The sequence below is a fragment of the Pseudomonas sp. PWP3-1b2 genome (assembly GCF_049896045.1).
GTDB lineage: Bacteria > Pseudomonadota > Gammaproteobacteria > Pseudomonadales > Pseudomonadaceae > Aquipseudomonas > Aquipseudomonas antarctica_B.
Genome location: NZ_JAFCTN010000021.1, coordinates 1 through 53,087, shown reverse-complemented (window position 1 = coordinate 53,087; position 53,087 = coordinate 1). Strand labels below are relative to the sequence as shown.

Below are 53,087 nucleotides of genomic sequence, written 5' to 3'. Positions count from 1 at the left end.
CGTGCACCCTTATCAGCGACTCTGACCAGCGCGCCTACTGCGATGCCAAACAAAATGGCATGAGTTGCACCGCCATCGGCAATAGCGACCTACGGGCACAGTGCAGCGCGGAAACGAGCGGTAGCTCGTGCACTCTAATCAGTGACTCTGACCAGCGAGCCTACTGCGATGCCAAACAAAATGGCACAAGCTGCACCGCCATCAGCAATAGCGATTTGCGCGCGCAATGCAGCGCATTGAAACGCTGATCAGAAATAACCAGGAGCACTGGCGGATGCCGAGTTGGTAGAAAACTGTGGCGAGGGAGCGTGCTCCAACGCCACAGTCAGGGTGTGTTTTTTTTATGCAGGCAGGCATCAGGGGCCGCACCCTTTTGTATTTTTCTTGGAGGTTTGTGACCTGCGAACCGCCGACCTCGCATGTTAACCTTGCGCCCATCGCAAAAACTGCTGGGCCAAGCGTGCCCTTTGCCCCACCACTTTCAACGAATTTGCCTACTATCCAATGAGTAAAAACACCTCCGATCTGTCCTCCCACACCCCGATGATGCAGCAGTATGGGCTTGATCGAGGCGCAAGCCTTTTAACTAGCGGGTTTCCGGCTCTATCTGTCTAAAACCCTAGCGTTATTTCGGTGGCTTTAGGGTCAATGAAACCAGCTTGGCGCCAGTTAGTATTAGACAGCAAACCACTCCCCCCGGCGTCCTGCCGACGAACACCACTCCCCAAAACTGCCACTCCTCGATTACTGTACGCACATACAGTACTTGAGGCTTCCCTATGAACGTTGACATGGACACCGATGATTGGCTCGCCTGCCCCACTCCGCTGGAAATGTACCAGCACCAGTGTTCAATTCTTGTGGAAGAACTGGCTGAGACCGAGCGGATGCTGAGCAGAGCTCGGGCAAACATCGCTGGCCTGGTCCAGATGAATGACCTGCTGGCCACCGGCAAAGCAGAAGCAGAGTCAGCCTTGAAAGCGGCGCGCGCGGAGTACGAAACCCTGAAGAGTTCGTGCACCGAGCCGGGCATTCTCAGCATGAAGCTGGTGGCTGAGCAGCGAGACCACCTGCTCAGGGAGAATCAACGGTTGCTTGGGGATCTGGCAAAGCTCACCGAACCACAGCTCTGACGTAAGCCTGGCACGCTCGTAGAGCGATCACGGCGTCATCCCCGTCGTCGGTTATGGCGACAATTCTTTGAGCATGCGCTGGGTCAAGTTGGGCTCGACGGGCTGCATGAACCACGCCGACGGCGCCGGTGGTGGAAGGCACGTTGCAGCCACTGGCTGGATCCTCGGCAAGGAGGACTGACAGCCGGACATCAGCAGTAGCAAGCTGGTCACGCAGGCGAGCCTGGTTGCGTTGAGCATCGGTCAATTCCTTAGTGTGTTGTTGGTCCAGGGAGGCGAGCTGCTGCTCGGTGGCCAGGCGCTTGTCCTGCTCGGCGCGGGCCTGGTCGGCGGCTGCCATGGTGATCCTGGTCAGGTCATCCTGATGCAGGCTGGCCTGTTCGGCGATCTTCTTGCCCATTCGCCAGTCCTGCACCTGCCAGGTAATGCCGGCGGCACCGGCCATCAGCATCAGGATCAGCACCGCCAGCCCGGCCAGCTTCTGCACCGGCGTCATGCCAGCACCTTTTTCGCCCGCTCCCACAATAGAATGCGGTCGTCCTGGCCGGTGAGCCCGCCATTGATGCGGCGTGTGATCTTTGCGAACTCGGCATTGTCAGCCAGGGTGTTCAGCCCCCGCGTCGACCAGAACCACGCAGCCGACATAGCTGCATGCTGCGGCTGCTCGAGCAGCTCCGGCTGATTGACCAAGTCCAGGCCCAGCGCTTCGCCGCACGCGCCGTAATTGGCGCGCCCGGTGATCTGGATCAGCCCACGGCCACGGTACTTGGAGCCGTCACCCTTTACGGTGTTGCCCAGGTCGGCGCGGCCCTCGTACCCAAGCTGCTGGGCGGTTGGCCCCCAGATCTCGCGCACGTAACGCAGCTGGCCCGACTCGTGACCGATCTGTGCAATGAAGGCGCCAACCCGTGGCGCCCCAATAATTGCGTACCGATTCATTGCCGCGTTTAGAGCGGATACAAAAACGCCGGCTTGGCGGCCGGCGTTCGGGAGGATCTGCAGCAACTGCTGCTCAGTGATCGGCATGGCTTTCTCCAGGCGAAAAAAAACCGCTCAGCGGCGGTTTCCTATTCTTCGGTGTTAATGGGTGACTGCGGTTCCGGCTGCGGCATCTCGAGCCGCACGTCGATCCAGCTGTTCAGCGGCACGTCCATCGGCGCACCACGGCCTGGAACCATCTCGCCGTCATCGGTAAGCGTCCAGCGTTGCTTAAAGAGCTTGATGACCACTGCCCCATCAGCACCTTGCTCGCTATCCGTAATGCCAAGCATGCGGCCGCCGTCTGGTGAACTTGGGTCATGCGTACGCCACCCCTCCAAGGCCAGCCCCAGGCTTCCAGTGATGCGGTACTGTCCAACGTCCAGCCGCTCGACAAGCACGCCCTCCGCCTGATCGTTCGCTACCCCCCAATCGCCAGCGGGCTCGAATGTACTTTCCTTCAAATCAAGACGAGCGCTGTCAGCAACATTTGCAATCCGCACAATTGGCGATGCCGCTGAAAGCGCGCCTCCCGAACCTCGGGTGGTATTGCCGTCGTGATAGATCTTGCGCCACGGATCGCCGCCGCCGTTGCCGGCAACAGTGCGAAACATAAGGTTCATGCTGCCGCCGGTAACGACCTGTGCCACCAAGTCCATCGCACAATTCTGGAACGGGTACTGTGCTCGAATACCGGACCAATAAGCGCCTCCTGGCGGGGCCACAGTAGTATTGTCACCGTAGCTAATAAAATGACTCCCCTGCTCGGCAAACGCTGAGTTACCAGCCATCGGCGCGGGCGAGCCTACGTCCTGAATGTTGCCTACCAGAAGACCTACGTTGCGATTAGATGCCGTGCCCAACAACGCGTCGCGCGCATAAAGCTCCTGCGTCATTGCGTTAATTTTGATGCCGGTTGTTCGCGTTGTGTCTCCACCGACACCAGTTGGTGCGGTCCCTAGATTGATTTCCTGCCTTGCCATAAAATTACCCCCTAAACTTAATTATATGTCCGCGCTAAATTGGCTTGGCGAAAACAGCAGGCATGTAAAATGCTGACGGAAGATCCACACCAACAGCCTGTATTAGAATCCTGTCATTTGCATAATCAAATATCGCGTACAAATTTCCTTGCCTTGATACAACGCCTGCCATATCCATGGCGATATTATTCAGCATAATAAAATCACCACTCGCCAAACTAGAGGGCGCAGTCCAACTAAGCCTATTCTGCCCCTGAGGCGTGGTTGTTGAGCCAAGGTATGTCCATGAAGTTATTGTCCTTGTGAATTGTGCGCATGGCGTTCCGGTATCGAACAACAGTTTTGAGCTGGCATCCCAAATCCGGAACCCATACTTGGCTGTAGGCTCTGACTTAAATGCTCCGACAAACCAATTACCAGACGTCGCTTGCCCTACAATTCCGTGAAATGAAAATCCAGTCCACGCGCCAGACGAGCCAAGAATCAAACAAAAGCAAAACGTATTCGATTGAGCTGGCCTGACGAAGACGAGCGGTGGCTCATCCGTAGTGATGGCTTTCGAAAACGGCACGAATACACCTGATCCAGTGCCACTCCATGTTCCTTTCTCAAGCACCACCAGCCTGGAGAACTCCGAATCCAGAGTTACTACGTCAGAGTTATTTGTGAAAGACACACCATAAGACATCAGCGATACCTCATGACCAATAGCCTTTGAGAGCCCGTTCCCACCGGACCGGTTGAGGCAGCAGGACTTCCAAAATATATAGTTACACCATCCGCACCTACCACAGGAGTGTATTGGATCGCGGTAAGGCTTTGACCGGAAGTGTCGTAACCAGCAATTGGAATGCATACCGCCGAATGCGTAGCGGGGTTAACTCCGGGAATTGATATAAATTGCGTCCTTCCTGAAGCATTAGCCCGCGAAACTAAGGCGGAATAAACAATACGTACCGTGAATGAGTTTTCATCCAGCTCAAGAAGTCCAGTTGCCCCCCATACTCTTACTCCGAAGCTCATGCAGAAAGATCTCCCCACTGGTAGCGTTTGGTACCGTTCTCGTCAAAAACTTTGCCGCCCCGGTTATTGATTACTTGCCGCGACTGCCCTGCCCCCAAAGCGCTATTTATTTCAAACGTACCGTCGAAGAAAAGCTTCCAGCCAGTTGTACCGGCGACATAGTTATTGGACTGTATGTAGTTGCCGATCTTGGCGTTGGTGATCGTGCCGTCCTCAATAAATGCAGACTTGAGAAATGCTTGACCACCCTTGAGGGCAAAAGGAACAGACCCAGCTTGCTCGATTGCGAAAAGATCTGCGCTGATGACGAACTGACTCTGAAGGCCGCCAGGCCCATTTTCGAGACCAAGACCCACGCCCGCCCACTTATAGACTCCGGTACCGGTGTCGTACTGCAGACGTACTGACCAACTACCCGTAACCTTGCCGTCCACCGTTTGAATGGCGGTTGTGTTGGTTTGGATTGCGAGCGATTGATTGCCGACAGTTGTTTGGACAGTGTCGACTCTCTGGCTCAAGGCCTGATCGCCACTGGTTCTCGCCGTGATCTCGCTCTGAACAGCTGCAGCGTTGGCCGCAGTTTGGGCGGTAACGGTGTCGATGCGCGTTGCCAGAGCTCCGTCGGCATTAATGCGTGCGGTTTGCTCGGACACGACGGCAGCCGCGTTCGAGGCGGTTTTCACCTCTACGGCATCGGTGCGCTGCCCCTGCACCAGGTCACCCTCGATAAGAGCGGACTGCGTTGACCAAACACCTACGTAGCTGGATTCGGACCCCATAAGCGCGCTGTCATCACCCTGGAGCGGCGGATTGACCTGCAGATAGATGCCGTCAACTCGCTGCGCCGTGGTGGTGACTTTTCCATCGAGCGTGGTCACAGAGGCCTTGAGGGTGCTTAGTCCGCTGGCTGTTGCATTTACGCCGGTGGTCGGGTCGTTGACCGTGGCTCTCACCGCAGTCAACTGCGATGCCTGGGCGGTGATGTCTTGCCCGTGCTGGTTGATCGTCGCCGAGTTCTGCTGAACCTGCGTCACCAGAGCATTGACCGTCTGTGTCACCGTGCCGATATCGGTCCAGTAAGTCGCATTCGGCGGCGGGTTGTTCGCCGGTACCGGGCCGTTCGCTTGGTAGAGGTGCTGGCCCTGCCGAACAATATCGTTCAGCACATAAGCCTTGGACGGTGCGTACTCCAGTGCGTCAACCACCTGGTCAATCAGGTCCTCAAGCTCCTGCTTCGTAGCGGCAAGGCGGCTGTTTACGGAGCCTAAGCCGTTACCGTCGATAAGGTCGATTCGAGAATTCAGCTTTTGCCCAAGCGCAGTTTCGTCAATTTGCCCCTTGATCTGTTCGAGGATCGGGCCCGCGTCCGAACTGGACTGTCCCATCACGCCATTCACGACTGGATAAAACGGACCGATGTTGCCGGTGCGGTCCACCAAGCGCGCCCAGAAGAACAGCGTTGCGCCCGCCAGCAGTTGCTGCATCCGGTAGTCGGCCTGCGGATAAGCAAGGTCGGCCAGTTTGGAAGCGGCGCCCAGGCTGTTCGCTGGGCCATACCAAAGCTCTGTGCGCTGAGTGTCTTCCGCGCCAGCGGGGAAGCCCCATTTGATGCTGATACCGAACAGCTCGCTGGTGGTGGTCAGGAACGACACCGCCGGCGGCAAGCCCGTCTTGCCCTCCAGGTTCGTGAGTGCCGAAGTGGTAGGAATGGACGAAACGTTCAGCGCGCTCACCGCTCGAACCCTGGCCATGTATTGGCCGGAGTAGATCCCGCGCACGTCCACCATTTGCTCTGCGGTGCGTGGCACTCTGATCCATTCCCGGGCGCCCCACTTCCATTCGACGTCATAGGCGACCGCACCCGGGGCAGCATCCCAGGCGATAGACATCACCGTGACGGCGATGCCCTGCTCTATCACGACGTGCTGGCTAAGCATCACGCGCGCCGGCGCGTCCTGCGTACCCACAGGTATTCCAGTGATTGGCCGGGTGTCGACCACCGCGCCGTTGTCGATGGCCGGGAATTTGCTCGGATCGTGCTGGATGACCTCAAGCTGGTACTGATGCCACTCAGGCCGCGTGACGTTGCGGACGTAGAACTGCATCAGCTTCAGGTCTTCGTAATCGAGGATCCATCCGCTCTCTGGCACCGGCTGCTCGCTGAAGTCTGCCATCACGGTAACAGCGCGGCCGGCCACCGACTTGACCACCCGGGCTTCGGACTTCCCGCTGGGCAGGTTTACCATCAAGCGCGCGCCCACCGGCACCACGGTATCCCGGTCGAGGGTCACCACGCGGCCGGCGGCGGCGGATATCCGGCCGCCGTTGTCTCTGCCCACCAGCATGGGGTCGGCCACGGCAATGACCTGGCCAGGCTTGGGGATGCCGCCATCCAAGCCGACGCGTAGGACACCGCCCTGGGTTTGCAGTTTCTCAGTCAGCGCCGCCCACTGGCCCGCGCGCTGAGCCTGGCCCAGTGATGTGCACGCGATAGCGCTGACGGAGGTTTCGCGGACGATGCCCCCCAGCTCTACCATCGCTTCATCGTCGAACACCGGTTCCTTGTCGGTCTCGAAGCCCTGATCCGGATTGTCCCAGGCCACCATGTAAAGCGTATGGCGATCGCGCGCGCGGGTGCCCTCGTACTTGATGGCGCCGTTGTTCAGGATCTGCGTTTGGTTGTAGGTGTACACCGGGTCGCCGGGCATATCGGCGTTAACCACGATCTGGCTGCCGTCCCAGTAGGCCAGACCGTGAAAGATCGATGCCAGGTCCTGTAGCACCGCGTAGGCCTCGGCCTGCTTTTGCAGGTAAAGGTTGCAGGTGAAGCGCGGCTCCATGCCGCCTTTGCCGTCTGGCACCATCTGATCGCAGTACTGTGCGATGCGGTAAAGCGACCAGCGATCAACCATGGTGGCATCGATGCGATCGCCCAGGCCGTAGTAAGGGTGCAGCACCAGGTCATAGAAGATCCACGCCGGGTTGTTGGTGTAGGCCTCCTTGAATGTCCCGTCCCAGATGCCGTTGCTGGTACCGGTGCCCGACGTCGCGTACGTGCGCGTCGAGGCGTCATAGTTGCTGGGCACACGAACAATGCGCCCGCGCATCAATACCGCGATCTTGGCGATATCGCCGCCGAATGTTTGGGCGTCGTATTCAATAGCGCTGACCGAGGTGAGCGGGTATTCCTGATCGCTGTCGACCACCTCGGCGATCGCCTTGACCACCATCTGGTCAGCCACCAGGTCGGAGTTCGCATTGGGAGTGAGCCGGCGAACGCGAACGGTCCACCGGTTTCCGTCTGGCAGTTCCAGGCGGTAAGCCCGCTCATACTCAGTGACGTTCTTCCGGTCGACGAACGACACCAAGGCCTCCACGTAGGGGCCGCCGTCAGTCGCAATATCCACGGCATAGTCGATGCGCACGCCGTTGATGTTGCCGTCGGCGTCCTGGCTGCGGAGTTCTGGCCAGCTCAGGCGGATTCGAACCGCGTCAGCGACCTGGTTCGTGACGGTGTGCAGCCAGGGGGTGCCAAAGATCAACTCCTGCTTGACGTCGATCTCGTTGCTGGCCTCAGTGATGCCTTGCAGCCGATCCTGATTGAGCTCGCCGTTACGGAACTGCCATTTAACGCTGGGGTAGTTGATCGTGCCGTCTTCGTTCTGGATCGGTGTTCCGTCGAGCTTGACCGAACGCAACCCATTGACCGGGCCAACGATCGGGCCCCAGCTCCACATGTAAACGATGCGCGCGGTGGATATCGAAGGCACGCTGTTCAGGGCGATGCTGGGCTTTTTCTCTTTGGCCTGGCCGCCCTTGCTGCCGTGCACGGCGCGGCGCTTGGGGGTGATTGCGCGGGGCGCCTTTTTTGCTACTGCGCTCATGCGCCCTCCAGAATGCAAAAACCCGCCGAAGCGGGTTGTGGTGTTGGCTGGATCAGATGTTGTCCTGGGTATAGATCCCACCCGACTCCACCGCGCCGCCGATCTCGCGCTCCCCGTACAGCAATGGGTACGGGTTGCCCTGGGCGATGGTGGTGACGGCGCCGCCGAAACCGTAGCTTGGGTTGTTGCCGTCGTCGTTCTGGTTGTCGGTGGTGGCCGTGGTGGCCGGCGAAAGCATCTGTACCATACCGCCCAGGCCAACCGCCGCGCCGGCGGCCAGCAGGCCCATGCCCAAGGCCGAAGTTGTGCCGCCGGTGAACAGACCGCCCACGATCAGCGCAACGCCCAGAATGGTCTGGAACAGGCCGGCCTGCTTGCTCCCCTGGATGATTGGCTGAATCCGAATGTCGCCCTCGGTCCGGCCAACCATCCCCAGCTCGTCGGAGCCAATGTTTCGCTCGTCGACAAACACCGCGAAGACCATGCCGCGCTCCTCGGCGCGGCGCATGAACGTCTCGAAGCCTGGCTTCATCATGCAGAGCGCTGTCATTGCGTCGTGGATGCCGTAGAGGTCGAGCTGGTATTCCTTGCCGAACTTCTTGCCAAGCACCCCGCCGAGCTTGATGGTGCGCATTGTCATGGGAGGTAGTCCTTGTGCCGGAGGATCAGCCGAACGCGGCTGGCCATTGACCAACCGTAGATCTCGCGCGCCGCCGGCCGGCCGGCCATGTGGTGATAAATGAACGGGCCAAAGCCGCCGAGCGCCGGTGCTGGCTCGCTGTTCAGCGCTGCCTGGTCGCCGAGGTAGATGGCGGCGTGGTTGGGGAAGTAGCATTCCCGGCCCGGTGTTGGCACCTGCAGCACCAGCATGTCGCCGCGCTGCGCCTCGCTCACCCGGTAGAAACCAACGGCGGCGAAGTTGTCCTCGTAGAGGCTGGGCCCGTCTTTCTGCTCCCACCACAGATCGGTGCGCTCGAAGTTCGGCAGGTCCAGGCCTGCCTCGCGCGCGTACCAGTCGCGGCAGGCTGCCCAGCAGTCCAGCATGCCATGGGAGAAGTCGCGACCCAGCAGCGGCGCCTGAAAGCCAGCTGGCCTGAACCATTCGAAGTCTCCGCCGGGCCAGCCCACGATACCCCAGGGCAGTTCGTGCAATTCGCAGCTGACGCGATCCGCCATGCTCGGTGTGGGCGCCTTATCGGGGTGGCTATGGATGATCGCCAGTACTTCGCCGCGATCCTCGGCGGCCGCCATGTCCTTGTGATCAATCTGGAAGTGTTCGCGGGGCGTCGTGGCGAGATTTGTGCAGGGCACATACTCCCGGCCAGCGACTGACTTGATCAGCACGCCGCAGGCTTCTGCCGGGTAAACGCGCTCAGCGTGCGCGCGGATCTCGTCCTGCAGTTTTTTGTTGATGCGCATGGTCACCTCGATCGTGCGATAAGGCTCGCGCCCATGGACCCACCGAAGCGGCGGGTATTGCCCCGGAGCTTGCAGCTGCTCCACCAGCCGCCGCAGCGGTCCAGCGCGGGGTTGTCAGTCGGCTGGTTCTTCTTGTCGAACATCGCGGTGCCGGTATAGGCGCAGGCCTCCTGCCGGTACCCGCCACGGCAAGCCCACCTGCACAGCTTGGTGATCTGCTGGGCGGGCAGCATCTGCCCCTCCATGTCGGTTGGGCTCGACAGCGCGAACGTTACCGAGATGCTGGGCAGCGCCTCTGTCTTCTGCTCGATAAACCAGAGGTTCGTTCTGCTCTGGTTGCTGGCATCGGGGTTGCCCTCTGGGAAGTTCGCCGCATCCAGGAAGTGGCGGAACGTCTCGATGACCTTGACCCTCGAGCCGGCCAGGTCGCGGAACTGGAAGCACAGGGCAGTGATCGCCCCGCGCACGCCGCCGAGTTCGTCATCGACCTGCAGCGTCGGCGAAGCTGGGCGACCGTCCCCGCGGATGTCGAAGCCCTTGGCCTCAATCTGGAGCGGCGAATACAGCTGCCCCTGCCATATGATGTCCCCTTCCTGGGCGTGCCCGTGGAAGCGCCAGATAGTGGCGCCAACGCGCGTAGCGTCCAGCTCGTAGAGCCTGATCTGGTTGCCCGGCTCGAGCTTTTGGATATCGGTGTTGTAATTCATAGGGCCCCAGAAACAAGAAACCCCGCACTCGGCGGGGTTTGGTGAGGTTTTCGGTTACGGCGTATAGGTCTGCTTGAACGTGAACGAGAGCGTCCATAGGCCAGCACCGAGGGGCTTTGACTTATAGCCCTTGCAGCGATATCGGCCCTGAGTTCCGCCCGGCGGCGTCCAGATGAACGCCTTGTAACCTTCATGCCGGTCGATGAAATCTCGCACCTTCAGCAACTCCTCACCAGGAGCCATAACGCCGGAGTGCGTCAAGTTCCAGCTCTCGCTTTTGGTGTTGATGCCGATGCCGCCGGCCTGGGTGTACCCATCGCCGAAATCGTTCTCCCAGGTGCGCTGATCAATCTCTCCGTCGCCGCCCAACTGAACGCAGTAGCTGAATGTTTCAACCATGGGTTCGTCTCCAGAGCAGTCCGTTTTGTCCCATCTCACGCTGCAGGAATCGCCTGAACTGGGCCTCTTGGCCAGCCTGGATCATCTCGCCCTGGCGCCGAGCATCCTGATCACTCATACCTGGTTGAGCCTCCACCGTTACTTGGGGGCTGTAGGTGATACCACCGCCTCCACCACCTGAGTTTGCGCGCAGGTGGTCGAGAGTCCTGTCCAGTTTGGCACTGGTTTCCGCCGTTGTTACCCGCTCACCCTTTTGAAGCAGCCAGGTTCCAGTCTCCGGCACCGCATCGATACCGTCGTGCGCCATCCCTGCAAGCGCCGCACTTGCGACGCCGGCGACCATGGGGGCTGTTGCCGCAGCAGCGGCAGCAGCGGCAGCCGGGGCGGCCGCGGGTCCAACGATCGGGATTGCGGCAGTAGAAGCAAACGCGGCCAGGCTCGCCTGAAACGCCGTCGCTTGGGCGTTGGCCACCAGCGTCGGAACTGCGCTCGCTTGGGTAGTCTTGCCCACCAAAAGCTGCACGGCCTGATACACCAGCCACTGAGCGGCCATGTCGTTCAGTGCCTGAAGAGTGGACTTGGCGAATCCCGAGACAAGATCTCCCAGCGCATCACCAGCACTTTTGGTACCAGTTTCAACGTCAGTCAGGAAACTACTTAGCTCGCCTTTTGCGCTCCCCAAAATCGAGGAGGTGGCATCAGCCGCCATCGATGAGTAGTCGGTAGCTGCTTCAACGAAGTTCTCCCAGGCATTGCTGACACCAGCCATCCAGCTGTTTTGGGCATAATCAAGCTGATTGTAATAGTCCTGCTGAATAACCATGCGCTCAGCAAGGGCCTCCTCGAGAAGGTCGGTCTCCTTGTCATATCGAATTTTTGCATCTGGGTCACCGAGTACCTCGGCTTCCTTGTACTGCTTGAACATCTCTGCGCGTTGCTTAGCGTAATCCTGCTGGATCGCCAGGTCTTCTTTGAGGCGTCCCCGCAGCTTTTCTCCGGAACCGGCGCCCGCCAGTTCCATTTCAAAACCCTGGCGGACAATGGTGTTGCTGCCCTTAAGGTTGGCCTGCAGGGTGGCCAGCTTCAGGTCCTCCTCGTTCTGCTTTTTCAGCTTGATCTTCGCGTCTAACTCCGCCGCCAAATCCTCAAGAACCTTCTGGCGTTCACCACCCACCCCCTTGAGCTTTCCGGTTTCCAGTTCGAAGGCGAGCTTTGCGACCTCACTGGCCTTGCGATTCTTTCCGGTAGTCTCGTCGATAAGGTCGATCTGACGACGGTAGTTCTGCTCGACATCCACACCACGTTTGGTCAGCGCTTCTGACGCCGCTCTGGCGGAGCTCTTGGTGCGCTCGTCAGCCTTTTTGGTTTCCTCTGCCGCCTTTTTTATCGCATCAACGCTCTTCTGCTTGGCAACCAACAGGTCGCCTTCGCCCGCTTTCAGCCCTTCTACGAAGCCGCCGCTGATTCGGGCTGCAAGTTTCTCAGCCTCTGTTCGCTTCCCAACCGTTGCGATCTGCTCATCCAGAGCCCTGGCCATGTCCTTATAGACTTTAGAAACTGGCACATCTACTTGGTTAGCCAGAATCCCGTTCAACTGCTGTATCTGTTCGCCCAAACCGGCAACTTTTTGCCTTGCTGTATCCAGCTCGCCCTGGGCAGTGACTAGCGAAGCGTTCCATTCCTGCTGACGCTTGTCGTCAGGGTAATCTCGTAAAAGCCGTTGGTATTGATTGACCGCGGACTCGGCATCGATCGCAGCAAGCTGGGCATCGAGCAGGTGGGCGTTGATGTCTTGAAGCGCTGAACGAGCCTGGTTCTTCGTTAAGCCATCAAAAGACTTGCTCAGCCAATCGACTTTTTCAGCCAGACCGCCAGCACTCTCTTTTGCATCGTCGCTTCGCGTCATAAAGTAAGCGAGCGCTGCGCCAGCTGTAATTGCAATACCAACAGGGCCGCCAAGCAAAGCCATTGCTGCGGACGCCGCCCTCGCGGCAACCCCCATTACAGTTATTCCAGCGGTGGCTGCAATTGATGCCCCGGACAAACGCGCAGTTGCGAGAGAGGCACCTATTGCTTGCGCCTGCAGCAAAACAAAGCTGGCAGAAGTGGATACCGCTGCGGCCGCCAATCGCGCAGTCATTACCGTGGCGAGGACAGTAACAGCAGTTCCTAGCCCCTCGATCGCTGCCTTAGCGGCCGGAGAACTAAGTACCTTGTTTAGGCCTTCGATCGCTGCCTTGGTCGAATCAAGACTTCCTTCGCCAGTGAGCAGGCTGGAAATAGTGTTCTGCAAAGCGTCAAGCGACCCACCAAACGTGTCACGTGCAGCGGCCGCCGCACCGCCGTAGGACTCCTCCAACGATTTAAGTATAATTTGCTGAGCGCCAGCTACATCGCCCGTAGACTCAAGCGCCGCAGCAAGTTTCTTTTGCTCGTCAGTGAATCGAAAGCCCTGCTTGCTAAGGGCTGTCAACCCCTGAGAAGGAACATCCAAGGCACGGCCAATGGTTTCGGCAGCGTCTTTCACCGTGGTTCCAGTCCGCGCTGCCATATCAGCGGCTGACTGTAGTGCGCGGTTAAATTGGTTGCCGACGATACCGGTGAATGCCAAGAGCGTAGTTTGCGCCTGATTGATATCGCCACCGGAAAAGGTTGTTGCCTTTTCCAGCGCGCCTGCCATGGAGTTCAACTGATCACGATTGAAACCTGCGGCCTCGCCAGTTGAGCGAAGTACGGCGCCCAGCTGCGCCTGCTCTTGCTCTGCGTTTTTCGTTTCCGTGACGAACCGACCAAAGATGCTTGCGACCGAAAATGCTCCTACAACCCCTGCTGCTGCACCGGCGAGAGCGTTCCAAGCAAGGGATGCTTCACGCGCTGCATCCGTCATCTCCTTGGATGCTTTCTTCGCGGACCTCCCGGCCTGATCCATCGGGCCGGTAAAGCCACCTATCTTGGCAATCAGGTCAAGAGTCAGAGTGCCAAGTGATCCAGCCATGCTTTCCTCCAGGCATAAAAAAACCCGCCGGAGCGGGTGTAAGTATTCTCGCGGTATTACTTGCTAAAGCCTTGAACGTCAGTGTTAAAAAGGTCCAAGGCGCGGTTGGATAAATCAGAACACCACGACCTTCCTCGACAATCGAAAGTCGCGGTTATTGAGTACCTACCATCGGGCAACTTTTGCTTGTACGCGGCACCATTTAAATATCCGACCTTGCTTGCAGGAAAGGTTTGAAGATAGGTGTCCGTAGCAGTCATCAGCCTCATCCTGGAGATGGCTGGCAAGGATCGAATCGCACGCCCCCACATTTCCGAGCACTGTTGCTCACCACTACACACGGGAGTTGGGTGAATTCTTGCAACATCCAGAGGCGGGGTTGACGGCTGCTGTTGAGCGCAACCGGAGATAGCCAGAACGGTGAATAACAGTGCGCAGGCCTTGTGCATTGCCTTTCCTCCCTAAAAAAGAGGACTCTATCATCTAAGTTCAGTTTAAGCCCAACCCGCGAACGCCTCCTCCAGCGACTCAACGCGCGCATCCATATGCGGCGCGAAGTCCTGCTGGTAAAGCCTCGGCGCGTCCTTGCCGGTCTTCGAGTTGACGTAGAGCGCCTGGAGCTGCGCCATGGCCATTTCGACACGCATGCCCTGGTGCAGGGATCCGCGTTTGGCGCGAAACTTCATCCAGACAACAAATTCGGAATAGGTCATGCGCTCTTGAGCTTCGGCAATGGTGCGGCCGCCGATTCCATTCATGACCAGCTCGCACCACAACTCATCGCCTGGATCTAGGGCTTCGTCTTTCCCACGTTCTGCACCTCGCCAATGGCGATCAACAGAAGGTTAGTCAGATCAGGGTCGAGAGCGCCCTTCTCCGGGTCGGCCTCGCCGGTGATATCGGCGACGGTAAACACTGCCTTGCCCTCGGCATCGCAGATGCTGGAGGCAATTCGACATGCCAGCGGATCGGCGCCTCGGTGAGCAGCGATATCGCCGATAGCCGTTTGGTAAGACAGCGGTCGGACAAAGCAGGTGAACGTGGACTTACCCCAGACGATTTCCTTTTCAACGGGGCGAGCAGTGAAAGCCTTCGACTTTTTCAGGTTTGCGACGCTGAGTTCCATTATGCGGAGACCTTACGAATCCAGGCGGAACCGCCCGAGCGCTGGATCGACACTGTCGAAGCAACCACGGCGTTCTGCGCAAAGGTGAATGGGAAGTCGGCCACATAGCCTTGGAAGGCGAACCAGGTACGCGTGGCTGGCAGCTCAAAGTCATCACCTTCAGCGCTGATGGTAGGAACAATGTCTTTGCCGTCCGACCAGCCCACCACCCATTTGATGGTGGTATCGCCGTTGGCTTCCGAGAGCTGATGCAGGCGAATGTGGCTCGCGTTGTTCGGATCAGCGTTCAGGCCGAGCGATGCTTGGCTTGGGGTGCGCAAGCCTTTTTTGTAGCTGCGCTCTTCGGCGCTGAGGCAGGTGTCTTCGATCTGCTCCGCCGGCGAGCCGCCAGGGTCGAAGCTGGTGGCACACTCAACTTCCATGACGGTCATAGGCCCGGTGCCGGAAACCGGCGGGACCAGTGCGTAGATCTGGGTTCCTTGGGAAAGGATCGACATGGCGTTCTCCAAATGTCGGGCATAAAAAAACCCGCACTTGGCGGGTTTGGTTTGGGTTGTAGCGTTATCGAGGAACGAGCCAGCTCACGTCGAAGCTGTACCGGTAATTCTTTGTGGACGGGTCGCGGCTTTCACCGCCCCAGCGGATGATGTAGGCCTTCAGCTCAATGGCGTCCCTGATTGCCCTGGCAACGGCCCGGGCGTCCTTCCCCGTCGTAGCGTACACATCGACCTGCAACGTGTAGCCGTCGGTGTCTGGACGCCCAGCCAGGTAGTTCTCGGGGTCACCGCCGATGGTCTGCCATACCGCGTAAGGCTTTTGCCCATCCTGTGGTGCGTCGCCGAATGGATAAAGGCGCTGTGGCGCTGATCCAAGTACTGCAATAACCCCAGCGTCCAGGGCGCACACGGCGTTGATTGGTGCGAACATCAGCTGCTCCTGGACTTCTGGTCCCGACGTATTGCTCGGTCGAGACCTTTCTCGAACTGAGTGGCGAACTCATTGGTGACTTCGCCGATATGATCTTCCAGGGCTGGGCGGGCTACGGGGTCGGCAGCGATATGCTCGGTACCGAACTCAAGCAGACGCCAATGCGGTGTAGGCGCGCTTTTCTCGGTGCTGCCGTTTTTGACCAGCACCGCGCCGTGCAGCACGCCAACGCGAAAGCCCAGGTCACCAGTACGGCGAAACAGCCGGCCGTTCCAGCGCAGCACGATGTTGTCGGCAATGGAACGCCCTGTGTCCGGATCATCCCAGCGCCGGGCACCTTCTTTGAAGTTCTTGGCAACCATCTCAGCAGCACGCCGAAGTGCGGTGCGGCCGGTCTTTCGCTTGACCTCATCGTTCACGGTGGCCAGCTTTCCGAGCAGACTCTCGATGCCGATCAAACTGAACTTGACTTCATCGGCCATCGTTCACGCCCTTGCTGACTGGCAGCGTCAAATACTCAAGGCCTGAAACGTTATCCGGCAGTGCGCCAGCAATATTGTAAACCTCACCTCGGTGGACGATACGCATCGTGGGCAGCAAGCCCGCGCGGTACCGAACAACAATCTTGGCTGTCACCTCGGACTGAGTCGCCTGCGCCGCCAAGAACTCCCTTGCGCTCAAGGGCTCAACCGATGCCGGGCAACGCTCCCAGACGGTTTCCCATCTCACCGGAAGTTCGGTGTTGTCTTCTGGGTCGCGATCCACCACCGGCTTCTGGATATCGATGCGATGTCGCAACCGACCGGCGCGCATTACACACCCATCCGGATGCGATATGGCATCAACAGAGACTTGCTGGTCATTGGCAGCTCGGTGGCAATGGTGCCCGTCACCACCTCCTCACGGTTCGCGAACAGGTGCCCAAGCTTGAGCAGGCACGCGGCCTCGATCGCCTTGTTGATCACAATCCCGAAGTCATCCATGTCGATTGCTTCGAACGTGTCGGACAGCGTTTGGCGCGCCCTTTCCCGTAACCGGCACCGGTCTTCAACATTCTCCGGATCATCAGCCACTACCAGCGCAGCGCGGTATGCAGCACGGGCGGCCTGGGTTCTCGGAATGGTCGCGGCCTTGGCAAGATCCACAGCGGCCTGATCGGCAAAGAACCGGCGCTGAAGGAACTGCTGAGCAGCTTCCTCGGCGCCGTCCAATTGCGACTGCACCAGGTCCTGGTCCTCAGGCTCCGCGAGCAGGTGCTTCATGGCCAGTTCGATGTCGATCACGCTCATGGTCAGTCGGCCTTTTTCTTGGCTGCGGGTTTTGGCGCAGCTTTATTCGAAGGGGTTGGGGCCTGCTTGTTTTCCGGGGAAGCAGAATTCTTCACGTCGTATTCCTCGATCAGGCCATTACGGCGGAGATCGCGCGCCACCGATTCATCCACGGTGAATTCCGCACCACGCTTCACATACTTTTCGCCTGAATCCAGGCCGTCGGCATTGAAGCCCTTGATCGCTTTTACAGTGATGTCTGGCATCGGTGTTCGCACCCGGTTTCCCGGGTGCGCTCCTATGAGGTGTCGAAGCCTTACGGCGCGTCGAATTCACCGTGGACGAAGGATTCTTCACGGTACACAGCCATAGCCAGGCGCTCTTCCGCGCGAATCGTGACCATGTTGGTACGGAAGTTGTCGCCGTCTTCAGTCGAAACTTCGACGGCCGCCTCTTCGCGGTCGAAAATCTGAGCCGCGATGTTCATGGCGCCCACCAGGAATTCACCCTCTGGAACAGCGTTGCTGTCCACAACAGGCAGCTTCCACAGACGTTGTGCGCCGCCTTCCTGGACGTTGACCCAGATGTAGGAGCCAGTGCTGTCCTTGGTCAGCTCGATATCAGCCCAGTCGACGGGGTTGAGTGCGATCGCCGAGGCGCGGTATTCGGCGATCCGTACCTGCAGGATGGCGCGACGCAGCGTATCGATCTTGGTATCGCCGGCTTTGCGAAGGGCGTTGTTGAAAGCGGATGCCTGAGGGATCAGGCCGAGCATGTTCCCGCCCACGCCGTTACCGGCGAGGATCTGCTCTTCTTCCTTGTACTTCAGGCCGTAGATCGCGCGACCGTTGATGTAGCTCTGCAACAGCGGGATATCGGACAGAACCTGCTTGGAGGCGCGGAACCAGTGCGCGATGGTCACCACGTTGGTGGTTTTCAAAGCGAACGAGATATCCGACTGGGCTTTCGCTGCGCCTTCAGTGGCCTGGATCGCCGCCATGTTTTGGAAGCCGCTTTCTTGCACGAACTCGACAGCGTTAGAGCCGGTGCGACCAGGCATGATCAAATCGCGGATGACGAACTGACGCTCCGGATCTGCAACGATGCCAGGTACCCGTGTTGGCTGGATGCCGACGCCCACGCCGCCGGTACCGGTGGTTGCGCTGGTGATGTTGGTGACGGCCTTGCGACCAATGCGGGCGATGCCACGGCCGCGAGTTTGCAGGGCCTTGAAGTCGTCGGAGTCGGACAGCTCTTCGCCTACCGACTTGGCGTCAGTCGGATCGTTGGCCGAAAATCGGCGAGCAAGCTTTTGCTCGATGTCCTGCAGGCGATCCTGCAAGCCCAGGCCATCCTTTACCAGGCCGTCGAGAACAGTCTTGGTATCAGCCAGAATGGTGCCGTGCTCTTTGATTTCTGTGTTCGCCTTCTCGGCGAACGCTTTGATTTCTCGATCGCGCTGATCCAGTAGGTCGGTTACCGCTTTCAGTTGGACCTTGTCGTCGGAGTGCTCCTTGCGTTGCAACTGACGGTTTTCGGCGCGAGCCTGGTTGCTCATGGCGTTATGCATGGTGAATCCTCAAAACGATGGGAGAGTCAGTGCCGGGCGCAATTTGAGCGCCTCGACGAGTTCAGCTTCAGCCAGGTCGCCCGCGGACTCGCTCCGGAGCAGGTGTTGCAGTCCACGGTTGGCAATCACCGTTGACTGATTTTTCGAGAATCCTGCCTCGCGCAAGAGCAACTCGAATTCTTTAAGGGAAGGAAGGCCGCCATGTGCCAGCTTCGACTTGATGGTGTCGGTGCGCGCCTCATCGTTGGCCGGTACCGTCACAATGGAAATTTCCACCAGGTCGAGCTTGGTGAGCGTGCGGATGCGGGTCTTCTCGTCGAAGCTCGATTCGCGCACGTAATAGCCTATGGAAAGGCCAGTGATGGATCGGGACTTCATGCCGCGCATAGCGATACGCGCATACGGCGCATCAGCCAGCCAGAGCTCGCCATCACCGAACAAGCCCTTGGCGTCCTCTTTAAGGGTATCCATGGACCAGGAACCGATTGGCTCGGCGGTGCGGTGCTGCCAGAGGACTGGTAAAGACCTGCCTTTCGCCTTGAGGTCGGCGATCGAATCAAGAAACGCCCCGGGCGCCACCACCTCGTTGTAACTGTCGACGACACCGAACACCGATCCGTAGCCAGAAAAAAGGCCGTCATCGCTGACAGCCTTCACGTCGTAATCAAATGAGCGGTACTTCACCGCCAGGGACTGGTCTTTCCGTTTCATTCCTGGTTCCCCTTGGGGGTTTCGTTGAGCCAGTCCAACAGCGCGGAACGGGCTTGCTGGGCATCGCCCGAGCCCTCGCCGAGCTTGTCGATCGGCAGCATGTTGGATTGAACCGTGAGCTTCGCTGCGTTACCGCCCATGGGTGCAAGGTTTTCCTTGATCCGGCAATCGTCGCGGGTATAGATGCCGTTTTGCGTCATGGAGCTGTAGAACGCGGCACGCGCAGCGCTGTCGGCGCGGAGCAGGCCCTCTGGGTTGAACTTCGCGTAAAACCGCCGGCGCTCATCGGGCCGCAGTAGGCGGCGATTAATGCTCTGCTCGATGCGCTTCATCCAGGGAAGCAGCGTAAAGCTCAGGAACCCAAGCATCTGCTGTTCCATGCCGGTGCCCCAGCTCGTGCTGTTCGACGTGTGGCCCACCATCCAAGGAGGCACACGAAACCACCGGCAGATCTCTTCGACGTTGAAAGCTCGGGTTTGGAGCATTTGGGCATCTTCGGGCGTCATGGACACCTGCTGATATTTCATGCCAGCTTCCAGCACCATCGTCTTGCCGGTGTTCACCGCGCCGGCGAACTTGGCAGCCATGTCCTCTCGGATGTCCTCCCGTTGGGCTTTGTTGAGAATCTGGTCCGTGGACAGAACGCCGCCGAGTTTCATCCCGTTGGCAAACATCTTGCTGGCCGACTCATCGGCAGCCATAGCAGCTCCGAATACATTGCGGCCCATGGCAAGCGGGCTCAAGCCGCACATGGGGTCGGTCCCGAACCCGCGCGTGTGCATCATTTGCTCATCAAGCAGCGTATGAGACTTGCCCTCGCTGTCGATGAACCGGTATTCGATCGCGCCGCTGCTCGTGCGCCGTGGCGGAGAAACCGACTGAGGGAGGATAAACTCCAACGAAGACAGATCGCGCCCCACCAAATGAGGCTCATTAAAACTGTTGCCGCTGAGCAGCAAGCTGGCCACCACACATTCCCAGAACTCAACAGGGGTTTGGTCGGCGTTAGGCTGCTGGCTGATCACCCGGTGTACGGGGTGCGAAGTGGCCACCTCTGGCACACCGGTCTTGTCTTCGTAAAGTGCGATCGGGAGGGTGGCCAGGGTTTCGGCGATGAGACGCACGCAAGCCCACACAGTCGACAACTGAAGCGCTGTCTGCTGGCTCACCGTTTTTCCCGAAGCGGAATCAGTGCCGTAGTAACCATTCCAGAATGAAGCGTCACCCAGGCCAATGCGCCGACCTACCCAGCCAGCAAGCGAGGACTTCACAAATCCAGGCTCGGCGGATTTGAATAGAGCCTGGCGCAGGACTGACTTGATAGGTTTATTCACCAGTCAGCCCCTTACGGATGAATCCAGCCGCAGCCAAGAAAGAAGCAGCGCAAGCAATGAGTGCCCAGCCGAGACCGACCAAGACAAATACGCCGGCGACAAACAGGCACAGCGCGGCCACGGCCGCCACGATGAAGAGGATCAGGCCTGTATCCATGGGTTCGTTATCCAACAATGATAGGTTTCGAAAAGAAGTCGCTGATGTTTCCGCTGTTGTCGTTGGCCAGAATCAGCGCCCGGCCAATGGACATTATCAGCGCTACCGCGCCGTCGATTTTGTTGTCGTCGCCCTGCTTGATGGGCCGCACGACATCATCGTTGCCAGGCATGTTTTTCCCGATCACGTTGGCGATGCACCAGGTCATTATCGGATGACCGTCGTGGTGGAATCGGCCAGCAGTTATCGCCGCCTCAAGCTCCTTCATGGGGTCAGACATGTTGGTGTAGTTCTGCGTGATCGTGATCGGGTTGAAACCTTCGTCGTCGAGATCGTGGCTGAGGCCGGTTGCGCCGTGTGGGTCGATCGGGCACTCGCGGACCGGCGCTTGGTGATTGGCTTCCTTGGTGTCTTCGAAGATTTCGCGGTAATCGATCTCGGCGCCGTCGGTGATTTCCAGATGTTTGGAGTTGATCCAGGCTTGGAAACGCTCGGACATGCGCTTGTTGTCGCTGTCATACGCGGTGTCATAGGGCACCCAGAACTTAGGGGCCACGCTGTAATAGTGCGTCTTGGCGTCAATGACGCGCCAAAAAAGGCGCGCCCTTGAGTTCATGTCCAGCTTACGGGCCAAGTCGAAGCCCGCGATCCACTCTTGACCCTCGAACTGATCGAGCGTAAGCGTGGTGTCTTCACTGGATTTCCAGTCTTCCATGTTGAAGAAGCCCGACTTCGCGCTAACCCATAGGTTGAGGTGCTTCGTTTTGAACGTGTTCGCGAAGCGAGCCGAGCGTATTGCCCTGGCTTGCTGACTCTCCAGGTACTCCTGAAACACCGAGACGCCGTGGTTCGGGTTGGCCTTGGCCAGCATCTTCGGATCGGTCCAGTCGTCGCCCTCATCGAGCGTCCAGATCCAGCCGAACAACTCTTCGTCCGGCACCGTACCAGCCAGCATCTCGACGACCTGGCGGCGCTTGTCGTAGCACGGGCCTTCAATGTCGGCGCCGGCCGTGGTGATGATGAACATCAGCGGCTGACGCCGGGCGCCCATGCCTGTGAGCATGGTGTCGTACTGGGCCGAGGTTGGGTGTTCGTGGTATTCGTCGACGATGGCGCAGCTCGGCGATGCACCGTCGCCCGGGTTACCGATCAATGGCTCGAACCGGCTGAAGTCGGACGGAATGTTCATGTTCGAGGCGTTCACCTCGATGCCGGCGGCCTGAATCAGCATCGGCGACTTGCTGACCATCAGCTTGGCGGGCCGGAAAACCTCCCACGCTTGCTTCTCTGTGGTCGCACCGGCGTACACCTCGGCACCGAATTCGCCATCGGCAACGAACATGCTGATGCCAACACCACCGGCAACAACTGATTTGCCGTTCTTCCTGGGCACTTCCCAGTAGCTTTCACGGAACCGGCGGTGGCCGCCCTTCTTCTTGACCCAGCCGAATGTAACGGCCAGGCCGAAAAGCTGCCAAGGCTCCAGCGTGATCAGCTGACGCTTGAATGCCCACTCGCCCTTGGTGTGCGGGAGCAACTGCATCAGCTTGAGCTTTTTCTCTGCCTTCGCCGGATCGAACTTGAAACGGAAACCGCGCTTGCGGCTGGCCGCCAGATCATCGAAGTGGCGCTGCACTGCCTGGTGGATATAACGGCACGCCGGCACCTTACCGCGGAGCAAGGACCGACCCCACGCCGTTGCCTTGTCGACATTGGGGTGGGCAGATTTGGTCATCAGGTTCTCAGTAAGTTGGCAAATTCGTTGGTTTCTTTCTCCTTGTTGCCGCCGATCAATCGGGTGCGGCTGGCCGGGTCCAGACCCAGCATCGAACCGAAGGTCACCATCTGGCGCATCGTTTCGTTCGCGGCGGTAAGTGCGGGATTCTTCATCGGCCCGCCCGTGGCACCGGTGACGACGATGCCATACTGCGTGATTGATTCCTGCGCAAGCCGCCAGTTGTCGTAGGCGCTACAGAAGGCCTCGACGTTGTGCAGGTCCGTGATCGCCACCACGTTCTCGCGCAGTAGCTCTGGAACAATCATGTTCCACATAGTGGCTGCCCGAGGGCTGAACCAATCCGGTGGGTCGATCTGGGTGATCTTGGAAAACTGCGGCTCGGCTGTATTCAGCGCGCGCTTGCCGGGGTTTCCGGCGAGTGCTTTTTTGGCCGTTGGCTTGGGTTTGCGACCACGGCCGGCGACCGTGGCGGTGCCTCCCATCGCGCAACTCCTGACTTTTTAATTTCGCGGGTGTAAAAAAACGATTGAGGGCGCGGTCTAGAAGCGAAAAGGCCCAGACTTTCGACCCTCCCCCTTCCTTTCTGCACGAATCGTTCTCATTTGGCCATTTTCGACTGTTTTTCGGCCATTTTTCTGTTTTCAGCGCCGGGAATTGCCGAAACCACCATCCTCGGAAGCCGTTTTGCTGGAGTGGCATGGTCCACACAGGCTCTGCCAGTTGTCCCGGTCCCAGAACAGGGTCATGTCACCTTTATGCGGGATGATGTGGTCAACATCAGTCGCTGCGACCACCATGCCTGCCTGCTCGCAGCACCGACAAAGCGGGTGCTTGGCCAGCCAGCCTGCCCGAGCCTGCTGCCACTTGTAGTTGTAGTGGCGCTTGGTGCTGCTCTCTCGAGGCTTGGCCCATGTTGAACTCTTGAGCAGGTGGGCATGATCATCGCAGTACCGAGGGTTGCGGGTCAGCGTGTTGCACCCTTGGGCATTGCATGGCTTCTGCGATCTTAGCGGCACGGTTTGCCATCCATGTACGTCATGGGTGGGGCGTCAGGGTCCTGCTCTGCCTGATCCTGTGCCAGAGCTTGGATCAGCATCGACTGGTTGGCCTCCATCCGCTCCAGCAGCGCGGTTTGTTTCTTCATCTCGGCCAGCATTTCGATCTGTAAGCAGTTGGCTTGCTCGCTCATAGGCCAGTCTCGTCATCTTATTGATCCATTCGCGCCGGGCAGCGCATCCACTGCAGGCCACTACTGAGCCGCTCGACTGAGCGCTTCATCAGCTTTATCAGCTGCCTTGGCCGCCGTGTCTGCCGCCTGGACTGCCGTGTTCGATGCCTCTTGCACCTTGACCGCCGCATCCTGGGTCTTCTCGGCCAACGTGGTCAGCCGTAGATCCCGCTTGCCCAGAGCCGCGTCGTAAGCGGCGCGCACTTCGGCAAGCTGTTTGGTCTGCTCGCTGCTGGCCGACCACACACCGGCCTGGTAGCCAAGGATGGATCCGCCGGCTACCAGCAACAGCGCGATTACCCACACCTCGGCACGCCTCCACCAATGGCGGGCGATGAAGTTGATTGCGCATCTGTCCATCAGGCGACTCCTCCCAGCTTGGTGCGCAGGCGGTTGATCTCGTCACTCTGCTGCGTCACACGATCAGTGAGCTGAGCGACTTGGCTGGTGAGGGCTTCGATCTTCCCTTCCATGCGCCCAACTGCCGCGGCGAGCTCGTTGCGCTCTTTGGCGAACTGGTCAGCGCGCGCCTCGGCGGCGTTCGCCCGTGCGCGCTCAGTGTCCAGTAGTTCGTTCAAACGCCGGACGGTGCCGATGTCGGCGTTATCCATTGCGCGATCGGTGGCATCCTTCGAAAGGAACTTGCGAAGCCAGAGCAGGCCGCCCAGCGCGACGGTGGCACTACCGCCAAGCCAGGTAGCTGTGCCTGGGCCGAGGTCAGTAGGATCCATCCGTTACTCCAGAAACGAAAAAGCCCCGCACAGTGGCGGGGCTCAGAATTTTTGGTCGTCTCTCATAACGCGCAAGATCGACATGATGGGGTTAATTTACGGCCAGTCGGCCAATGGGTCAAGCGGCATCTACAAAGATTTGCTCACTGTCGAATATCTCGGTGGCATGGATCACCGCCTGCTCTTCGAGCTTCTCCAAACGCTTGTGGATTCCGCCTCGCCAGTTGCGACGAGTGCGTTCAGGCGAGCCCGCCAGGTCCCATGTGTTCATGTCATAGAATTCGGCAGGCAGCACAATCATGTCGGTGGAGCGCTTGCCAACTTGCACGCCTTTCAGCTTCGGTATGGCCCAGGCAGTCAGCGACTTATAGATGAACAGTTGGGGGGCCGGTGAAACCATGCGGGCCACCAGCCTGCCGATGGCACCGACCTTGTTGGCCTTGTGCGTCGAGTACTTGGCCACCAGCACATCCCACTGAGCCGGCTCAAGCTGGCGGTGTAGCAACGCATATAGGCAGCAGTCGTAATCGAACTTGTCACGCACTGACAGCGTGCTTCCGGTCCCACCCTGACGAAGGTCGGCGTCGATCAGCTTCTGCCAGGACTGCTTGGTGCTGTTGTCGATGTTGTCCGCTGCCAGCACCCGCACCAGGGTGCCCATCACGTCCTTATACATAGCCATGGTTCAATCCCCTGTGTAGTTGGTGCCGCCGGCGCCGCGGCGGTTGTTCTCGTCGTATTGCGCTTCAGCACCGGCGGGCTTGAAGCAGTTGAACTGTGCGATCCGGTGTTCGGCGGCCTGCAGACGAATGCTCAGCTGTGTCACCAGCACCTCCAGCGGGAGCGCTTCGCCGGTTTCGGCTGCGACCCAGCCCGCTGCGTTGCACTGCACGCAGGCCAGTTCATGGAAGACGCCGCTGATCACCGCTCGACCACGGCATGCCGGGCACTTGGCCAGGTCGAGCTGAGCGGCGCGGAATGCTGGGCCGTGGGACTTTTTCATGGGCGTGCACCAGCGAAGCCCTCAATAGCTGCACCAGCAAAGAAGGAAATCACGACGATAGCTGCGACCCACCCCGAATTGAACGAGACCGCCAGGCCCATGCCAGCAACACTGATGATGGTGACGTAGTGCTGCCAGAGGCTGATGCTCGGCTTGAAAAGGTCTTGATTCGCCATTTTTAAACCTCGCCTTTTATGGTTTCTGAATTTAGCTAGAGGCCGCGCCATTCAAGGCCTCGGCGTCATTGTGCGAATTTCCGTTTCTAGTCATGGTCGAGCGGTGAATCAGGCCAAAGCCCTTCCCGTCTAGCCAGTCGTGCCACTTGTTCAGCGCCTCGCGCTTGAGCAGCTCCGCCGAGGTATGGATGTAGGTCTGCACGTTGCGGGTCATGGTGTGGTTCACCAGCATCTCGCCAATCAGGAAGTCGACGCCAAGGTCAGTCCAGCCGGTTCGGGCCACCTTGCGCAGGTCGTGGCTCGTCCACTCGCCCTTGCCCAGGCGTGTGAACACGGCACAGGCCTGGCTGTCACTCATCGGGCCACGGATACGGGCGGGGAACAGGTAGGTGCCCTTGTAGCTTTTGGACGCCTGCCAGTCCCGGTACCGCTCCAGCAGCGCACAAACCTGATGGGTGAGCGGCAGGTGATGTTCACAGCGGGTCTTGGTGTTCTCAGTGGGAATGAACCACTCGCCCTGCTCACCCAGGGTCAGGTGGGACCATTGGGCTTGCCGGGTCTCGCCAGCGCGAGTGCCATGGCACAGCATCATCAACGCCAACATGCAGTCCTGCGGGTGCTGATCGAACCCCTCGGCCAGTTGGCCTATGACCTCTTCGAGCTGCACCGCACGCAAGCGAGACGGCTTAGGCTGGATGCGGGCCTTGGTGAAGTCGGTGAACTTGAACCCGGCGATGGGGTTGGTGGTGATAAGGCGCAGTTTCTCGGCCTGGCGGAAGGCGACGACCAGCACGCCCCACATCAATCGCACGTAGGACAGCGACATTTCGGCCTGCATCGGCCACATGACCAGCTTGTCGAGCGTGGCCCGATCAACGTCCTCCACTACCAGGGTGCCGAGCCGTGGTTTCAGATGGCACGAGATGATCGAGGTGTTGGTGGAGCGGCGCTTCGCTGAGAGGCTGCGGTCAACGGACTGGCGCCCGGTGAACCAGTCGAGCAGCTCGCCGACAGTCTGCAAGGTGCCAGCGGCGGCCGAGGCCTTTGGATCAGCGGCCAGACGCTCGCGGATCTTCGGCAACGCGACGATCAACCCCTTCACCGGCAGCTGAGGAAACCCGGCGATCTTGTCCCACTTGCCGCCCGACACCAGATACCAGGTACCGCGCTCGCGGTTTTGATGGAAACGGAAATACACGCCCGGGTACCGAGCGTCGCGCATGTCACGCACTGCGCTGTTGCTGGCCTGACGACGGATCTCCGCATCGGTAAACGAAGTGAGCATTGTCTGGGTCATGCGGCGGCCTTGGTCTGAGGTTGGAGGAGGTAAGCCCGGATCGCCTCGATGGCGTCGAAGTGCCCGCGGCAAACGATGGCCAAGTAACCCTGATCGGTCAGCGCCTGGAGGTAAGCGTCCTGGGCCGGGGAAACGGCGGCGTCATGCGGTGCTGTGGCCTTAAATTCGATGTACAGGCCGAAGTACCCGCCACGGGCCATCGGCAACACCAGGTCGGGAACACCAGCCTTAACGCCCTGCTCTTTCAGCTTGATCGCCACCAGCTTGTGGCGGTGCCCACCGTTCGGGACGTGGTAGATCAGCTTCGCGGCAGCCGGGTAGCGCAGGCTTATTTCCTTGATCAGCGCTGCCTGTTCCAGGCCCTCACGGTCGATGGACTTGGCGCGCACCGGCTTGGCGGTTAAGGCCTTCGGGCTGAATGGCTTCAAAGCTTCACCATCCCTTCGCTGATCAGGATGTCCTGGGTACGCATGACACCCTCGGCGAGGAAGAGGCGGATCTCGTATTTGGTCAGCTCCCCGGGCGCACGCAGGCGGCCGTCGGCGATATCGTGGCAATACGCGCAGGCCCAAGCCGCCTGCAAGTCGTTGGGCTTCATGCCCATCCCGCAAGTGCCGGCGAGGCGGTAGTGCGCCAGAACGGTGGTGCTCGGGTCGCAACCACACCCCGGAAACCGGACCTGGCAGTCTCGATCGCGCGCGGCATTCCTAAGTTTGCTCATCGGGATCCACCAGCAAGACGGGCGCGCAACTCGGCGATGGCGCCCTTCCCCACCTCGGGTGTGATTCGTCCGTCAACCTTGGCTGGAAGCGCCTTGGGCATTGGCTGAAGCGGCAAGCCGTCGAGCAACCGCCGAATGGTGATCGTGTAATTGCGGTCGAACAGCTTCAGGCTCAGTGCGGCGTCGAGTTTGTTCAGGCTCTCGAATCCGCACTCCTTGGCCGTGTGCCAGACCGCATCGTGCGACCACTTGCCCTGGCCAGCCATGCCTGGGTGGGAGTTCCGCACAGCTTCGCGGTGAGCGGCTGCCAGAGGTGGCAGGCCCAGCATTTCCGGCGTTGGCTTGCACCACTCGATAAACTGCCCTGGGCTTGGGATGAAGTCGGAAACCTGCTTCCGTGCCTTGATCATGCCGAGCTCAATCTGCCCCTGGGTTCGAATGCCTTCGTCCAGGAAAGCCTGCATCCACTGAACCTTGGCCGCGCGGTAGGTTTCCTTGTCCGGCCACGCCTGACGCCACGCTGAACGAATCAGCCGGAGCTCAGTGAACAAGTCGTTGATCGCAACGGCCATCTGACGGCGGCCTTCATCCTGTGGAGCGTGCGTCTCATCTGCCGAGATGAACTCGCCTGCCTTGGGATTGGCCCAGAGGCCCTGTGTTACTGCGGATACCTGCTTCATCAGGATTGCACTCCGTTCTGCCAGTCGGTGCTGTCGTCATCGAAGTCGGAAGCAGCTGCCGGCCTTTGGCGAAAGGGCGTGACGTTGTTAGCGGCTGCTCGGGTTTTATCGTTCAGCACCCACTTAACAAGCATCTGCACCCACTCAGCCTGAGTGTTCACTTGTCCACGCGGCTCGTAGTGAGCAGTGAATGCCCGGCGCGCCTCTTCGGTGAACAGGTCCATCGCTAGGCCAGAATGAACCGAGTAGGTCTTCAGCAGCTTGTCATCAGGATTCCAGTCGAGTGTCATCTCGCTGGGCATGCGAGGATCGACACGCTCATGCGTAGAGAGAGGGTTTTGATCTTCTCTTCTCTTCTCTTCTTTAGGTAACGCACCGCTAACGTTCGCAGCGTTACTTTTACCGTTACTCGCCTTGTGGTTTGCCACCCGTTTTGCCGTGAGAAGCCTGTTTTTAGCGGTCTTCCCGTTGTGCCGGTCGAAATGAGGAAGGCTGATAACACCGTCGCTCTCGATCATCCATGCGACCGATTTCATGTGCTCGCAGAAACCGATAGCGCCTACCAGACGATCCAGTAACTTTTTGCTAACGCTCGGAGCGTTACCGTTTTCAGTTTGTTGATCGAACCATCCCCACACGCGCATCAGCTTGCCGACGACAGCGTCGGGATCGATGTCCGCCAAGTCTGCGATCTGGCAAACCTCGGGTTTGTCCAGGGTGGTGAGTTCGAACTTGATCCAATCGCCGGCCATTACGCGGCCTCCTGCAGTAGTTCAGCGAGGCGTGTCAGCCCCTTTGGAGTGATCATTGGGTCGAAGGCCGCGCGATCGATACCGGTCTCGGGATCAGGCTTCAACGCAGTGACCTTATGGGTCATGTACCCAGAGGTTATGCGGGGCTGGTATGCGACCCAGCGCTTGCAGCCATGGCGTCGGAATATCCAGCGGCGCTGTTCAAGCCAGGCAAAGAGTCGAGATGGCGCGACACCAAGTTGCTTGGCGGCGTCAGTGATGCATATAGCTCCGCCGGCGACGGCAAGCCGTTTGATGGCTGCGACCTTTGGGGCCTGATCTGAAATCAGTCGCTGGAGCTCGCCATTCTTGTCGGCGAGATCGGCTGCAAAGCGCAGGGCTTCTGGCAGGGATTGAGGAATGGCAACGTGTCGTGACACGCTTTCAAGTTCGTGCAAACGTGTCACGACACGATGACGAAGCGGGACGCTGTAGCCGGTCAGCAGCGTCATGACGAGGTCCGGCGGAAGCAGGTACTCGGTTTGCTTCCGATTCGAGGCGTCCAAGTAGATGCATCCAAATTTGGATGCATCTAAGTTCAGCTCCGCCAAGTTGTGCTTAATGTCGCGCACGACGTGGTGATGCTGCTTTCCGGTTAGATCGGCGACCTCCCGGCTCGACATGGTGACGGTATTGCTTGGAGCGACGAGTGTGTTCATAATGGCCCCACAAGTTTTATTGCTGTTGAAAGGACCGCCCTGCCAGGCGGTTTTTTTATGCCTGCGATTCAGGCGGCCTTCAGCGACTCGCGAAGGATGTGCAGCGCTTCGATTGCTTCCTGAATTGCTTTCTCGCCTTGGGCTTTTTCGTGCTGGCTGATGTGGTTGTCAGCGGCGGCGTCGAAGATCAAACGCCCCACGTCCCCGCACTCGGCGGACAGGTGCCCGAGCGCAACCATCAGCGGCTTGGCAACTGGCTTTTCGCGGGCTACCAGGTCGTAGCCAAACTTGTCAGCGAGGGAAATCAGCGCCCGCATGTCTCCGGTGTGCAGCAAAACGCCGAACAGATGCTCGATTGTGAGGTGATGCGCCGAGTTGTCCGGGTTCGAGCGCTGCAGCAGGCTCACGTGCGATAGGCACATCTTTCCAGCCAACTCTTCCGCCCCACTTTCCTTGATGGTGGTGTGGCAAGCCCTCAAGAAATCTTCCATTCGTAAAACCTCAAATTTGTTTCCGTAGTGGCGGCCGCCAGGTCCGGCGATCATTCGCTCAACAGATCAATGACAAGGACGCCTTATGCAGCGGTTTTCTTTTTGTCGGCCTTCAATTGGCCGTTGGTTACAAGTTCAAGCTGGTACTGACGTAGCTCTGGGATCTCTTCGCCCCACTGCCGGACTGCCTCGTATGTGATGCCGAGCGCTTTGGCGAGGGGGGCGATCCCTTTGAAATGGTTAATTGCGTCGGCACGGTTCATGGCTGACTCCTTTGGGTATACGGCAATTCAAGCATGCTTGTGTTTACTAAGCAAGCATGCTTGCCAAGCTAACTTGTAGATTGCTTGCATGAAAATTACTGATCGGATTGCGAAACTTGTCCTGGCGCGAAAGCCTGAGATCGGCCCGCGAGGATTCAAAAGAGATATAGCGACCACCTGCGGGGTCAGCTACGAAGCTGTTCGTCAGTGGTTTGCCGGGGATACCGGCAACATAAAGAACGAAAATCTGGTAGCGATCGCTGAAGGCTATGACACGACGGTAGATTGGCTGCTATCAGGCAAAGGTGAGCCGCCAAGCCGGAAGGCCGCGGATACTCCAAAATCTGGCAATTATTCTTCGGCGGACCTGGTCAAGCAGATGCTCGCGAAGCACGGCCGGGGCTTATCGGATGAGGCGAGAGCACGAATCGCCGAAGTGGTAGAAGATGTGGCGCTTGAGTCGAATTCGACCAATGTGGTGAAAGTCGATTTCACCAGGGCTGGCCAAGTCGGTGACGAAGTATGGATTGCCCACTACGACGTGCGCGCAGCAATGGGCGGCGGGCAGATACCACACGAATTCCCAGAGATGCTTCAGGACATACGGGTCAGCCCCAAGCATTTGCGCGAGATGGGTGTCACGTTCAAAGAGCACTTCCACCTCAAGATGATCACCGGCTGGGGACAGTCGATGGCGCCAACGATCAAGGATCGCGACCCACTGCTGGTAGATATCACGATCCGGGAGTTCACCGGGGATGGCATATACCTCTTCTCGCACGACGAGATGCTGTACGTGAAGCGCTTGCAGAAGAAAGGCAAGGATCGTTTCAAGATGATCTCGGACAACAAGCATCACGACATAGAAGAGATCCGCGTGGATGACACCCACATCTTGGCCCGTGTGCTTTACGTGTGGAACGGACAGCCGGTATAAGGCATGCACGTCATCAAAGCCCGGCCAGCGCCGGGCTTTTTGTTGCCAGCTAGAAAGGCGCCGCCTCTTCTTCCAGAACAAACTCAACCTCGCCCTTCCCCGCCACCTCAACCTCCTGCTGCTCCCACCTAACCGTCACGCTGCCGTCGTCATTGAGCGTCAACTCAAGCTCGTCGGTTTCGGCTATTACCCCCAGAACCTCTTCCCACTCCCGATCTCCGTCCGTGTCCAGGCGATGAATCATCACCCAGCGCTGCGCCTGCGCAACTGGGTGGTTGATCATCGATGACACCCTCAATCCCAGCCGTTCCACACCCGTCATTTCTGCCCGTGCCGAGCCTGCCGGGCCTCCCTTCTGCTTAGCCATAACCACCTCCCAAGAATGCTGTACATACATACAGTAAGCAAAATATACACAAGCGTGCTTGCATTCAAATCACAAGCATGCTTTTATAAATGCAAGCCGACTTGTGCTTCTCCACAAGCACAGGACGCCCACCGCTCTTTAACAGCCAGCGCAACAAACAACAGACCGCATTGCCTCTACCGGCGACCGGCGAGCAGACAGGCCCGAAAGCCTGCCAACGACAGGGACAACCCTGTACGGCTGCCCGATGGTGAAACGCCAGAACCGAGTGAACGACCCGGCAAGCAATGCGCCCCGCCCCTTCCGGCGGCAATTGGACGGAAAGCATCACTGCTGCACCTTGGCGACAGGGTGCAGCGGGATGACAACCGAGGACGAATCATGAACCTGTACACGCATCAGAGTGGCCTGCTAGCTCTCAAGCCTGAGCGGCAGGAGGCATGCAAGGCAGCAGGAGTAACCGTGCTGGGCTTCGGCGAGAAAATGCCCAAGGGTGGGATGTTGCTCGCCGATACCCGCCCGCGCGGTTTCGTTGGCGGCCGGGGGCCAGGCGACCCGGCGGCCACCATGATAATCATCGGTAGCGCGTTCAAGCCGGAGAAGACCTATTACTTCGAAAGCTTTGAGCGAGCACTCAAAAAGGCCCAAAAGCTCGCAGCCTGAACAACCAGCGCCACGACAGCCTGTCGTTAACTGCCCGGTCACTTGCGTGCCGAAACGCAGGCTGTATCGGAGTGTGAACTGAGTACCGCCGGCCAGCGCGAGAGCAAAGGCAGACAAACGTCATGCAGTTCACACCCCGATGCGGACGAAATCGCGGCCTATAACCGCTTCCTGCATCACAACCAACTACCGAGGAATACTCGGTAGTTGCCACTAACGCGGAGGATTGGCAGCCATGTGAACCAAAAATCAGACAGCTCAGCGCTCACATAGGGAGGTCTATGTGACGCAACGAAAGCCCGATTCCGGTCGGGCTTTTTTACGGCTCGCCTTTATCCGTCAGCACCCTCCCCTGCGCCCAACGGCAAACAGCAGGCGGTCAGGCTGCTGACGAATAAACGCAACCCACTGAGGTATTCGCCATGCACGCATCAATTCAACAGCGCGTAGACGGGGTTGCGGCCCTGCACGTTCGCTCCCGCATTGCCACCGCCGAGTTCTACGCCTTGATCGGCAAGGAGCAACCTGTGCAGAAGATTCGATTTCAGATCCGCACCGCCGCAAAGGCTTACCACATCGTCGAGATTGCTACCGGCAAGGTGAAAGGCTTCCGCTGGACCTGGAAAGATGCCAGCAACTTTGCCCAGGCTCTGGAATCCCGCGCAGACGGCGTGAAGGTGACGCTGTCGGGCGGTACGCAATGATCGGCGAGCCAATGCCCAACCCGCGCGACTCGATCATTGATGAGTTGAATCAGCACCTCGACGCCTTCTTCGGTGCCGGGCGCAGCGTGCAGGAAGTCGCCCAGGGCGTAAGCGGCGTTAAGGACGGCACCTATGGCGGTGGGCACAGCAGCAAGCTGCGCGCCGAACGCGACAGGCTGGCACCAGGGCTCAAGCAACTCGCCGATACCGGCACCTCGATCAATAAGGCCGCCGCTGCAATGGGGATCGACCACAAGCGCGCCAGGCTCATCGCCCGGGAGAACGGCTTCAAGTTCGCCGAGGCCCCATGAGACGCATCAGCAAGATCACAGCCGCGCGGCGCAGGCCGACATGGTTGGCACTGCCAGCAAGCGGAATAGAAGAGGTAGGCCATGGCCGAGGAAGAGCAGCAGCCGACGGCGGAAGCACTGAAGCAGCGCCGCAAGCGCGAGAAAGCGGCAGCGAAGGACGCAGCATTGGGCGTCGAGAAGTTTACCGTTGAGGTTGCCGGCGTTTTCAAGGCCGACCTCAAGCGCCTTATGAAGCAGCACGGCTTCAACAGCCAGCAGGAAGTGTTTCAGAACCTGCTACGCAACGTGATCGCTGCCGACTTCGAAACGGCGGCGCAGATGCTCAAATGTGTCACGACACCTTTTGTAGTTACCGAAAAGGTGTCGGAGATCATCAGGGCTGCCGGCATGAAGTCGCTCGCCGACGACCCGCCAGAGCCTGACGACGAAATCGAAAGACCAGCATAACCCAACCTACTCGCTGCATCCGGTAACCGGAGGGCGGCGCCTGACTGGAGATAATCCATGGACGAGCATTTCTACCTTCAAGACAGTCGCAGCCACTCCTACGTAGGTGACGGGTTGTCGTTCTGGGGCTTTGGTGGATCTGGGTATGTCACGGATCTGGCCAAGGCCGAGGTGTTCACTCGGGACGGAGCTTTAGATCACCGCGACACTGACATCCCTTGGCCCAAGGCCTATGTCGACGCCCGGGCGCGAGTCGGTGTCGATTGCCAGAATGTCACCTTGAGCGAGGCGCTGGACCAACACCCCGACGCAGCCGAGTTTTACATCCAGAAGCCGCAGTGCTGGAACGGCAACAACTTGATTTGGCTTTGTGAAGATGGCGTGTTCACAAGCAACCTTTCCAAGGCTGTGGTGGTGCCGAGGGTCCACACCGTCACATGGATCGGCAAGCTCGGTCAATCAGGCGCGGTGGTCTGGCCCAAGCCCTACATCGACGCCCACTCCCGGCGCCTTGTTGAGCGCGACGACGTGAATATCAAAGACGCCCTGCGCGGCACCGGCATCAAGCTGGCCAAGCCGAAGAAGCCCAAAATGATGATGTTCAATTGTGACGGCTGCGGCCGGTTCATCAGTGACGCGCAACGCTATCGCGAAGACTGCCGGAACTGCGGGACAAGCAACACTCCTTGATCCGGCTCCATGCCGGTCACCCGTAATACCCCATATCAACGAATCACGCCAGCCGGCGAGGATCCCCTATGTCCGCACAACAGAAGAAACCCCAATTTATCCATGGCCAGCCGAGCATGGGCCTGCCGTTCCAGAAAGAGTTGGTGGTGGACCTGTTCGCCGGCGGCGGCGGTGCAAGCACTGGTATTGCCCGGGCGTACCGGGAACCGGACGTGGCAGTGAACCACAACCCGATCGCCTTGGCCGTGCACCGCGCCAATCACCCCAAAACCGCGCACTACGTTGCCGACGTGTTTGAGGTTGATCCGGTCATAGCAACCGGCGGTCAGCCTGTTGGCATTCTCTGGGCATCGCCGGACTGCCGCCATCACAGCAAGGCCAAAGGCGGTGCGCCTCGCGACCGTGGCGTGCGCGGGTTGGCCTGGGTTGTTGTTCGCTGGGCGCATGCCACCCGACCTCGCCTGATGTTCCTGGAGAACGTCGAAGAGTTTTGCGACTGGGGGCCGATCGACGAGAACGGCCAGCCGATCAAGGCTGAGCGAGGGCGAACCTTCAAATCGTTCGTTGCGGCGCTCAGCACCGGCCTGCCAGCCGATCACCCGGACATGCCGGAGGTTCTGCAATCGATCGGGGACTTCGTGCCGGTGGAAAGCCTTGTCCGTGGTTTGGGATACAACGTCGAATGGCGGGAGCGGATCGCGGCTAACGCCGGCGCCCCAACTATCCGCAAACGCCTGTATCTGGTGGCGCGCAGCGACGGTCTGCCGATCGTTTGGCCGGAGCCGGTACGACACAAAAAGCCAACAGCGAAACAGCAGCCGTGGCGCACGGCGGCCGAGTGCATTGACTGGAGCAACCTGGGCAAGACGATCTTCCGGGAAAAGCCCATGGCATTGAATACCCGCCGTCGGGTGGCCAAGGGTATGTGGCGCCACGTAATTACCAGTGAGAAACCATTCATTGTGCCAATGCGTGGGACGTCGGACGCACACACAAGCACGCACGGCGTAGATGAATCAGTTTCTACCATCAGCGCCGGCGGCACTCATCACGCCCTGGTGCAGCCAGTGGCAGCGCCGTTCCTCACCGAATGTGCCAATGGGTCATCGCAGCGCAACTTCGACGTTCAGGAAGCTCTGCGCACTCAGGTTGCCCAGGTGAAAGGTGGCCATTTTGCGATGGCGGCCTGTCACCTGACGCACCTCACTCACCACGGGGAGCGTAGCGGCTACTCACCGGACGAGTCGGCACGCACGGTCACCGGCGCGAATCGCGGCGAACAGGCCATTGTCTGTGGGCATATGACAGCCTTCGGGCAGAACGCCGTGGGAAGCTCGCCTGATGATCCTGCACAGACCGTACTGGCAGGCGCGGCGCGCCACGGGATCGTCGCAGCGAACATGGTCACACTGCGCAAGGGCTCGATAGGGGCTGACGTTGATGGGCCTCTGGCCGTGGTCGCTACCAGCACTGGACATCACGCGGTGACGGCAGCGTTCTTCGAGCAGGCGAATGGCGGTTTCTACAAAGGTGACGGCCGATCGGCGTACCAGCCGACATCCACCATCTGCCAGTCAGGCGCCAATCAGCGTCTGGCCAACGCTTATCTGGTGAAGTACTACGGCAATGAGAAAGACGGAATTGCCCTGACTGAACCAATGCATACCCTGCCGACGAAGGACCGGGTTGCCCTGGTTGAGGTGGTGCAGGTGCCGGACACGCTCACGCCGGAGCAAATGGAAGGTGCCCGCCGCTGCGCCGCCTTCATGCACGAGCATCTGCCGGAGCATTTCAAAGAGCCGGCCGAGATGATCATGATCGGCGGGTATGTACTGGTGGATATCACCTTGCGCATGCTGCAACCGCCAGAGCTGAAGGCCGCACAGGGCTTCGACAAGGACTACATCATTGACCGCGGCCTGTTCGTTGATCAGGTGACCGGCGCAGAGCAATGGTTGCCGATCAACAAGACGAATCAAGTCAGGCTCATCGGCAACAGCGTTTGCCCGGACGAAGCCGAGGCCTTGGTCAGGGCGAATGCCGCCGACATCATCGAGCTTTACCAGCGCCTCGCCGCGTAACTTCCCCACTCTACCGCCCGGGCATGGCCCAGCAAGGACTCCCCGTGATCAACCTCTTCTGGCGCATGGTCGCCAAACTGCTCGCGCGCCCGACTGTTTCCGCTTGGCTCATCGCCCGAGCCCAGCGCACCCCGTACCTGCACATCATGTCCGCCGACGGCGCCGAGACCTACATGAGCCGCTGGTGGCTGTTCAACCCCTACTCCCGCGATACGCACAAGCCAGCGCCGTGGTGGTGCCCGTGGTCGTTTCGTGTGCACCACATAATGCGGCCCGATGAAGACCGGGATCTGCATGACCATCCATGGAACGCCCGCACGATCATCCTGCGGGGCTGGTACACGGAACAGCGACTGCTCGACAGCGAGGATCCTGTGTTGTCAGGACTCAACGTCCCATCCGGCGCTCAGGCTACCGAATACATCGACCGGCGCGCTGGCGACACCGCGCGACTGTTGCATGGTGAGTACCACCGCATCGATGAGTTGTCGCCAGGTGGAGTCTTCACCCTCTTCATCACCAGCAAGTGGCGCGGTGACTGGGGCTTTCTGGTCAACGGAGTGAAGGTGCCATGGCGAACCTACACAGGCACTGATGACTGAAAGATTTCAAAAGGAATGGCGTATAAGTTGCCTTGCCCTCTAAAAGTGTCCGAAAACATCGTATTTGCCCAGGGCTTGCCTGGTGCGCGCGAGCACATCATTTAAACCTTTGAACAATTCAATCAAACTAAATGTTTCTCCACGAAATCTGAAAGTTCCTGTCATAGGATCGTACTGCCTCATCATGTCGCTTTCCTCCAACCCCATGATGCCTCCCTTAGGACCAACAATATCTTGAACAAAATTCTGATTTTTACTGGTTTGCATCCAATCGTCTATACGCTCATCAAAGTGCTCTAGGTGATCTCGAAGAGTACGATTCTTAATTATATGTTCCGCCCCTTGAAGCCCTAGAACGTTAAGTAGTTGACTAGAGCGATTCCTGGTGACGCACACAGAGCACATCATTCCGTTAGAACTCGGCTTACCACAAGAGCATTTTTTATTCGAGGTTATGGCTGGAGGCCAAAGCAATCTCGAAATGTTACTCAGATGGGTTAAAAAACTATGCACAGACCTAAAACACTCCTTGTTAAGGGTATTCCTTTGCTCAAAATCGATGTCATTGTCTTTTTTCATCACCGCTGCCGCGACGTGATCTAAATTAGTGATCGCATTCATTGCCATAAGTGATTGCGACTCAACTTCACGCAAGTAAACCATAAGAAAATGCGCCTCCATAACCTACCTCCTTTAAGCCATTGATCGAGTGAAGGTAGCTCAATATCAAACAACTGAAAAGTCAGCCGCTATAGCGGCAAGGACGAAGTCATGCCTGAAATAAAGGAACGCCCCATCCTGTTCTCGGCGCCGATGGTGCGCGCCATCCTGGAAGGCCGGAAGACGGTCACGCGGCGACCGGTCAAGGTTCAGCCGCACATTGATGCCAGTGGCAATTTCTGCGTAGGTAAATCCAACTACGGTCAGGACGGCTACGGCAAGCCTGTAACCAAGCACTTCGTCAACGGCTGCTGCCCTTTTGGCAAGCCCGGTGACCGGCTGTGGGTGCGCGAGACTTGGGCGCGTGTCGGCAATTGCGATCCTGGCTATCTGACATTCGGCGCCACCTACCCCGCCTGCCTGCCGCCGGAACTGGAGAATATCCCCGCCGCCAGCGAAATCCGCTGGAAGCCCAGCATCCATATGTTCCGCCGTGACAGCCGCATCGTGCTGGAGATCACAGCCGTGCGCGTCGAGCGGTTGCAGGACATTAGCGACGAGCAGGCGGAGGCCGAGGGAATAATCCCGGTACCGAAAACCACGGAAGGCTCACATCAGTTCTGGCGTAACTACCACCTTAGCGGCGACGGTACTTTCTGCGTGCGCACTCCCAAGGAATCGTTCAAGTCGCTCTGGTGTCACGTCGCCGGCGGCTCATTCCCTAAAGGCGAGGCTGCATACAAGGCATCGCCGTATAGCTGGGAAGCCAACCCGTGGGTCTGGGTGGTCGAGTTCAAACGGGTGACGCCATGATCGCCTCCCTCTGGTTCGCCTACGTGTTCATCTACAGAGTGCCCGGGTAATGGCATGCTACCGGATCTACGACAAGAACCGAAAGCCCACCGGCCACCTATGCGGCGACCTTGGCCCGCACTGCGCCGAATGCGGTGACGTTGGGACGCAGCTTTGTGATTACCCAGTTGGCGAAGGAAAGACCTGCGACAGGCCGGTCTGTGAGTTCCACGCCACCGAGGTCGCGCCGAACGTCGATTACTGCCCGGCACACCATGCCGAATGGAAAGCCTTCCGCGATGCCGGTGGCGTGAAGCGCGAACTCGAAAACGTCGTCCCGTTCAAGGGCGCCTAACCCCAATCCCCCTACATGCCTGGCGGTGAGCAACTTCAGGGCAACTGGCTGTCGACCCATCTCTCGGCTGCGGACATCGCTTCCGATATCGCCGACTGGTAGTCATCCCACGGGCCATGCAGATCAGCCGCAACTTCGCCCAGCCCGTTAATAGACGCGGGCTCGATCACTGTGACCGAGCGAGGGCTTTTGTCGTTAGGGCGCCGCCACTCGAACTTGAGGAAAAGGATGTGCCCTCGATATTCGTGAGCAATTGGGGCTTCCAGATGATGAGACAAGCGCGGGACCTAAGGATTAAAGGACGGACCTTCTGTTCTACACCCTTCTTCCAACCGTAGATACGGGGGCCATAGGCCACCACTCCAACCCCTTATGTGCCTGCCGGTGAGCGGCGGGCGGAGCTATGCCATGAATGCACAAGTCCTCGACCCATGCAGCGCCAGCCGCATGATGTGGTTCGACAAGGGCGACCAGCGCGCCCTGTTCGGTGACATCAGAGATGAAGAACACATGCTATGCGATGGCCGAGTGTTGAAGGTTGAGCCGGACGTGATTATGGACTTTCGGCACCTGCCCTTCCCCGACGCCAGCTTCAACATGGTCGTGTTCGATCCGCCGCACCTGGTACGCGCCGGGCGCGAAAGCTGGCTTCGGCTTAAGTACGGGATCCTCACCGATGACTGGAGGGATGATCTCCGCAAAGGCTTCGCCGAGTGCTTCCGGGTTGTGCGCCCCGGCCAATTCCTGATCTTCAAGTGGAACGAAACCCAGATCCGGGTCAGCGAGATTCTCGCCCTTACCGATGAGCAGCCGTTGTTTGGCCACAAGTCTGGCAAGCGCGAGAAAACGCACTGGATCACGTTCATGAAACAACCCTAACCCACCTTCTGCCGCCCAGCGCGGCAAGGACACCCCATGTACTCAATAAAACTCACCCTGCTGATGCTGGGCGCTCTGCTGTACGTGTCAGCCACGGTTTGCTGGTTCTTCTGGCTCGCACCGGTGCTGCTGATGGACGGCGAGGTAGTCGACATCATCACCGCATTCGCCGGCACCTGCGCCTGGCTGCTGGTCAGCTTCGGCATGGCCATTCACATCATCAAGAAAGCGCGGCCCACGGCGGGCGGCGGGAGGTAGGTATGTTTTTGACAGCAGAGGAAGTTGCCGACCTGACCGGATACAAAAAGCCAGGGGCACAGATAAAGTGGCTGACCGCCGAACGATACGGGTTCGCGGTAGGTGGTGATGGGCACCCAAAGGTGCTGCGCCAAGTTGTCATCGGGCGGCTGGGTGGTATTCAATCAAGGAAGGGGCCGGAATTGCGGCTGTGCTGAGGTGAGATAGATGCGACCGCGCAAGAAGGACCGGCACCTGCCAGCCTGCATGTACCAAAAACACGGCGCGTACTACTTGGTCCGCAAGGGCAAGTGGTTGCGCCTCGGCACAGACTTTCAAACGTCTCTCGCCGAATACGCCATGCTGCTGGACAAGCGCAGCCTGGGCGGGATGCCCAAACTGATCGACGACGCGCTCGAGCACATGCGCACCAGGACTAAGCCGGCGCTAAAGCCGAACACGCTCAAGCAATACGAGGCAGCGGCCGAGCGTTTGAAGGAAAACTTCGCCGACTTCGAGCCGCGCGAGGTGCTTCAGCGGCACGTCGTCGCGCTCAAGCTACACATGGCGGACACGCCTAACATGTCGAACCGGGTGATCTCGGTACTGCGGGCGGTATTCACTTACGCCCTGGAGCAGCAGATCGTCGATTCGAATCCGTGCATTGGCGTGCGGCGGCATCTGGAGCACAAGCGCGACAGGTATATCACCCACGGCGAGTTCCAGGCGATATGCGCCAACTCAAGCGACAACATGCGCGTCATCTACGAGATGTGCTACCTGACCGGCCAGCGCATCGGTGACGTGCTGGCCATCCGGTTGGCCGACATCAGCCCAGAGGGCATCGCCTTCAAACAGGAGAAGACGAATGCGAGGCTGCTGGTGCAGATGACGCCAGATCTGGAGGACCTGCTGGCCCGCGTGAAAGCGCTGCCACGGAAGATCCGCGGGCTCACGCTGTTCTGCTCGCCGCGCGGCGGAAAGCCGGTGCACTACAGTTCGGTTAAGGATGCATTTGCGATCAGTTGCAAAAAGGCCGGCGTCGAAGATGCCAGTCTCCACGACCTGCGCGCCAAATCGCTGTCGGACACTGATGACCAAGGCAACGATGCACAGAAGCTCGGTGGTCACACCGACGCCAAGATGACGCAACGTTATCTGCGCCTGCGCAAAATCAACGTAGGCCTGCCGCCAACAATGCCTAAAAAATCTCTGTAGTATTAGACAGATGTGAATTGTCAAATAGACAGGTAGAGCTGAAAGCCCCGTATGACAGACCTTTCAAGTCACACCCCAATGATGCAGCAGTACTGGCGCCTGAAAAACCAGCACCCTGATCAGTTGATGTTCTATCGCATGGGCGACTTCTACGAGATCTTCTATGAAGACGCGAAGAAGGCCGCCAAGTTGCTGGACATCACCTTGACCGCGCGCGGGCAGTCGGCGGGGCAGTCGATTCCGATGTGTGGGATTCCTTACCATTCGCTGGAAGGCTACCTGGTCAAGCTGGTGAAGCTGGGCGAGTCGGTGGTGATTTGTGAGCAGATCGGCGACCCGGCGACGAGCAAGGGGCCGGTGGAACGTCAGGTGGTGCGCATTATTACGCCGGGCACGGTGAGTGATGAGGCGCTGCTGGACGAGCGTCGCGACAACCTGATCGCAGCCGTGCTGGGTGACGAGCGTTTGTTCGGCCTGTCGGTGCTGGATATCACCAGCGGCAATTTCAGCGTGCTGGAGATCAAGGGCTGGGAGAATTTGCTGGCGGAGCTGGAGCGGATCAATCCGGTGGAGTTGCTGATTCCGGATGATTGGCCGAAGGACTTGCCGGCAGAAAAACGTCGTGGGACCAAACGTCGTGCACCGTGGGATTTTGAGCGTGATTCGGCGCTGAAAAGTCTGTGCCAGCAATTTTCGGTGCAGGACCTTAAAGGCTTTGGCTGCGAAACCCTGACCCTGGCCATCGGTGCCGCCGGTTGCCTGCTCGGTTATGCCAAGGAAACCCAGCGCACTGCCCTGCCGCATTTGCGCAGCCTGCGCCATGAGCGCCTGGACGATACCGTGGTGCTGGATGGCGCGAGCCGTCGCAACCTGGAATTGGACACCAACCTGTCGGGCGGGCGCGACAACACGCTGCAATCGGTAGTCGACCGTTGCCAGACCGCGATGGGTAGCCGTTTGCTGACCCGCTGGCTGAACCGTCCGCTGCGGGATTTGAGCGTGCTGCAAGCGCGTCAAACGTCTATCACCTGCCTGCTGGATGGCTACCGTTTTGAAAAGCTGCAACCGCAGCTGAAAGAAATCGGCGATATCGAAAGGATTCTGGCGCGGATCGGCCTGCGCAATGCGCGGCCGCGTGACCTGGCGCGCCTGCGTGATGCACTGGGCGCCCTGCCGCAGTTGCAAGACGCGATGACCGAGCTGGACACGCCGCACCTGCAGCAGTTGGCCGTGACCACCAGCACTTACCCTGACCTCGCAGCCCTGCTGGAAAAAGCCATCATTGATAACCCGCCGGCGATCATTCGTGACGGTGGTGTGCTGAAAACCGGTTACGACACCGAGCTGGATGAGCTGCAATCTTTGAGCGAAAACGCCGGGCAGTTCCTGATTGATCTGGAAGCCCGCGAGAAAGCCCGCACCGGTTTGGCGAACTTGAAGGTCGGCTACAACCGCGTGCACGGCTACTTTATTGAGTTGCCGAGCAAGCAGGCCGAATCCGCACCGATTGATTATCAGCGCCGCCAGACCCTTAAAGGTGCCGAGCGCTTCATCACGCCGGAGCTCAAGGCGTTCGAAGACAAGGCGCTGTCGGCCAAGAGCCGCGCGCTGGCGCGGGAAAAGATGCTCTATGAAGCCTTGCTTGAAGGCCTGATCAGCCGCCTGGCGCCGCTGCAAGACACTGCCAGCGCGCTGGCGGAACTGGATGTGTTGAGTAACCTCGCCGAACGCGCGCTGAACCTTGACCTGAACTGCCCGCGTTTTGTGAGCGAACCGTGCATGCGCATCGTGCAGGGGCGCCACCCGGTGGTGGAGCAGGTGTTGACCACGCCGTTCGTCGCCAACGACCTCTCGCTGGATGACGACACCCGCATGCTGGTGATCACCGGCCCGAACATGGGCGGTAAATCCACTTACATGCGTCAGACCGCGTTGATCGTGTTGCTGGCGCACATCGGCAGCTTTGTGCCGGCGGCCAGTTGTGAATTGTCGTTGGTGGATCGCATTTTCACGCGCATCGGTTCCAGCGATGACCTGGCCGGCGGCCGTTCGACTTTTATGGTGGAAATGAGCGAGACCGCCAACATTCTGCACAACGCCACCGAGCGCAGCCTGGTGTTGATGGACGAAGTGGGTCGCGGCACCAGCACCTTCGACGGCCTGTCGCTGGCATGGGCGGCGGCCGAGCGGCTGGCGCAGTTGCGCGCCTATACGCTGTTTGCCACTCACTATTTCGAACTCACCGTGCTGCCGGAAAGCGAGCCGCTGGTGGCCAACGTTCACCTGAATGCTACCGAACACAACGAGCGCATCGTGTTCCTGCACCACGTATTGCCAGGGCCGGCCAGCCAGAGCTACGGCCTGGCCGTGGCGCAATTGGCCGGTGTGCCGACCGACGTGATCACCCGCGCTCGCGAGCACCTCAGCCGCCTGGAAACCACGGCCTTGCCTCACGAAACCGTGGTCGCCAGCCCTGCAAAAACCAAAGGCAAAGCCAGCGCGCCGCATCAGAGCGATATGTTTGCCAGCCTGCCCCATCCGGTGCTGGATGAGTTGGCCAAGCTTGATCTGGACGACATGACGCCGCGTAAAGCGCTAGAAATGTTATATGCACTGAAGGTTCGGATATAACGCTACCGCGTGCAAGCTGGTAGACTCTCGCGCGGTTTGGGATGCTGCAGGCTCTTAGCCTGGCCTGCAGACTATCGCTCCCGAACCTCGCGAGCCCTGCCACACAGGGTCTCGCTGCCGCCGCCTGAGGAGAAAATTAGAAATGACCTTCGTCGTTACCGACAACTGCATCAAGTGCAAGTACACCGACTGCGTCGAAGTGTGTCCGGTGGACTGCTTCTACGAAGGCCCGAACTTCCTGGTTATCCACCCGGATGAGTGCATTGACTGCGCCCTGTGTGAACCAGAATGCCCGGCCGTCGCTATTTTCTCCGAGGACGAAGTCCCGGCAGAGATGCAGGAATTTATTCAGTTGAACGTCGAGCTGGCGGAAATCTGGCCGAACATCACTGAGCGCAAAGACCCGATGCCGGATGCGGCGGAGTGGGATGGCAAGAAAGGTAAGATTGCAGACCTCGAACGCTAAGCGCGCTGCTGTCCAATAAAAAGGCCCCTTGCGGGCCTTTTTGCGTTTCTGCAGGGTGGGTTTTACTTTTCTACAGGCGAAAAAAAGGGGCGGTATGACCCGCCCACATTTCTTCCCTGGTCCCTGTATTCCTTTTCATCGTCCTGATGAATCGCTTCCTGCGACGTTCCTTGAACCATCGTTCCTTGATGGCCGTGTCAATCCGTGGACACAGGGCTGATGTTAGAGAGTTCCGAGGGAACTTCAACGGGATCCAACTTCAGCTCTGAGGAGCTCCGTTGTAAAAGTCGGTATAAATAATTGTTATTTTTCAATTAGATAGAAAATTCTCTCACTGTTTTTAGCCGCACACACCCGGTAAAAAAACCATTCACTTACGAAAAAGTAAGCGAATGCTTACACGAGCAATTGCGTAAATGCGTAACCGCCCCCTGCTGACCGATCCCCAGACAAGAAAAAGCCCCGGTAATGCCGTAATGCTGTTCAGTTAAGGGAGTTCCGAGCGCTCACATTTTTGTGGCGAGCGGGCTTGCCCCGCGTTGGGCTGCGCAGCGGCCCCATAAAAAACGCCGCGTTCTTTCAGAAAGAACGCGGCGTCTGGTTTGGGGCTGCTGCGCAGCCCAACGCGGGGCAAGCCCGCTCGCCACAACGCTTCCTTCGCTGGTCAGCACTACGGCAATGCCGAGGCTTTTTTGCTTCAGAACGATCAGTCGTCGCTGACGGTAATCGTCGGCATCGCCGGGGCGGCCGCTTCTTGCAGCACAATCCGTGCGCCTACATGGCGTGCCAGCTCTTGATAAATCATCGCGACCGGGCTGTCAGGCTCGGCCACCACGGTAGGCTTGCCACCATCGGCCTGTTGGCGAATCAGCATCGACAGCGGCAACGAGGCCAGCAATTCGACGCCGTACTGGGTCGCAAGCTTCTCGCCGCCGCCTTCACCAAACAGGTGCTCAGCGTGGCCGCAGTTGGAGCAGATGTGCACCGCCATGTTTTCCACGACGCCGAGCACCGGGATGTTGACCTTGCGGAACATCTCCACGCCCTTTTTCGCGTCGAGCAGCGCCAAATCCTGCGGCGTGGTCACGATCACCGAACCGGCCACCGGGACTTTCTGCGCCAGGGTCAGCTGGATATCGCCGGTGCCGGGCGGCATGTCGATCACCAGGTAATCGAGGTCGCCCCACGCGGTCTGGGTGACCAATTGCAACAACGCACCGGAGACCATCGGCCCGCGCCAGACCATCGGCGTGTTGTCGTCGGTGAGGAAGGCCATGGACATGACCTCCACGCCATGGGACTCGATCGGCACGAACCACTTCTGGTCCTTGACCTGCGGCCGTGTGCCTTCGGCGATGCCGAACATCACACCTTGGCTGGGGCCGTAGATATCGGCGTCGAGAATGCCCACGCGCGCGCCTTCGCGGGCCAACGCCAGCGCGAGGTTGGCCGCCGTGGTGGATTTACCCACACCGCCCTTGCCAGAGGCTACGGCGACCACGTTCTTGACGTTGGCCAGGCCCGGAATCTGTGCCTGAGCCTTGTGCGCGGCGATCACACACTGGATGTCGACCTTGGCCGAACGCACACCGTCGAGGCCTTCGATGGCCATTTGCAGCATTTGCGCCCAGCCGCTCTTGAACAGGCCTGCGGCATAACCCAACTCCAGTTGGACCGACACCTGGTCGCCCTGGACCTCGATGGCGCGTACACAGCCGGCGCGGACCGGGTCCTGGTTCAAATAGGGGTCGGTGTACTGGCGAAGAACGGCTTCCACCGCTGCGCGATTGACGGCGCTCATGGGCTACTCCCGAAAAAAGACTGACTGAAACAGGCGGCTATCCTAACCGTTCCAGCCGCCCAACGGCATGCTTTCGACGGTCTGGAAGATGCTGAAACAGCGCCACGGGGTGAAATATATTTCCCGGCGCTTTATAGTGGCCGACCTCCGTTTCATCAAGTAGCCGAGCCCCATGTCCGAGCCACGCAAGATCCTCGTTACCAGCGCCCTGCCCTATGCCAATGGTTCGATCCATCTTGGCCATATGCTTGAGTACATCCAGACCGATATGTGGGTGCGCTTCCAGAAGCATCGCGGCAATCAATGCATTTATGTCTGCGCGGACGACGCCCACGGTTCGGCCATCATGTTGCGTGCCGAAAAGGAAGGGATCACCCCGGAACAACTGATCGCCAATGTGCAGGCTGAACACAGCGCCGACTTTGCCGAGTTCCTGGTGGATTTCGACAACTTCCACTCCACGCACTCCGACGAAAACCGCGAGCTGTCGAGCCAGATCTACAAGCGTCTGCGCGACGCCGGGCACATCGATACGCGGTCGATTACCCAGTATTTCGACCCGGAAAAGAAAATGTTCCTGGCCGACCGCTTCATCAAGGGCACCTGCCCGAAATGCGGCACCGAAGACCAGTACGGCGACAACTGCGAAAAATGCGGCGCCACTTACGCCCCTACTGACCTGAAAGATCCGAAGTCGGCCATCTCGGGCGCCACGCCGGTGCTCAAGGATTCCCAGCACTTCTTCTTCAAGCTCCCGGATTTTCAGCAAATGCTGCAAACCTGGACCCGCAGCGGCACCCTGCAAGACGCCGTAGCCAACAAGATCGCCGAGTGGCTGGATGCCGGCCTGCAACAGTGGGACATCTCCCGCGATGCGCCGTATTTCGGCTTCGAAATTCCGGACGAGCCAGGCAAATATTTCTACGTGTGGCTGGATGCGCCGATCGGCTACATGGCCAGCTTCAAAAACCTGTGTGACCGTACGCCGGAGCTTGATTTCGACGCGTTCTGGAACAAGGACTCCACTGCCGAGCTGTACCACTTCATCGGCAAGGACATCGTCAACTTCCACGCGCTGTTCTGGCCGGCGATGCTTGAAGGGTCGGGCTACCGCAAGCCAACCGGCATTGCCGTGCACGGCTACCTCACGGTCAACGGCCAGAAAATGTCCAAGTCCCGTGGCACCTTTATCAAGGCGCGCACCTACCTGGACCACCTGTCGCCGGAATACCTGCGCTACTACTACGCCTCCAAGCTGGGCCGTGGCGTGGACGACCTCGACCTGAACCTCGAAGACTTCGTACAGAAGGTCAACTCGGACCTGGTCGGTAAAGTCGTCAACATTGCCAGCCGTTGCGCAGGCTTTATCCACAAGGGCAACGCCGGCGTGCTGGTGGCTGAAAACGCCGCGCCGGAACTGACCGACGCGTTCCTGGCCGCCGCGCCGGGCATCGCTGACGCCTATGAAGCCCGCGACTTTGCCCGCGCCATGCGCGAGATCATGGGCCTGGCCGACCGCGCCAACGCCTGGATCGCCGACAAGGCGCCGTGGTCGCTGAACAAGCAGGAAGGCAAGCAAGCTGAAGTCCAGGCGATCTGCGCCACCGGCGTCAACCTGTTCCGCCAACTGGTGATCTTCCTCAAGCCGGTGCTGCCATTGCTGGCCGCCGATGCCGAGGCGTTCCTTAATGTGGCGCCGCTGACCTGGAATGATCACGCTAACTTGCTCAGCAACCATCAGTTGAACGAGTTCAAGCCGTTGATGACCCGCATCGACCCGGTCAAGGTCCAGGCAATGACCGACGCTTCGAAAGAAGACCTGGTCGCCAGCCAGACGGACACTGGTTCGGCAGCGCCTGCGGGCAATGGCGAGCTGGCCAAGGACCCGATTTCCGCGGAAATCGATTTCGACGCCTTTGCGGCCGTGGACCTGCGCGTTGCGCTGATCGTCAAGGCTGAAACCGTGGAAGGCGCCGACAAGCTGCTGCGCCTGACGCTGGATCTCGGCGGCGAGCGACGCAACGTGTTCTCCGGGATCAAAAGCGCGTATCCAGACCCGTCCAAGCTCGATGGTCGCCTGACCATGATGATCGCCAACCTCAAGCCACGGAAAATGAAGTTCGGTATTTCCGAAGGCATGGTGATGGCGGCCGGCCCTGGCGGTGAAGAGATCTACCTGCTGAGCCCCGACAGCGGCGCCAAGCCGGGTCAACGCATCAAGTAAGCGTGTAAGGTTCGAGTTGACTAGGCCTCTTGTCGCAAGCGGGCCTGTCGTGGCGAGCGGGCTTGTCGTGGCGAGCGGGCTCGCCCCGCGTTGGGGCGCGCAGCGGCCCTAAAACCAACGACCCGGTCCTACATATAGAAACCGCGTTCACAGTAATGGGGCTGCTTCGCAGCCCAACGCGGGGCAAGCCCGCTCGCCACAACAGTTTCCGCTCCCCCTAACAAGCCAGGTCAGCACCCAGGCCCTGTTCGTTTAACCGGCATACGCAATGACCACCCCATGACCCTCATTCAACGTATCGACGCGCTGCTGCCGCAGACCCAATGCGGCAAGTGTGGGCACCCGGGTTGCAAGCCTTACGCTGAGGGCATCGCCCTCGGCGAGGCGATCAACAAGTGCCCACCCGGTGGGCAGGAAACCATTGCTGGCCTCGCGCAGTTACTGCGGGTGCCAGTGCTGGAACTGGATGCCACACGCGGCGAAGCCCCCGCCCAGGTCGCCTATATCCGCGAAGCGGAATGCATCGGCTGCACCAAATGCATTCAGGCCTGCCCGGTGGACGCGATTGTCGGCGCTGCCAAGTTGATGCACACCGTCATCATCGATGAATGCACCGGTTGCGACCTGTGTGTCGCGCCCTGCCCTGTCGACTGCATTGAAATGCGCCCTGCAACCTCTGCAGTGCCGCTTGTGGGTGGCTTGGCAGCCGATGATCAGCAGCGTCATGAACGTGGCCTTAAACGAGACCGGGCGCGGCGGCGCTATGAGCAACGCAACGCGCGCCTGCAACGCGAAGAAGCGCATAAGCTCGCCGAACGCCTGGCTCGGGCCAAGCGCCCGACGCCGGTCGTGCCCGTGCAGGCCGATGCCGCGCAGGATGCGGCCGTCAAGAAAGCCAGGATTACGGTGGCGATGAGCCGCGCCCAGCTGCACAAATCCTTGAAGGCATTTGGTCACCCACCGACTTTTGAGCAACAGTCGCAGTTGATCGTGCTGCAACGGCAATTCGAAGCGGCGGAACAAGCACTGGCGGCCCTGGAGGTACACAACGCACCGACGACGGCACCTGCAGCCAGCCACACGGCGGAGCTGAAACGCGCCAAAATCCAATTGGCAATGCGCCGCGCGGCGTTAAAGAAAGCCCAGAATGTGAACGCCGACCCGCAACAACTGGCCGAGGCGCAAAACAGCCTCGACGAGGCCCAGCGTCAAGTGGATGCCTTGGGCAGCGCCTGATCTGCAAAAAACCTGATGCGTGTGTTGCTACAATCCCGCCGACCGTCTGCAAGGAACCCTCTGCCCCATGAACGCCGCAAAACGCCTGGAAATTTTCCGCAGGTTTCACGAAGACAATCCTGAACCAAAAACCGAACTGGCCTACACCAACCCGTTCGAGTTACTGATTGCGGTGATCCTCTCGGCTCAATCCACAGACGTTGGCGTCAACAAGGCCACCGCCAAACTCTACCCGGTCGCCAATACGCCAGAGGCCATCCATGCGCTGGGCGTAGAAGGGTTGTCGGAATACATCAAGACCATCGGCCTGTACAACAGCAAGGCCAAGAATGTGATCGAAACCTGCCGCCTGCTCGTCGAGCTGCACGGCAGTGAAGTGCCGCAAAGCCGCGAAGCACTGGAAGCCCTGCCAGGGGTGGGCCGCAAGACCGCGAACGTGGTGCTTAACACCGCATTCCGGCAATTAACCATGGCAGTGGACACGCATATTTTTCGCGTCAGCAATCGCACCGGCATCGCGCGTGGCAAAAATGTGGTGGAGGTGGAAAAACAGTTGATGAAACATGTGCCCAGGCCCTACCTGCTCGATTCCCACCACTGGCTGATCCTGCATGGCCGCTACGTGTGCCAGGCCCGCAAGCCACGCTGTGGGAGCTGCCGCATCGAGGACCTGTGCGAATACAAGGACAAGACCTCCGACGATTGAGGGTTCATTGGTTTTCTCGATCCATCGATTGAAAAAATCTTTTTTACCCATCCATGGAATATCGTTATAAGGGGCGCCAACGGCAGTCTTAGCCCGGAGTGAACCTTATGAGCACTGGCAAAGAACAACTGGATGTAGAAGACGACCTCGTTGCCGAGTCGGAAGACGACGGGGATGCACCTGTTGTTGAGGTGGCCAAGACCAATTTGAGCAAACGCCGCACTATCGACAACCTTCTGGAAGAGCGACGCTTGCAAAAACAACTGGCCGATTACGACTTCGACCTCTGATCGACCCGTTGACGACCGGAAGCCTCCCTGACGGAGGCTTTTTTGTGCCGGTGATTCCTGCTCTGGCACCCGCCTCTAGACGAGGCCGTTGCGCTGCGCCAGCTCGATCAGGTCGACCAGGGAGCGTGCGTTGAGCTTGAGCAGCAGGCGAGTCTTGTAGGTGCTCACGGTCTTGTTGCTCAGGAACATACCGTCGGCGATCTCCTTGTTGGTTTTGCCACGGGCCAGTTGCTGCAACACCATCATCTCCCGGCCCGACAGACGTTCGACCATGTCTGCTTCACTGGCATTACCCATGGTGGAACGGACCGAATTGAGCGCCTGGTTTGGAAAATAGCTGTAGCCCGAGAGCACCGCCTTGATGGCGCTCAGCAACTCGGTCAGGTCCTGCTGCTTGCACACGTAGCCAGCCGCCCCCGCCTGCATGCAGCGCATGGAAAAATGCCCGGGCGCCTGAGACGTCAGCACCAACACCTTGAAGGGCGCAGGTTGCTTGGTGGACGCCAGGCGGCAGATAACTTCCAGCCCATCGAGTTTGGGGATCCCGATATCCAATATGACAATGTCCGGTACATGTTCCCGTGCAAGTTGCAACGCATCGACACCGTTATCAGTCTCGGCAACGACTTCATAACCATGACGCTCCATTAGCATGCGCACAGCAAGCCGAATGACGGGATGATCATCCACGATCAGCACTTTATTCATGAGAAAGTCCAATTTCGCTGTTCGAATTATTTAGAGCAAGCACAATAGCCTAGTCGTTTCATAGTTGGGATAGCGCTCCCCCCCAAGCAACAGCAAGCAGAGACCCAACCCACAACGATATAGGAATTGACCTACAAAAAAACACTAAGTCAGATGCACATGTCTTTATTGAGCCTTTCAGAACTTTCCGGGGCCTTACATGTTTTGAGAGAAATATCCGCCATCCAGGGGGCGCGCGGTAAACGGAACGTACATGATTTTCAGGAAATGCCCATTGCATGTCGCCGAGAAGCAAGTAGACACATGAAAAAATTCCGACTGTTTTAGTTCCATCCAACATAATTTCCAACTTCCTTAATTCCTACAGAATTTTCCACGTCTTACAGGCGCTTTGTAATAAGGTAGTGAAACTTCTGTAAGACATAGTTCCGGGCAAGGTGTTAAAAATTCGTACAACCGTGCAAAACTCTTCAACAGGTAAACTTTAACGTTTAACGAAGCTTAAACATTGCCAAAGGCAATCTTAAACATCAGGCGCTATTCAACGCCCGCAGGTTTTATTCAGGCAAAAAAAATGGCCCCTTGGACTAGGGGCCATTTTTCACAACGCAGGGATCGATCAGAACAGCTTGCGACCCTTGTTGGCAGCGATGCGCATACGCAGAGCATTCAACTTGATGAAGCCTGCCGCGTCAGCCTGGTTGTAGGCGCCGCCGTCTTCTTCGAAGGTGGCGATGTTGGCATCGAACAGCGACTCATCGGATTTGCGACCGGTTACGATCACGTTGCCTTTGTACAGCTTCAGGCGCACAACGCCGTTCACGTGGACCTGGGAAGCGTCGATCATCTGTTGCAGCATCAGACGCTCCGGGCTCCACCAGTAGCCGGTGTAGATCAAGCTGGCGTACTTTGGCATCAACTCGTCTTTAAGGTGAGCCACTTCGCGGTCCAGGGTGATGGACTCGATGGCGCGGTGAGCGCGCAGCATGATGGTGCCGCCTGGCGTCTCGTAGCAGCCACGGGACTTCATGCCCACGTAACGGTTTTCGACTATATCGAGACGGCCGATGCCGTGTTCGCCGCCGATACGGTTCAGGGTCGCCAGCACGGTGGCCGGAGTCATATCGACGCCGTCGAGCGCGACGATGTCGCCGTTGCGGTAGGTCAGTTCCAGGTACTGGGCCTTGTCTGGAGCGTTCTCCGGGGAGACGGTCCATTTCCACATGTCTTCTTCGTGCTCGGTCCAGGTGTCTTCCAGCACGCCGCCTTCATAGGAGATGTGCAGCAAGTTGGCGTCCATCGAGTACGGGGATTTCTTCTTGCCGTGACGCTCGATCGGGATATTGTGCTTTTCAGCGTAATCCATCAGCTTTTCACGGGAGAGCAGGTCCCATTCACGCCAAGGCGCGATCACTTTTACGCCAGGCTTGAGCGCATAGGCACCCAATTCGAAACGCACCTGGTCGTTGCCCTTGCCGGTGGCACCATGGGAAATGGCGTCAGCGCCGGTTTCGTTGGCGATTTCGATCAGGCGCTTGGCGATCAGCGGACGTGCGATGGAAGTACCCAGCAGGTACTCGCCTTCGTAGACGGTGTTGGCGCGAAACATCGGGAAAACGAAATCGCGGACGAACTCTTCGCGCAGGTCGTCAATGTAGATCTCTTTCACGCCCATGGCTTGCGCCTTGGC

64 protein-coding genes and 1 pseudogene are annotated in these 53,087 nt (G+C 58.9%); 21 read left to right on the top strand and 44 right to left on the bottom strand.

Translation table 11 applies throughout. From position 1 onward, the window contains the following. Positions 1–779 precede the first annotated feature (779 nt). Positions 780–1,133 carry a hypothetical protein gene (locus ACP7A2_RS15465; RefSeq protein WP_426134904.1) on the top strand — a complete coding sequence of 118 codons (354 nt, stop codon included), beginning with the start codon at positions 780–782 and terminating at the stop codon, positions 1,131–1,133. Here ACP7A2_RS15465 and ACP7A2_RS15460 read toward each other — a convergent pair. The 39 genes from ACP7A2_RS15460 to ACP7A2_RS15270 all read right to left on the bottom strand — a co-directional run bounded on the left by ACP7A2_RS15460 (position 1,114) and on the right by ACP7A2_RS15270 (position 30,392). Next, entirely contained in the window at positions 1,114–1,629 is a 516-nt protein-coding gene (locus ACP7A2_RS15460; protein ID WP_426134903.1) for a lysis system i-spanin subunit Rz, read from the bottom strand. The genes ACP7A2_RS15465 and ACP7A2_RS15460 overlap by 20 nt on opposite strands. After that, positions 1,626–2,159 carry a glycoside hydrolase family 19 protein gene (locus ACP7A2_RS15455; protein ID WP_426134902.1) on the bottom strand — a complete coding sequence of 178 codons (534 nt, stop codon included), beginning with the start codon at positions 2,157–2,159 and terminating at the stop codon, positions 1,626–1,628. Before ACP7A2_RS15455 ends, ACP7A2_RS15460 begins: the two co-directional genes overlap by 4 nt. Positions 2,160–2,200: 41 nt before the next feature. Next, the gene (locus tag ACP7A2_RS15450; RefSeq protein ID WP_426134901.1) at positions 2,201–3,094 is read right to left on the bottom strand and encodes a hypothetical protein; all 894 of its coding nucleotides are present in this window, start codon (positions 3,092–3,094) and stop codon (positions 2,201–2,203) included. 34 nt (positions 3,095–3,128) lie between these two features. After that, a complete protein-coding gene (locus ACP7A2_RS15445; RefSeq protein ID WP_426134900.1) occupies positions 3,129–3,782 on the bottom strand; it encodes a hypothetical protein in 654 nt (217 codons plus the stop codon). A gap of 331 nt (positions 3,783–4,113) precedes the next feature. Further along, positions 4,114–8,001, bottom strand: coding sequence for a TipJ family phage tail tip protein (gpJ, locus tag ACP7A2_RS15440; protein WP_426134899.1), 3,888 nt, complete (start codon positions 7,999–8,001; stop codon positions 4,114–4,116). A gap of 52 nt (positions 8,002–8,053) precedes the next feature. Continuing rightward, on the bottom strand, positions 8,054–8,641 hold the full coding sequence (locus tag ACP7A2_RS15435; protein ID WP_426134898.1) for a tail assembly protein: 588 nt from the start codon (positions 8,639–8,641) through the stop codon (positions 8,054–8,056). Beyond that, positions 8,638–9,420 carry a C40 family peptidase gene (locus ACP7A2_RS15430; protein WP_426134897.1) on the bottom strand — a complete coding sequence of 261 codons (783 nt, stop codon included), beginning with the start codon at positions 9,418–9,420 and terminating at the stop codon, positions 8,638–8,640. Before ACP7A2_RS15430 ends, ACP7A2_RS15435 begins: the two co-directional genes overlap by 4 nt. A gap of 2 nt (positions 9,421–9,422) precedes the next feature. Further along, positions 9,423–10,127: a phage minor tail protein L gene (locus tag ACP7A2_RS15425; RefSeq protein ID WP_426134896.1), complete on the bottom strand. Its 705-nt coding sequence runs from the start codon at positions 10,125–10,127 to the stop codon at positions 9,423–9,425. A gap of 54 nt (positions 10,128–10,181) precedes the next feature. Then, complete coding sequence (locus ACP7A2_RS15420; RefSeq protein ID WP_426134895.1) at positions 10,182–10,526, bottom strand: phage tail protein; 345 nt, start codon at positions 10,524–10,526, stop codon at positions 10,182–10,184. Next, entirely contained in the window at positions 10,519–13,521 is a 3,003-nt protein-coding gene (locus ACP7A2_RS15415) for a phage tail tape measure protein (protein ID WP_426134894.1), read from the bottom strand. Before ACP7A2_RS15415 ends, ACP7A2_RS15420 begins: the two co-directional genes overlap by 8 nt. Positions 13,522–14,015: 494 nt before the next feature. Further along, positions 14,016–14,279: a phage tail assembly protein T gene (locus ACP7A2_RS15410; RefSeq protein WP_426134893.1), complete on the bottom strand. Its 264-nt coding sequence runs from the start codon at positions 14,277–14,279 to the stop codon at positions 14,016–14,018. A 32-nt stretch (positions 14,280–14,311) separates the two neighbouring features. Continuing rightward, positions 14,312–14,647, bottom strand: a complete 336-nt coding sequence (locus tag ACP7A2_RS15405; protein WP_426134892.1) for a phage tail assembly chaperone family protein, TAC — start codon at positions 14,645–14,647, stop codon at positions 14,312–14,314. Beyond that, a complete protein-coding gene (locus ACP7A2_RS15400) occupies positions 14,647–15,144 on the bottom strand; it encodes a phage tail tube protein (RefSeq protein WP_426134891.1) in 498 nt (165 codons plus the stop codon). Before ACP7A2_RS15400 ends, ACP7A2_RS15405 begins: the two co-directional genes overlap by 1 nt. A gap of 64 nt (positions 15,145–15,208) precedes the next feature. Then, positions 15,209–15,574, bottom strand: a complete 366-nt coding sequence (locus ACP7A2_RS15395; protein WP_426134890.1) for a DUF3168 domain-containing protein — start codon at positions 15,572–15,574, stop codon at positions 15,209–15,211. After that, the gene (locus ACP7A2_RS15390; RefSeq protein ID WP_426134889.1) at positions 15,574–16,056 is read right to left on the bottom strand and encodes an HK97-gp10 family putative phage morphogenesis protein; all 483 of its coding nucleotides are present in this window, start codon (positions 16,054–16,056) and stop codon (positions 15,574–15,576) included. The genes ACP7A2_RS15395 and ACP7A2_RS15390 overlap by 1 nt, the downstream gene beginning before the upstream one ends. Next, the gene (locus ACP7A2_RS15385; RefSeq protein WP_426134888.1) at positions 16,046–16,387 is read right to left on the bottom strand and encodes a phage head closure protein; all 342 of its coding nucleotides are present in this window, start codon (positions 16,385–16,387) and stop codon (positions 16,046–16,048) included. The genes ACP7A2_RS15390 and ACP7A2_RS15385 overlap by 11 nt, the downstream gene beginning before the upstream one ends. Continuing rightward, a complete protein-coding gene (locus ACP7A2_RS15380) occupies positions 16,387–16,863 on the bottom strand; it encodes a head-tail connector protein (RefSeq protein ID WP_426134887.1) in 477 nt (158 codons plus the stop codon). Before ACP7A2_RS15380 ends, ACP7A2_RS15385 begins: the two co-directional genes overlap by 1 nt. Positions 16,864–16,865: 2 nt before the next feature. Beyond that, on the bottom strand, positions 16,866–17,108 hold the full coding sequence (locus tag ACP7A2_RS15375; protein ID WP_167418566.1) for a hypothetical protein: 243 nt from the start codon (positions 17,106–17,108) through the stop codon (positions 16,866–16,868). A 50-nt stretch (positions 17,109–17,158) separates the two neighbouring features. Continuing rightward, positions 17,159–18,412: a phage major capsid protein gene (locus ACP7A2_RS15370; protein WP_426134886.1), complete on the bottom strand. Its 1,254-nt coding sequence runs from the start codon at positions 18,410–18,412 to the stop codon at positions 17,159–17,161. A gap of 9 nt (positions 18,413–18,421) precedes the next feature. Next, positions 18,422–19,123, bottom strand: a complete 702-nt coding sequence (locus ACP7A2_RS15365) for an HK97 family phage prohead protease (protein WP_426134885.1) — start codon at positions 19,121–19,123, stop codon at positions 18,422–18,424. Further along, positions 19,120–20,457, bottom strand: a complete 1,338-nt coding sequence (locus ACP7A2_RS15360; RefSeq protein WP_426134884.1) for a phage portal protein — start codon at positions 20,455–20,457, stop codon at positions 19,120–19,122. Before ACP7A2_RS15360 ends, ACP7A2_RS15365 begins: the two co-directional genes overlap by 4 nt. Then, positions 20,450–20,614, bottom strand: a complete 165-nt coding sequence (locus ACP7A2_RS15355; protein ID WP_162834933.1) for a hypothetical protein — start codon at positions 20,612–20,614, stop codon at positions 20,450–20,452. Before ACP7A2_RS15355 ends, ACP7A2_RS15360 begins: the two co-directional genes overlap by 8 nt. Positions 20,615–20,621: 7 nt before the next feature. Then, positions 20,622–22,349, bottom strand: a complete 1,728-nt coding sequence (locus tag ACP7A2_RS15350; RefSeq protein WP_426134883.1) for a terminase large subunit — start codon at positions 22,347–22,349, stop codon at positions 20,622–20,624. Further along, positions 22,349–22,834, bottom strand: coding sequence for a phage terminase small subunit P27 family (locus ACP7A2_RS15345; RefSeq protein WP_426134882.1), 486 nt, complete (start codon positions 22,832–22,834; stop codon positions 22,349–22,351). Before ACP7A2_RS15345 ends, ACP7A2_RS15350 begins: the two co-directional genes overlap by 1 nt. 159 nt (positions 22,835–22,993) lie before the next feature. After that, on the bottom strand, positions 22,994–23,368 hold the full coding sequence (locus tag ACP7A2_RS15340) for an HNH endonuclease signature motif containing protein (protein ID WP_426134881.1): 375 nt from the start codon (positions 23,366–23,368) through the stop codon (positions 22,994–22,996). After that, positions 23,359–23,541 (bottom strand): hypothetical protein, encoded by a 183-nt coding sequence (locus tag ACP7A2_RS15335; RefSeq protein ID WP_426134880.1) that lies wholly within the window; start codon positions 23,539–23,541, stop codon positions 23,359–23,361. The genes ACP7A2_RS15340 and ACP7A2_RS15335 overlap by 10 nt, the downstream gene beginning before the upstream one ends. Positions 23,542–23,601: 60 nt before the next feature. Continuing rightward, positions 23,602–23,940, bottom strand: coding sequence for a hypothetical protein (locus ACP7A2_RS15330; RefSeq protein ID WP_426134879.1), 339 nt, complete (start codon positions 23,938–23,940; stop codon positions 23,602–23,604). Beyond that, positions 23,940–24,311 carry a hypothetical protein gene (locus ACP7A2_RS15325; RefSeq protein ID WP_049712367.1) on the bottom strand — a complete coding sequence of 124 codons (372 nt, stop codon included), beginning with the start codon at positions 24,309–24,311 and terminating at the stop codon, positions 23,940–23,942. The genes ACP7A2_RS15330 and ACP7A2_RS15325 overlap by 1 nt, the downstream gene beginning before the upstream one ends. A gap of 118 nt (positions 24,312–24,429) precedes the next feature. Further along, the gene (locus tag ACP7A2_RS15320; RefSeq protein ID WP_426134878.1) at positions 24,430–24,993 is read right to left on the bottom strand and encodes a hypothetical protein; all 564 of its coding nucleotides are present in this window, start codon (positions 24,991–24,993) and stop codon (positions 24,430–24,432) included. 3 nt (positions 24,994–24,996) lie between these two features. Beyond that, entirely contained in the window at positions 24,997–25,314 is a 318-nt protein-coding gene (locus ACP7A2_RS15315) for a hypothetical protein (RefSeq protein ID WP_426134877.1), read from the bottom strand. After that, positions 25,311–25,490, bottom strand: a complete 180-nt coding sequence (locus ACP7A2_RS15310) for a hypothetical protein (RefSeq protein ID WP_426134876.1) — start codon at positions 25,488–25,490, stop codon at positions 25,311–25,313. Before ACP7A2_RS15310 ends, ACP7A2_RS15315 begins: the two co-directional genes overlap by 4 nt. A 31-nt stretch (positions 25,491–25,521) precedes the next feature. After that, entirely contained in the window at positions 25,522–26,787 is a 1,266-nt protein-coding gene (locus tag ACP7A2_RS15305; RefSeq protein ID WP_426134875.1) for a tyrosine-type recombinase/integrase, read from the bottom strand. Continuing rightward, on the bottom strand, positions 26,784–27,215 hold the full coding sequence (locus tag ACP7A2_RS15300) for a VRR-NUC domain-containing protein (protein ID WP_426134874.1): 432 nt from the start codon (positions 27,213–27,215) through the stop codon (positions 26,784–26,786). The genes ACP7A2_RS15305 and ACP7A2_RS15300 overlap by 4 nt, the downstream gene beginning before the upstream one ends. Beyond that, entirely contained in the window at positions 27,212–27,508 is a 297-nt protein-coding gene (locus ACP7A2_RS15295; protein ID WP_426134873.1) for a DUF1364 domain-containing protein, read from the bottom strand. The genes ACP7A2_RS15300 and ACP7A2_RS15295 overlap by 4 nt, the downstream gene beginning before the upstream one ends. Then, the gene (locus ACP7A2_RS15290) at positions 27,505–28,188 is read right to left on the bottom strand and encodes a replication protein P (protein WP_426134872.1); all 684 of its coding nucleotides are present in this window, start codon (positions 28,186–28,188) and stop codon (positions 27,505–27,507) included. The genes ACP7A2_RS15295 and ACP7A2_RS15290 overlap by 4 nt, the downstream gene beginning before the upstream one ends. After that, positions 28,188–28,940, bottom strand: coding sequence for a DnaT-like ssDNA-binding domain-containing protein (locus ACP7A2_RS15285; protein ID WP_426134871.1), 753 nt, complete (start codon positions 28,938–28,940; stop codon positions 28,188–28,190). The genes ACP7A2_RS15290 and ACP7A2_RS15285 overlap by 1 nt, the downstream gene beginning before the upstream one ends. Then, positions 28,940–29,602 (bottom strand): phage antirepressor KilAC domain-containing protein, encoded by a 663-nt coding sequence (locus ACP7A2_RS15280; RefSeq protein WP_426134944.1) that lies wholly within the window; start codon positions 29,600–29,602, stop codon positions 28,940–28,942. Before ACP7A2_RS15280 ends, ACP7A2_RS15285 begins: the two co-directional genes overlap by 1 nt. A gap of 104 nt (positions 29,603–29,706) precedes the next feature. After that, complete coding sequence (locus ACP7A2_RS15275) at positions 29,707–30,183, bottom strand: phage regulatory CII family protein (protein ID WP_426134870.1); 477 nt, start codon at positions 30,181–30,183, stop codon at positions 29,707–29,709. A 29-nt stretch (positions 30,184–30,212) separates the two neighbouring features. Continuing rightward, complete coding sequence (locus ACP7A2_RS15270) at positions 30,213–30,392, bottom strand: Cro/CI family transcriptional regulator (protein ID WP_184743433.1); 180 nt, start codon at positions 30,390–30,392, stop codon at positions 30,213–30,215. 88 nt (positions 30,393–30,480) lie between these two features. Here ACP7A2_RS15270 and ACP7A2_RS15265 point away from each other — a divergent pair, with 88 nt between their 5' ends. Further along, positions 30,481–31,329, top strand: a complete 849-nt coding sequence (locus ACP7A2_RS15265) for an XRE family transcriptional regulator (RefSeq protein WP_426134869.1) — start codon at positions 30,481–30,483, stop codon at positions 31,327–31,329. 49 nt (positions 31,330–31,378) lie between these two features. On the opposite strand, the gene ACP7A2_RS15260 is transcribed toward ACP7A2_RS15265, so the two are convergent. Next, entirely contained in the window at positions 31,379–31,696 is a 318-nt protein-coding gene (locus tag ACP7A2_RS15260) for a DUF1654 domain-containing protein (RefSeq protein WP_426134868.1), read from the bottom strand. 381 nt (positions 31,697–32,077) lie between these two features. On the opposite strand from ACP7A2_RS15260, the gene ACP7A2_RS15255 reads away from it, so the two are divergent. From ACP7A2_RS15255 to ACP7A2_RS15225, 7 genes are all read left to right on the top strand, one after another. Next, positions 32,078–32,359: a hypothetical protein gene (locus ACP7A2_RS15255; RefSeq protein WP_426134867.1), complete on the top strand. Its 282-nt coding sequence runs from the start codon at positions 32,078–32,080 to the stop codon at positions 32,357–32,359. Positions 32,360–32,781: 422 nt separating this feature from the next. Continuing rightward, a complete protein-coding gene (locus ACP7A2_RS15250; RefSeq protein WP_426134866.1) occupies positions 32,782–33,063 on the top strand; it encodes a hypothetical protein in 282 nt (93 codons plus the stop codon). Further along, positions 33,060–33,374 (top strand): hypothetical protein, encoded by a 315-nt coding sequence (locus ACP7A2_RS15245; protein ID WP_426134865.1) that lies wholly within the window; start codon positions 33,060–33,062, stop codon positions 33,372–33,374. The genes ACP7A2_RS15250 and ACP7A2_RS15245 overlap by 4 nt, the downstream gene beginning before the upstream one ends. A gap of 81 nt (positions 33,375–33,455) precedes the next feature. Continuing rightward, positions 33,456–33,821, top strand: a complete 366-nt coding sequence (locus tag ACP7A2_RS15240) for a hypothetical protein (RefSeq protein WP_426134864.1) — start codon at positions 33,456–33,458, stop codon at positions 33,819–33,821. Between the two features lie 57 nt (positions 33,822–33,878). Continuing rightward, on the top strand, positions 33,879–34,511 hold the full coding sequence (locus ACP7A2_RS15235) for a hypothetical protein (RefSeq protein ID WP_426134863.1): 633 nt from the start codon (positions 33,879–33,881) through the stop codon (positions 34,509–34,511). A gap of 68 nt (positions 34,512–34,579) precedes the next feature. Next, entirely contained in the window at positions 34,580–36,592 is a 2,013-nt protein-coding gene (locus ACP7A2_RS15230; protein WP_426134862.1) for a DNA cytosine methyltransferase, read from the top strand. 44 nt (positions 36,593–36,636) lie between these two features. Further along, positions 36,637–37,194 (top strand): hypothetical protein, encoded by a 558-nt coding sequence (locus ACP7A2_RS15225; RefSeq protein WP_426134861.1) that lies wholly within the window; start codon positions 36,637–36,639, stop codon positions 37,192–37,194. Between the two features lie 39 nt (positions 37,195–37,233). Here ACP7A2_RS15225 and ACP7A2_RS15220 read toward each other — a convergent pair whose 3' ends face one another. Then, positions 37,234–37,875 carry a hypothetical protein gene (locus ACP7A2_RS15220; RefSeq protein ID WP_426134860.1) on the bottom strand — a complete coding sequence of 214 codons (642 nt, stop codon included), beginning with the start codon at positions 37,873–37,875 and terminating at the stop codon, positions 37,234–37,236. A gap of 90 nt (positions 37,876–37,965) precedes the next feature. Between ACP7A2_RS15220 and ACP7A2_RS15215 the strand changes: the two genes are divergently transcribed. The 8 genes from ACP7A2_RS15215 to fdxA all read left to right on the top strand — a co-directional run bounded on the left by ACP7A2_RS15215 (position 37,966) and on the right by fdxA (position 44,432). Then, the gene (locus ACP7A2_RS15215; protein WP_426134859.1) at positions 37,966–38,667 is read left to right on the top strand and encodes a hypothetical protein; all 702 of its coding nucleotides are present in this window, start codon (positions 37,966–37,968) and stop codon (positions 38,665–38,667) included. Between the two features lie 49 nt (positions 38,668–38,716). Then, entirely contained in the window at positions 38,717–39,001 is a 285-nt protein-coding gene (locus ACP7A2_RS15210; protein WP_426134858.1) for a hypothetical protein, read from the top strand. A gap of 408 nt (positions 39,002–39,409) precedes the next feature. Then, positions 39,410–39,880 (top strand): class I SAM-dependent methyltransferase, encoded by a 471-nt coding sequence (locus ACP7A2_RS15205; protein WP_153870961.1) that lies wholly within the window; start codon positions 39,410–39,412, stop codon positions 39,878–39,880. Between the two features lie 36 nt (positions 39,881–39,916). Further along, entirely contained in the window at positions 39,917–40,138 is a 222-nt protein-coding gene (locus ACP7A2_RS15200; protein ID WP_426134857.1) for a hypothetical protein, read from the top strand. A gap of 2 nt (positions 40,139–40,140) precedes the next feature. Beyond that, positions 40,141–40,335 (top strand): DUF4224 domain-containing protein, encoded by a 195-nt coding sequence (locus ACP7A2_RS15195; protein ID WP_005785292.1) that lies wholly within the window; start codon positions 40,141–40,143, stop codon positions 40,333–40,335. Positions 40,336–40,345: 10 nt separating this feature from the next. Next, on the top strand, positions 40,346–41,335 hold the full coding sequence (locus ACP7A2_RS15190; RefSeq protein WP_426134856.1) for a tyrosine-type recombinase/integrase: 990 nt from the start codon (positions 40,346–40,348) through the stop codon (positions 41,333–41,335). Between the two features lie 51 nt (positions 41,336–41,386). After that, the gene (mutS, locus tag ACP7A2_RS15185) at positions 41,387–43,966 is read left to right on the top strand and encodes a DNA mismatch repair protein MutS (protein WP_426134855.1); all 2,580 of its coding nucleotides are present in this window, start codon (positions 41,387–41,389) and stop codon (positions 43,964–43,966) included. A 142-nt stretch (positions 43,967–44,108) separates the two neighbouring features. Further along, positions 44,109–44,432: a ferredoxin FdxA gene (gene fdxA / locus ACP7A2_RS15180; RefSeq protein WP_003208688.1), complete on the top strand. Its 324-nt coding sequence runs from the start codon at positions 44,109–44,111 to the stop codon at positions 44,430–44,432. Positions 44,433–45,138: 706 nt separating this feature from the next. Here fdxA and apbC read toward each other — a convergent pair. Further along, complete coding sequence (gene apbC, locus ACP7A2_RS15175) at positions 45,139–46,233, bottom strand: iron-sulfur cluster carrier protein ApbC (RefSeq protein ID WP_426134854.1); 1,095 nt, start codon at positions 46,231–46,233, stop codon at positions 45,139–45,141. A 172-nt stretch (positions 46,234–46,405) separates the two neighbouring features. On the opposite strand from apbC, the gene metG reads away from it, so the two are divergent. The 4 genes and pseudogenes from metG (at position 46,406) to ACP7A2_RS15155 (ending at position 50,689) form a co-directional block, all read left to right on the top strand. After that, positions 46,406–48,457, top strand: a complete 2,052-nt coding sequence (gene metG, locus ACP7A2_RS15170) for a methionine--tRNA ligase (protein ID WP_426134853.1) — start codon at positions 46,406–46,408, stop codon at positions 48,455–48,457. A gap of 291 nt (positions 48,458–48,748) precedes the next feature. Next, positions 48,749–49,693 (top strand): annotated as a pseudogene (rsxB, locus tag ACP7A2_RS15165) (electron transport complex subunit RsxB); the annotation flags it as partial. Positions 49,694–49,760: 67 nt separating this feature from the next. Further along, complete coding sequence (gene nth / locus ACP7A2_RS15160) at positions 49,761–50,399, top strand: endonuclease III (protein WP_426134852.1); 639 nt, start codon at positions 49,761–49,763, stop codon at positions 50,397–50,399. 107 nt (positions 50,400–50,506) lie between these two features. Beyond that, positions 50,507–50,689, top strand: a complete 183-nt coding sequence (locus ACP7A2_RS15155) for a PA3496 family putative envelope integrity protein (RefSeq protein ID WP_348060099.1) — start codon at positions 50,507–50,509, stop codon at positions 50,687–50,689. A 75-nt stretch (positions 50,690–50,764) separates the two neighbouring features. Here the strand turns inward: ACP7A2_RS15155 and ACP7A2_RS15150 are convergent, their stop codons facing one another. Beyond that, entirely contained in the window at positions 50,765–51,397 is a 633-nt protein-coding gene (locus ACP7A2_RS15150; RefSeq protein WP_016970755.1) for a response regulator transcription factor, read from the bottom strand. Between the two features lie 619 nt (positions 51,398–52,016). Continuing rightward, the coding region (locus ACP7A2_RS15145) for an argininosuccinate synthase (RefSeq protein ID WP_426134851.1) at positions 52,017–53,087 on the bottom strand (1,071 nt) is incomplete at its 5' end.

Excerpts from the sequence above, each read along its gene's own strand:
- ACP7A2_RS15465 (WP_426134904.1), top strand. The coding sequence starts at position 780 with ATGAACGTTGACATGGACACCGATGATTGGCTCGCCTGCCCCACTCCG.
- ACP7A2_RS15460 (WP_426134903.1), bottom strand. The coding sequence starts at position 1,629 with ATGACGCCGGTGCAGAAGCTGGCCGGGCTGGCGGTGCTGATCCTGATG.
- ACP7A2_RS15455 (WP_426134902.1), bottom strand. The coding sequence starts at position 2,159 with ATGCCGATCACTGAGCAGCAGTTGCTGCAGATCCTCCCGAACGCCGGC.
- ACP7A2_RS15450 (WP_426134901.1), bottom strand. The coding sequence starts at position 3,094 with ATGGCAAGGCAGGAAATCAATCTAGGGACCGCACCAACTGGTGTCGGT.
- ACP7A2_RS15445 (WP_426134900.1), bottom strand. The coding sequence starts at position 3,782 with ATGTCTTATGGTGTGTCTTTCACAAATAACTCTGACGTAGTAACTCTG.
- gpJ (WP_426134899.1), bottom strand. The coding sequence starts at position 8,001 with ATGAGCGCAGTAGCAAAAAAGGCGCCCCGCGCAATCACCCCCAAGCGC.
- ACP7A2_RS15435 (WP_426134898.1), bottom strand. The coding sequence starts at position 8,641 with ATGACAATGCGCACCATCAAGCTCGGCGGGGTGCTTGGCAAGAAGTTC.
- ACP7A2_RS15430 (WP_426134897.1), bottom strand. The coding sequence starts at position 9,420 with ATGCGCATCAACAAAAAACTGCAGGACGAGATCCGCGCGCACGCTGAG.
- ACP7A2_RS15425 (WP_426134896.1), bottom strand. The coding sequence starts at position 10,127 with ATGAATTACAACACCGATATCCAAAAGCTCGAGCCGGGCAACCAGATC.
- ACP7A2_RS15420 (WP_426134895.1), bottom strand. The coding sequence starts at position 10,526 with ATGGTTGAAACATTCAGCTACTGCGTTCAGTTGGGCGGCGACGGAGAG.
- ACP7A2_RS15415 (WP_426134894.1), bottom strand. The coding sequence starts at position 13,521 with ATGGCTGGATCACTTGGCACTCTGACTCTTGACCTGATTGCCAAGATA.
- ACP7A2_RS15410 (WP_426134893.1), bottom strand. The coding sequence starts at position 14,279 with ATGAATGGAATCGGCGGCCGCACCATTGCCGAAGCTCAAGAGCGCATG.
- ACP7A2_RS15405 (WP_426134892.1), bottom strand. The coding sequence starts at position 14,647 with ATGGAACTCAGCGTCGCAAACCTGAAAAAGTCGAAGGCTTTCACTGCT.
- ACP7A2_RS15400 (WP_426134891.1), bottom strand. The coding sequence starts at position 15,144 with ATGTCGATCCTTTCCCAAGGAACCCAGATCTACGCACTGGTCCCGCCG.
- ACP7A2_RS15395 (WP_426134890.1), bottom strand. The coding sequence starts at position 15,574 with ATGTTCGCACCAATCAACGCCGTGTGCGCCCTGGACGCTGGGGTTATT.
- ACP7A2_RS15390 (WP_426134889.1), bottom strand. The coding sequence starts at position 16,056 with ATGGCCGATGAAGTCAAGTTCAGTTTGATCGGCATCGAGAGTCTGCTC.
- ACP7A2_RS15385 (WP_426134888.1), bottom strand. The coding sequence starts at position 16,387 with ATGCGCGCCGGTCGGTTGCGACATCGCATCGATATCCAGAAGCCGGTG.
- ACP7A2_RS15380 (WP_426134887.1), bottom strand. The coding sequence starts at position 16,863 with ATGAGCGTGATCGACATCGAACTGGCCATGAAGCACCTGCTCGCGGAG.
- ACP7A2_RS15375 (WP_167418566.1), bottom strand. The coding sequence starts at position 17,108 with ATGCCAGACATCACTGTAAAAGCGATCAAGGGCTTCAATGCCGACGGC.
- ACP7A2_RS15370 (WP_426134886.1), bottom strand. The coding sequence starts at position 18,412 with ATGCATAACGCCATGAGCAACCAGGCTCGCGCCGAAAACCGTCAGTTG.
- ACP7A2_RS15365 (WP_426134885.1), bottom strand. The coding sequence starts at position 19,123 with ATGAAACGGAAAGACCAGTCCCTGGCGGTGAAGTACCGCTCATTTGAT.
- ACP7A2_RS15355 (WP_162834933.1), bottom strand. The coding sequence starts at position 20,614 with ATGGATACAGGCCTGATCCTCTTCATCGTGGCGGCCGTGGCCGCGCTG.
- ACP7A2_RS15350 (WP_426134883.1), bottom strand. The coding sequence starts at position 22,349 with ATGACCAAATCTGCCCACCCCAATGTCGACAAGGCAACGGCGTGGGGT.
- ACP7A2_RS15345 (WP_426134882.1), bottom strand. The coding sequence starts at position 22,834 with ATGGGAGGCACCGCCACGGTCGCCGGCCGTGGTCGCAAACCCAAGCCA.
- ACP7A2_RS15335 (WP_426134880.1), bottom strand. The coding sequence starts at position 23,541 with ATGAGCGAGCAAGCCAACTGCTTACAGATCGAAATGCTGGCCGAGATG.
- ACP7A2_RS15330 (WP_426134879.1), bottom strand. The coding sequence starts at position 23,940 with ATGGACAGATGCGCAATCAACTTCATCGCCCGCCATTGGTGGAGGCGT.
- ACP7A2_RS15325 (WP_049712367.1), bottom strand. The coding sequence starts at position 24,311 with ATGGATCCTACTGACCTCGGCCCAGGCACAGCTACCTGGCTTGGCGGT.
- ACP7A2_RS15320 (WP_426134878.1), bottom strand. The coding sequence starts at position 24,993 with ATGGCTATGTATAAGGACGTGATGGGCACCCTGGTGCGGGTGCTGGCA.
- ACP7A2_RS15315 (WP_426134877.1), bottom strand. The coding sequence starts at position 25,314 with ATGAAAAAGTCCCACGGCCCAGCATTCCGCGCCGCTCAGCTCGACCTG.
- ACP7A2_RS15310 (WP_426134876.1), bottom strand. The coding sequence starts at position 25,490 with ATGGCGAATCAAGACCTTTTCAAGCCGAGCATCAGCCTCTGGCAGCAC.
- ACP7A2_RS15305 (WP_426134875.1), bottom strand. The coding sequence starts at position 26,787 with ATGACCCAGACAATGCTCACTTCGTTTACCGATGCGGAGATCCGTCGT.
- ACP7A2_RS15295 (WP_426134873.1), bottom strand. The coding sequence starts at position 27,508 with ATGAGCAAACTTAGGAATGCCGCGCGCGATCGAGACTGCCAGGTCCGG.
- ACP7A2_RS15290 (WP_426134872.1), bottom strand. The coding sequence starts at position 28,188 with ATGAAGCAGGTATCCGCAGTAACACAGGGCCTCTGGGCCAATCCCAAG.
- ACP7A2_RS15285 (WP_426134871.1), bottom strand. The coding sequence starts at position 28,940 with ATGGCCGGCGATTGGATCAAGTTCGAACTCACCACCCTGGACAAACCC.
- ACP7A2_RS15280 (WP_426134944.1), bottom strand. The coding sequence starts at position 29,602 with ATGTCGAGCCGGGAGGTCGCCGATCTAACCGGAAAGCAGCATCACCAC.
- ACP7A2_RS15275 (WP_426134870.1), bottom strand. The coding sequence starts at position 30,183 with ATGATCGCCGGACCTGGCGGCCGCCACTACGGAAACAAATTTGAGGTT.
- ACP7A2_RS15270 (WP_184743433.1), bottom strand. The coding sequence starts at position 30,392 with ATGAACCGTGCCGACGCAATTAACCATTTCAAAGGGATCGCCCCCCTC.
- ACP7A2_RS15265 (WP_426134869.1), top strand. The coding sequence starts at position 30,481 with ATGAAAATTACTGATCGGATTGCGAAACTTGTCCTGGCGCGAAAGCCT.
- ACP7A2_RS15260 (WP_426134868.1), bottom strand. The coding sequence starts at position 31,696 with ATGGCTAAGCAGAAGGGAGGCCCGGCAGGCTCGGCACGGGCAGAAATG.
- ACP7A2_RS15255 (WP_426134867.1), top strand. The coding sequence starts at position 32,078 with ATGAACCTGTACACGCATCAGAGTGGCCTGCTAGCTCTCAAGCCTGAG.
- ACP7A2_RS15250 (WP_426134866.1), top strand. The coding sequence starts at position 32,782 with ATGCACGCATCAATTCAACAGCGCGTAGACGGGGTTGCGGCCCTGCAC.
- ACP7A2_RS15245 (WP_426134865.1), top strand. The coding sequence starts at position 33,060 with ATGATCGGCGAGCCAATGCCCAACCCGCGCGACTCGATCATTGATGAG.
- ACP7A2_RS15240 (WP_426134864.1), top strand. The coding sequence starts at position 33,456 with ATGGCCGAGGAAGAGCAGCAGCCGACGGCGGAAGCACTGAAGCAGCGC.
- ACP7A2_RS15235 (WP_426134863.1), top strand. The coding sequence starts at position 33,879 with ATGGACGAGCATTTCTACCTTCAAGACAGTCGCAGCCACTCCTACGTA.
- ACP7A2_RS15230 (WP_426134862.1), top strand. The coding sequence starts at position 34,580 with ATGTCCGCACAACAGAAGAAACCCCAATTTATCCATGGCCAGCCGAGC.
- ACP7A2_RS15220 (WP_426134860.1), bottom strand. The coding sequence starts at position 37,875 with ATGGAGGCGCATTTTCTTATGGTTTACTTGCGTGAAGTTGAGTCGCAA.
- ACP7A2_RS15215 (WP_426134859.1), top strand. The coding sequence starts at position 37,966 with ATGCCTGAAATAAAGGAACGCCCCATCCTGTTCTCGGCGCCGATGGTG.
- ACP7A2_RS15210 (WP_426134858.1), top strand. The coding sequence starts at position 38,717 with ATGGCATGCTACCGGATCTACGACAAGAACCGAAAGCCCACCGGCCAC.
- ACP7A2_RS15205 (WP_153870961.1), top strand. The coding sequence starts at position 39,410 with ATGAATGCACAAGTCCTCGACCCATGCAGCGCCAGCCGCATGATGTGG.
- ACP7A2_RS15200 (WP_426134857.1), top strand. The coding sequence starts at position 39,917 with ATGTACTCAATAAAACTCACCCTGCTGATGCTGGGCGCTCTGCTGTAC.
- ACP7A2_RS15195 (WP_005785292.1), top strand. The coding sequence starts at position 40,141 with ATGTTTTTGACAGCAGAGGAAGTTGCCGACCTGACCGGATACAAAAAG.
- ACP7A2_RS15190 (WP_426134856.1), top strand. The coding sequence starts at position 40,346 with ATGCGACCGCGCAAGAAGGACCGGCACCTGCCAGCCTGCATGTACCAA.
- mutS (WP_426134855.1), top strand. The coding sequence starts at position 41,387 with ATGACAGACCTTTCAAGTCACACCCCAATGATGCAGCAGTACTGGCGC.
- fdxA (WP_003208688.1), top strand. The coding sequence starts at position 44,109 with ATGACCTTCGTCGTTACCGACAACTGCATCAAGTGCAAGTACACCGAC.
- apbC (WP_426134854.1), bottom strand. The coding sequence starts at position 46,233 with ATGAGCGCCGTCAATCGCGCAGCGGTGGAAGCCGTTCTTCGCCAGTAC.
- metG (WP_426134853.1), top strand. The coding sequence starts at position 46,406 with ATGTCCGAGCCACGCAAGATCCTCGTTACCAGCGCCCTGCCCTATGCC.
- nth (WP_426134852.1), top strand. The coding sequence starts at position 49,761 with ATGAACGCCGCAAAACGCCTGGAAATTTTCCGCAGGTTTCACGAAGAC.
- ACP7A2_RS15155 (WP_348060099.1), top strand. The coding sequence starts at position 50,507 with ATGAGCACTGGCAAAGAACAACTGGATGTAGAAGACGACCTCGTTGCC.
- ACP7A2_RS15150 (WP_016970755.1), bottom strand. The coding sequence starts at position 51,397 with ATGAATAAAGTGCTGATCGTGGATGATCATCCCGTCATTCGGCTTGCT.